Annotated in this window: 50 protein-coding genes (2 of these 50 only partly in view); 30 read left to right on the top strand and 20 right to left on the bottom strand. The window is 44.3% G+C overall.

Annotated elements, in window-relative coordinates:
• The 4 genes from uvrA to K7R10_RS01600 all read left to right on the top strand — a co-directional run.
• Positions 1-149, top strand: the final stretch of a protein-coding gene (gene uvrA / locus K7R10_RS01585) for an excinuclease ABC subunit UvrA (RefSeq protein ID WP_224482931.1). 2632 nt of this gene lie to the left of the window's left edge; only the last 149 of its 2781 coding nucleotides appear in the window; its start codon lies off the left edge, out of view; it ends in the stop codon at positions 147-149.
• A 71-nt stretch (positions 150-220) separates the two neighbouring features.
• Positions 221-865 carry a peroxiredoxin-like family protein gene (locus K7R10_RS01590; RefSeq protein WP_224482932.1) on the top strand — a complete coding sequence of 215 codons (645 nt, stop codon included), beginning with the start codon at positions 221-223 and terminating at the stop codon, positions 863-865.
• Between the two features lie 114 nt (positions 866-979).
• Positions 980-1486, top strand: a complete 507-nt coding sequence (locus tag K7R10_RS01595; RefSeq protein WP_224482933.1) for a hypothetical protein — start codon at positions 980-982, stop codon at positions 1484-1486.
• Between the two features lie 174 nt (positions 1487-1660).
• Positions 1661-2899 carry a hypothetical protein gene (locus K7R10_RS01600; RefSeq protein WP_224482934.1) on the top strand — a complete coding sequence of 413 codons (1239 nt, stop codon included), beginning with the start codon at positions 1661-1663 and terminating at the stop codon, positions 2897-2899.
• Positions 2900-2948: 49 nt separating this feature from the next.
• On the opposite strand, the gene K7R10_RS01605 is transcribed toward K7R10_RS01600, so the two are convergent.
• From K7R10_RS01605 to K7R10_RS01620, 4 genes are read right to left on the bottom strand one after another with little or no spacing between them, the layout of a single operon-like run.
• Positions 2949-4418, bottom strand: coding sequence for an oligosaccharide flippase family protein (locus tag K7R10_RS01605; RefSeq protein ID WP_224482935.1), 1470 nt, complete (start codon positions 4416-4418; stop codon positions 2949-2951).
• Positions 4419-4421: 3 nt separating this feature from the next.
• Complete coding sequence (locus K7R10_RS01610) at positions 4422-5717, bottom strand: glycosyltransferase family 4 protein (protein WP_224482936.1); 1296 nt, start codon at positions 5715-5717, stop codon at positions 4422-4424.
• Positions 5701-8154, bottom strand: coding sequence for a YfhO family protein (locus K7R10_RS01615; RefSeq protein WP_224482937.1), 2454 nt, complete (start codon positions 8152-8154; stop codon positions 5701-5703). Before K7R10_RS01615 ends, K7R10_RS01610 begins: the two co-directional genes overlap by 17 nt.
• A gap of 14 nt (positions 8155-8168) precedes the next feature.
• On the bottom strand, positions 8169-8438 hold the full coding sequence (locus K7R10_RS01620; protein ID WP_224482938.1) for a DUF4834 family protein: 270 nt from the start codon (positions 8436-8438) through the stop codon (positions 8169-8171).
• A gap of 200 nt (positions 8439-8638) precedes the next feature.
• Here K7R10_RS01620 and K7R10_RS01625 point away from each other — a divergent pair, with 200 nt between their 5' ends.
• The 3 genes from K7R10_RS01625 (at position 8639) to K7R10_RS01635 (ending at position 11703) form a co-directional block, all read left to right on the top strand.
• Positions 8639-9595 (top strand): transporter, encoded by a 957-nt coding sequence (locus tag K7R10_RS01625; protein ID WP_224482939.1) that lies wholly within the window; start codon positions 8639-8641, stop codon positions 9593-9595.
• Positions 9596-9609: 14 nt separating this feature from the next.
• A complete protein-coding gene (locus K7R10_RS01630; RefSeq protein ID WP_224482940.1) occupies positions 9610-10728 on the top strand; it encodes a GNAT family N-acetyltransferase in 1119 nt (372 codons plus the stop codon).
• A 267-nt stretch (positions 10729-10995) separates the two neighbouring features.
• Positions 10996-11703 (top strand): ATP-binding cassette domain-containing protein, encoded by a 708-nt coding sequence (locus tag K7R10_RS01635; protein ID WP_224482941.1) that lies wholly within the window; start codon positions 10996-10998, stop codon positions 11701-11703.
• A 65-nt stretch (positions 11704-11768) separates the two neighbouring features.
• On the opposite strand, the gene capB is transcribed toward K7R10_RS01635, so the two are convergent.
• From capB to K7R10_RS01660, 5 genes are all read right to left on the bottom strand, one after another.
• Positions 11769-13028 carry a cysteate-C-fatty acyltransferase gene (capB, locus tag K7R10_RS01640; protein ID WP_224482942.1) on the bottom strand — a complete coding sequence of 420 codons (1260 nt, stop codon included), beginning with the start codon at positions 13026-13028 and terminating at the stop codon, positions 11769-11771.
• A gap of 85 nt (positions 13029-13113) precedes the next feature.
• Complete coding sequence (locus tag K7R10_RS01645; RefSeq protein WP_224482943.1) at positions 13114-13965, bottom strand: SDR family oxidoreductase; 852 nt, start codon at positions 13963-13965, stop codon at positions 13114-13116.
• Positions 13966-13979: 14 nt separating this feature from the next.
• Positions 13980-14825 (bottom strand): cupin-like domain-containing protein, encoded by an 846-nt coding sequence (locus K7R10_RS01650; RefSeq protein ID WP_224482944.1) that lies wholly within the window; start codon positions 14823-14825, stop codon positions 13980-13982.
• 18 nt (positions 14826-14843) lie between these two features.
• On the bottom strand, positions 14844-15884 hold the full coding sequence (gene capA / locus K7R10_RS01655; RefSeq protein WP_224482945.1) for a cysteate synthase: 1041 nt from the start codon (positions 15882-15884) through the stop codon (positions 14844-14846).
• 65 nt (positions 15885-15949) lie between these two features.
• Positions 15950-18085, bottom strand: coding sequence for a S9 family peptidase (locus tag K7R10_RS01660; protein ID WP_370631292.1), 2136 nt, complete (start codon positions 18083-18085; stop codon positions 15950-15952).
• A 68-nt stretch (positions 18086-18153) separates the two neighbouring features.
• Here K7R10_RS01660 and K7R10_RS01665 point away from each other — a divergent pair, with 68 nt between their 5' ends.
• Positions 18154-18477 carry a YbaB/EbfC family nucleoid-associated protein gene (locus K7R10_RS01665; protein ID WP_224482947.1) on the top strand — a complete coding sequence of 108 codons (324 nt, stop codon included), beginning with the start codon at positions 18154-18156 and terminating at the stop codon, positions 18475-18477.
• A 111-nt stretch (positions 18478-18588) separates the two neighbouring features.
• Positions 18589-18921, top strand: a complete 333-nt coding sequence (locus K7R10_RS01670; protein WP_224482948.1) for a YegP family protein — start codon at positions 18589-18591, stop codon at positions 18919-18921.
• 80 nt (positions 18922-19001) lie between these two features.
• Here K7R10_RS01670 and K7R10_RS01675 read toward each other — a convergent pair whose 3' ends face one another.
• Both K7R10_RS01675 and K7R10_RS01680 read right to left on the bottom strand, forming a co-directional pair.
• Complete coding sequence (locus tag K7R10_RS01675; RefSeq protein WP_224482949.1) at positions 19002-20033, bottom strand: threonine aldolase family protein; 1032 nt, start codon at positions 20031-20033, stop codon at positions 19002-19004.
• Between the two features lie 14 nt (positions 20034-20047).
• The gene (locus K7R10_RS01680; protein WP_224482950.1) at positions 20048-22453 is read right to left on the bottom strand and encodes a zinc-dependent metalloprotease; all 2406 of its coding nucleotides are present in this window, start codon (positions 22451-22453) and stop codon (positions 20048-20050) included.
• A 203-nt stretch (positions 22454-22656) separates the two neighbouring features.
• On the opposite strand from K7R10_RS01680, the gene K7R10_RS01685 reads away from it, so the two are divergent.
• The 6 genes from K7R10_RS01685 to K7R10_RS01710 all read left to right on the top strand — a co-directional run bounded on the left by K7R10_RS01685 (position 22657) and on the right by K7R10_RS01710 (position 30084).
• Positions 22657-24129: a circularly permuted type 2 ATP-grasp protein gene (locus K7R10_RS01685; RefSeq protein ID WP_224482951.1), complete on the top strand. Its 1473-nt coding sequence runs from the start codon at positions 22657-22659 to the stop codon at positions 24127-24129.
• A 3-nt stretch (positions 24130-24132) separates the two neighbouring features.
• Positions 24133-25080: an alpha-E domain-containing protein gene (locus tag K7R10_RS01690; RefSeq protein WP_224482952.1), complete on the top strand. Its 948-nt coding sequence runs from the start codon at positions 24133-24135 to the stop codon at positions 25078-25080.
• Between the two features lie 54 nt (positions 25081-25134).
• On the top strand, positions 25135-25935 hold the full coding sequence (locus tag K7R10_RS01695; RefSeq protein WP_224482953.1) for a transglutaminase-like domain-containing protein: 801 nt from the start codon (positions 25135-25137) through the stop codon (positions 25933-25935).
• A 55-nt stretch (positions 25936-25990) separates the two neighbouring features.
• Complete coding sequence (prfB, locus tag K7R10_RS01700) at positions 25991-27094, top strand: peptide chain release factor 2 (RefSeq protein ID WP_224482954.1); 1104 nt, start codon at positions 25991-25993, stop codon at positions 27092-27094.
• A 26-nt stretch (positions 27095-27120) separates the two neighbouring features.
• The gene (arsC, locus tag K7R10_RS01705; protein ID WP_224482955.1) at positions 27121-27462 is read left to right on the top strand and encodes an arsenate reductase (glutaredoxin); all 342 of its coding nucleotides are present in this window, start codon (positions 27121-27123) and stop codon (positions 27460-27462) included.
• A gap of 126 nt (positions 27463-27588) precedes the next feature.
• Positions 27589-30084 carry a TonB-dependent receptor domain-containing protein gene (locus tag K7R10_RS01710; protein ID WP_224482956.1) on the top strand — a complete coding sequence of 832 codons (2496 nt, stop codon included), beginning with the start codon at positions 27589-27591 and terminating at the stop codon, positions 30082-30084.
• A 58-nt stretch (positions 30085-30142) separates the two neighbouring features.
• On the opposite strand, the gene K7R10_RS01715 is transcribed toward K7R10_RS01710, so the two are convergent.
• The gene (locus K7R10_RS01715; protein WP_224482957.1) at positions 30143-30316 is read right to left on the bottom strand and encodes a hypothetical protein; all 174 of its coding nucleotides are present in this window, start codon (positions 30314-30316) and stop codon (positions 30143-30145) included.
• A 230-nt stretch (positions 30317-30546) separates the two neighbouring features.
• Here K7R10_RS01715 and fumC point away from each other — a divergent pair, with 230 nt between their 5' ends.
• Positions 30547-31944 (top strand): class II fumarate hydratase, encoded by a 1398-nt coding sequence (gene fumC, locus K7R10_RS01720; protein ID WP_224482958.1) that lies wholly within the window; start codon positions 30547-30549, stop codon positions 31942-31944.
• 137 nt (positions 31945-32081) lie between these two features.
• On the opposite strand, the gene K7R10_RS01725 is transcribed toward fumC, so the two are convergent.
• Both K7R10_RS01725 and pta read right to left on the bottom strand, forming a co-directional pair.
• Positions 32082-33275: an acetate/propionate family kinase gene (locus K7R10_RS01725; protein WP_224482959.1), complete on the bottom strand. Its 1194-nt coding sequence runs from the start codon at positions 33273-33275 to the stop codon at positions 32082-32084.
• 30 nt (positions 33276-33305) lie between these two features.
• Positions 33306-35396, bottom strand: a complete 2091-nt coding sequence (gene pta, locus K7R10_RS01730) for a phosphate acetyltransferase (protein ID WP_224482960.1) — start codon at positions 35394-35396, stop codon at positions 33306-33308.
• Between the two features lie 88 nt (positions 35397-35484).
• Between pta and hutI the strand changes: the two genes are divergently transcribed.
• Positions 35485-36750: an imidazolonepropionase gene (gene hutI, locus K7R10_RS01735; protein ID WP_224482961.1), complete on the top strand. Its 1266-nt coding sequence runs from the start codon at positions 35485-35487 to the stop codon at positions 36748-36750.
• Positions 36751-36758: 8 nt separating this feature from the next.
• Here hutI and K7R10_RS01740 read toward each other — a convergent pair whose 3' ends face one another.
• Both K7R10_RS01740 and K7R10_RS01745 read right to left on the bottom strand, forming a co-directional pair.
• The gene (locus tag K7R10_RS01740; RefSeq protein ID WP_224482962.1) at positions 36759-38561 is read right to left on the bottom strand and encodes a PorP/SprF family type IX secretion system membrane protein; all 1803 of its coding nucleotides are present in this window, start codon (positions 38559-38561) and stop codon (positions 36759-36761) included.
• A 16-nt stretch (positions 38562-38577) separates the two neighbouring features.
• On the bottom strand, positions 38578-40731 hold the full coding sequence (locus K7R10_RS01745) for a T9SS type B sorting domain-containing protein (protein WP_224482963.1): 2154 nt from the start codon (positions 40729-40731) through the stop codon (positions 38578-38580).
• Positions 40732-40952: 221 nt separating this feature from the next.
• Between K7R10_RS01745 and K7R10_RS01750 the strand changes: the two genes are divergently transcribed.
• The gene (locus K7R10_RS01750; protein ID WP_224482964.1) at positions 40953-41480 is read left to right on the top strand and encodes a SixA phosphatase family protein; all 528 of its coding nucleotides are present in this window, start codon (positions 40953-40955) and stop codon (positions 41478-41480) included.
• Here K7R10_RS01750 and K7R10_RS01755 read toward each other — a convergent pair.
• Positions 41477-42214, bottom strand: coding sequence for a DUF6503 family protein (locus tag K7R10_RS01755; protein ID WP_224482965.1), 738 nt, complete (start codon positions 42212-42214; stop codon positions 41477-41479). The two genes, K7R10_RS01750 and K7R10_RS01755, sit on opposite strands and share 4 nt — an antisense overlap.
• Positions 42215-42345: 131 nt before the next feature.
• On the opposite strand from K7R10_RS01755, the gene smpB reads away from it, so the two are divergent.
• Positions 42346-42807 carry an SsrA-binding protein SmpB gene (gene smpB, locus K7R10_RS01760; RefSeq protein ID WP_224482966.1) on the top strand — a complete coding sequence of 154 codons (462 nt, stop codon included), beginning with the start codon at positions 42346-42348 and terminating at the stop codon, positions 42805-42807.
• 204 nt (positions 42808-43011) lie between these two features.
• On the opposite strand, the gene K7R10_RS01765 is transcribed toward smpB, so the two are convergent.
• A complete protein-coding gene (locus K7R10_RS01765) occupies positions 43012-43653 on the bottom strand; it encodes a protein-L-isoaspartate(D-aspartate) O-methyltransferase (protein WP_224482967.1) in 642 nt (213 codons plus the stop codon).
• Between the two features lie 148 nt (positions 43654-43801).
• Here K7R10_RS01765 and K7R10_RS01770 point away from each other — a divergent pair, with 148 nt between their 5' ends.
• The 8 genes from K7R10_RS01770 (at position 43802) to K7R10_RS01805 (ending at position 51704) form a co-directional block, all read left to right on the top strand.
• Positions 43802-44770: a Gfo/Idh/MocA family protein gene (locus K7R10_RS01770; RefSeq protein ID WP_224482968.1), complete on the top strand. Its 969-nt coding sequence runs from the start codon at positions 43802-43804 to the stop codon at positions 44768-44770.
• A gap of 24 nt (positions 44771-44794) precedes the next feature.
• Positions 44795-45685, top strand: a complete 891-nt coding sequence (locus tag K7R10_RS01775) for a 3-hydroxyacyl-CoA dehydrogenase family protein (protein WP_224482969.1) — start codon at positions 44795-44797, stop codon at positions 45683-45685.
• Between the two features lie 17 nt (positions 45686-45702).
• On the top strand, positions 45703-46926 hold the full coding sequence (locus tag K7R10_RS01780; protein WP_224482970.1) for a DUF1015 domain-containing protein: 1224 nt from the start codon (positions 45703-45705) through the stop codon (positions 46924-46926).
• 13 nt (positions 46927-46939) lie between these two features.
• A complete protein-coding gene (locus K7R10_RS01785) occupies positions 46940-47617 on the top strand; it encodes a YggS family pyridoxal phosphate-dependent enzyme (protein WP_224482971.1) in 678 nt (225 codons plus the stop codon).
• A gap of 18 nt (positions 47618-47635) precedes the next feature.
• Positions 47636-49006, top strand: a complete 1371-nt coding sequence (locus tag K7R10_RS01790; protein WP_224482972.1) for an exonuclease domain-containing protein — start codon at positions 47636-47638, stop codon at positions 49004-49006.
• 93 nt (positions 49007-49099) lie between these two features.
• Positions 49100-49942 carry an ion transporter gene (locus K7R10_RS01795; RefSeq protein WP_224483107.1) on the top strand — a complete coding sequence of 281 codons (843 nt, stop codon included), beginning with the start codon at positions 49100-49102 and terminating at the stop codon, positions 49940-49942.
• Positions 49935-50852, top strand: coding sequence for a tRNA (adenosine(37)-N6)-dimethylallyltransferase MiaA (gene miaA, locus K7R10_RS01800; protein WP_224482973.1), 918 nt, complete (start codon positions 49935-49937; stop codon positions 50850-50852). The genes K7R10_RS01795 and miaA overlap by 8 nt, the downstream gene beginning before the upstream one ends.
• Before the next feature lie 3 nt (positions 50853-50855).
• On the top strand, positions 50856-51704 hold the full coding sequence (locus K7R10_RS01805; RefSeq protein ID WP_224482974.1) for a pirin family protein: 849 nt from the start codon (positions 50856-50858) through the stop codon (positions 51702-51704).
• 91 nt (positions 51705-51795) lie between these two features.
• Here the strand turns inward: K7R10_RS01805 and K7R10_RS01810 are convergent, their stop codons facing one another.
• A complete protein-coding gene (locus K7R10_RS01810; protein WP_224482975.1) occupies positions 51796-52758 on the bottom strand; it encodes a hypothetical protein in 963 nt (320 codons plus the stop codon).
• Positions 52759-53139: 381 nt separating this feature from the next.
• Here K7R10_RS01810 and gnd point away from each other — a divergent pair, with 381 nt between their 5' ends.
• Positions 53140-55038, top strand: a complete 1899-nt coding sequence (gene gnd / locus K7R10_RS01815) for an NADP-dependent phosphogluconate dehydrogenase (protein WP_224482976.1) — start codon at positions 53140-53142, stop codon at positions 55036-55038.
• A gap of 9 nt (positions 55039-55047) precedes the next feature.
• Positions 55048-56403: a GntP family permease gene (locus tag K7R10_RS01820; protein ID WP_224482977.1), complete on the top strand. Its 1356-nt coding sequence runs from the start codon at positions 55048-55050 to the stop codon at positions 56401-56403.
• 48 nt (positions 56404-56451) lie between these two features.
• Here the strand turns inward: K7R10_RS01820 and K7R10_RS01825 are convergent, their stop codons facing one another.
• Positions 56452-57357, bottom strand: a complete 906-nt coding sequence (locus K7R10_RS01825) for a DUF8428 domain-containing protein (RefSeq protein ID WP_224482978.1) — start codon at positions 57355-57357, stop codon at positions 56452-56454.
• 126 nt (positions 57358-57483) lie between these two features.
• On the opposite strand from K7R10_RS01825, the gene K7R10_RS01830 reads away from it, so the two are divergent.
• Positions 57484-57671, top strand: the 5' end (the start) of a protein-coding gene (locus K7R10_RS01830) for a formimidoylglutamase (protein ID WP_224482979.1). It continues 835 nt past the right edge of the window; only the first 188 of its 1023 coding nucleotides appear in the window; the start codon lies at positions 57484-57486; the stop codon falls past the right edge of the window.

Raw genomic sequence — 57671 nt, forward strand, 5'->3', positions numbered from 1 at the left:
AACTGATCAAATGTGCAGACCATATCATTGATCTTGGGCCCGAAGGTGGTGTAAAAGGTGGAAATTTGCTGGCTACAGGAAGTCCGGAAGATATCGTTGCTGAAAACAAGGGCTATACCGCTTCATTTCTCCGGGAAAAGATTCAATAACTTTTCCCCTGCCCTGTGTAATGACTGCAACCTGAAACGACCAATTCAGGGAATCATAAAATAACAATCGTATGTCATTAACCCAAGATTTAGCAATTCTTAATAAGGCCAACCGGGAAAAGATACCCGGAGAAGCTCTGGAAATAATGGATCGTGCCACAGAAGAACTGAAGGAAAAACACCTGGCCGAAAGGAGTCTTAAAGTGGGTGATCAGTTTCCTGAAGCAAATTTGATCGATGCGAATAAAAATACGGTAAACGTGGCTTCACTATACGCTGAAACTCCCCTGGTGGTATTGTTCTATCGCGGTGGCTGGTGTCCTTACTGTAATATGGAACTACGGGCCTTTCAGCAACATCTGGAGGAAATCAAAAGTGAGGGAGCCCGTCTGGTGGCTATAACCCCGGAAACCCCTGATAATTCTCTGACCACAGCTGAAAAAAACGAGCTGGAATTTGAAGTGCTAAGCGATATCGATAACCGCTTCGCCAAAAGTCTCGGACTGGTATTTTCACTACCGGAATCATTGAAACAGATTTACGAACAATTTGGTATCGATCTGAAGAAACACCATCAGAATACAGACTTTGAACTCCCAATGCCGGCCACTTTCATCATCGATAAGGGAGGTAGCGTTCGATACAGTTTTATCGATGAAGATTACACCAAAAGGGCCGATCCGGCTGAGGTAATTACCGCATTAAAAAATATGTAACTCATAGTCAAAGGGTTATGCCTTTTAATGATTTTTTGGCACGCTGTTTGGAAATCCTTATTCAAAGCGAAAGCCGAAAAGCTTATGAGTAGGCATAACCCTAATCTTACTACTATGAGACCACTTCTACTTCTTTTTACCGTTTTATTCAGCCATTCTTTTGTCTTCGCCTCACCCCCATCATGTCATTTAGAAAGGAATTATGAGGCTCATCCGGGATTTTTTACCGTTCCGGAGCTGAATTTTACCATGAATCAGGTTCGGTTCTATATCTACAGCGACGGTTCATTTGACTTTGAACCGCTTCAATTACTGACTACAAACCGAAGGGAACGAGCCAGATCGTATCAAAGCCATCTTCCTGTAGGTTATGATCGCTTTGGCCGGATTTCTAATGTCAACGGCGTCCTGATCACCTATTACCGCAACGGAGCTTTGAGATCTCTGGGTGATCTCTTTATGGAGTACAAGGGTAAATCAGGAAAACTTCACAAGGTAAACGGACATAAAGTAGCCTGGAAGAAGTCGGCCAGAAAGCAACATAAGCATGGGCACATTTATGTTCATCGGCCGATGTCTCACCTGAATCATAAGATTAGAAACGTGAGATTGCATCAATAACACCCGATTAACAATTTGAGACTTATAGTTGAAAATCAGGTTTTTGCGTGTATTTTCTCATCATCAGCGTAAGACATTTGAATTGATTTTCGGATTTTGGCACGCTGTTTGATTCTTAATAAGTGATCAGCCAAATAAACTAAAGTTGAACCTTAACAAACGTGTATTATGTCTATGAAAAGTATTTTTACGGTATTAATAGTAATGCTTGGTATGACGGGTCTTCAGGCCAGCGTATCAGAAAGCATGGCTGATGTGAATCGCTACGGATATAACAATTCCATCATATTCGTGGAAGACGGGATCACCTTTTCGGTTTATCCTGATGGAGAATTTGATTTTTATATCGATAATCCGAACGTTATCGGTGCCCACGTAGGCAATGGCAGCGTAGGAATCACCTTCAATGCGGGCTTTAATTACAGTCCCTGGGTACAGTATGATGATTACGGAGCAGTTATCCAGGTTGAAAACACCCCGGTCTATTATGATTTTTATGGTCGCGTATCCAGAATAGGGAATGTCGACGTATTGTACAATAACCGTAGGGTCGTACAGGTGGGTGGTCTGAATGTTTTTTATGATCCGTATGGAGGGTTTGCCCGATTTACAGGGTTTATCAATATCTATAACCGCGGATATTTTTTCAGACCTTACCACAGGTTTTTTGTAAGACCTGCCGTAAATCTTTGCCTGGTAGATTACAGACCGTACAGAAGGTACTATTACCCGGTCAGGTATACTTATTACAGACCGTACAGAAATAATTACAGAAGACCTTATGCTCAGATTGGCAGACCGTACCATTATAAAGGGAATCACAGAGGAAAGATCTATCAGAACGATCGCCGGGTTGCCGCCCGTAATGACCGAAGGGCTGTAAAGAACCTGAGAGACAGAAGTCTGAAGTACGAAGCCAGACATCGCAACCAGGTACGAAAGAATCCAGGAGCGATTGCCAGGGAAAGAGCCGGAAGGAAAGCATACGGGAACAACCGTTCTGATAATCGGGTGAACCGATCTCAGGGATATCGTAAACCCGCTTCCGGAAACCGCGCAAATGCTCAGGCAGGTAACGGTAATTACAGAGGTTCTAAATCTGTCACCCGCTCTGCAAATAACAGGAGTCGAAACGACGGTGCCCGGTACGGTCAAAGAAAATCGAACGAACGCAGCAAGAAGGCTTACGCAGAAAGATCTCCGAGAACCCAAAAAGCTCAGAAAGCAAGAAGTTCTCAGCGTAAATCGGGATCATATGCCAGGAATTCATCTGCCGGAAGAAAAAGTTCGGTTTCCCGTAAGGCTAATGATAGCAGAACTAATAAAAGGGTAAGCGCCCCGAACAACAGCCGAAATACGGCTAAAGCCCGAAGTTCAAGAGGAAACTCAAGGGGAGGAAGAAGAAACAATTAAGATTTATCTTCATATAGTTTGTTAGTTATTTAGTTAGGATGGGTCTCGCCTATAGGCGGGGCCCTTTTCTTTTTACGTATTTAAGAAAAAGCCCGTGAATGTCTTCAGAGAGGTTTAACCAGATCACAGCGACACCATAAAAAGCCGCCATAGCCGCACTTTTAATCATTATGGATATCACCGGCAAAAAAGGCAATGACATAAAATAGAAAGCGGGTAACAGTGCCCCCAGCAAAAGAAAGGTTTTCAATGTATTCTTTGTAAAAGGCTGCATCTTCAGTTTGGTCTTAACAAATATTATTTTACTGATATTATATATCAGGAAAGCCAGTAAGGTTGCAAAGGCTGCCCCTTCAATACCCCACACAGGTATAAAGATTATATTGAGTATCACGGTAAGGATGGCCAGTAATACCCCGAAAAAAAGTACCATCCGGTAATAGTTGGAATTAAATATGATGGCATTGTTGATACCCAGTAAGTTATCTGAAAGTTTCGCTAGCGCGATAAGAAATACCACCGGGATACCTCCGGCGTATTGCTCCGGGATAAGCGCATAAAGCTCCTTAATATTACCAAGTATCAACAAGAACACTAAGCCGCTTACAATCAACAGGTTGATCGAACTCCTTTTATACAGGTCGCTCAGTTCATCCATCTTTCCCTGGTTCATGAGCGTTGAAGTCAAGGGATAAGTGATCTGGTGAAGCGCCCTTGCGGGAACGGCTATTACAACCGCAATGAATACGGCCACATTGTAATAAGCAATATTCTCTATACTCTTGAATTTTCCCAACATCACCTTATCTATATCCAGTAAGACCACAGCCACAGAGCCGGCAACAATAATCAAAAAGGCATATTTGACCACCCTTTTAAAATCGGGCGGTAAAGCAAAAGACAAGGAAAGGTCTCCATTTCTCCAGATAGCCAAAAGCATGAGCAATCCGCGCAATATATAAACCAGGGTCATTGCTGCCACGAAATGCGGTACAGACAGCCAGTTCAGGTACACGCCAAACAACAGAACGGCAATCAACGCCCGGTGAAATACCTCTTTCAGGAAATTCCCGTATACAGTGCGATATTTCACCTTCGCCAATGCAAAAAATATCTCAAAATAAGCCATTGCTATGGCCAGGAAGAATATATACCATACGTAGTCTTCAACGATATCATTTTTCGAAGAAAGAAACGATGATATCTCATCATACCCCACAAAACCAATCAGCGCAACAGGGATGATGAGCAGTAAAGGCATCAGCAGCGAAGTAGTAATGAAACGATGCTTCTCCTCTTCATTTTCATAAGAAGAATAGAACTTTACAATGGTATTGTGAATTCCGAAGCTCAGGAAAGGCATCAGAATATTGGCAGCAGACAACAGAAACCCAATCAGACCGAAATAGGCGGCAGAAAGAAAATTGGTATAGAGGAAAAGCGTATTAACCGCTCCTATAGCAAATCCGATATAGGTCAGAATAAGATTTCGGGCTGATTGTTTTATTACGATTCCCATGCGTTAAGGTATGAGGGCTGCCAGTTTCCGGGTCAGAGCCGACCGACTGTAGGCAGCTATATCGGCATCGGGTCCTTTGAGGTTGCCTTCTTTATAACTTATAAAATACTCTCTTATTTTTGATTTAAGCAATTGATAGTCTTCATAAGCATAGGCCTGGCCATACTCTGCCTCTCTAAGCAATCGTCCCGCATCCCATGAGGTGGGTCCAATTGCCAGGATCGGACGCCCTGATGCCATATACTCAAATATTTTTCCGGGAATAATACCCCTGGTGATATCAGAATCGATCTCCAGCAATAAAAGAACCTGAGCTGCATGCTGTAATTTCAAGGCTTCGCGATGCTCTACATATCCAAGAAGAACAAGGTTTTCTTCCAGTCCGAAACTTTTGATGGTATCCACAACTTCATCACTAACCACCCCTGCCAGTTCGATCTTTAAACTTTCCCTGAATCCCTTCATTTCCCCTGACAGCTCTTTCAGCACGCGCCAGAGGTTCTTGGGGTTTCTTCCACTCAGCAGAGAACCGATATGCCTTAATGTAAAATCCCGGGTGAGGCTTACTTGTACCTCCTCGGGCTCATAGCCATTCGTGATCATTGAGACCGGCTTAGAAGTCTTTTCCTGCAATTCCCGTCGGGTTGAATAGCTCGTGGCGATGATTCTGTCTGCCAGATTGAGCACTTTTCTCTCCAGGGATTCGTGTTGTTTTCTTGCTTTGTTACCCAGGAAAAGTTTCTCATGATATCCTATCGATGTCCACGGATCACGAAAATCGGCCATCCAGTACATCCCGGTTCGCTCTTTCAAAGCCATTCCAATAAGATGAAGACTGTGAGGAGGACCTGTGGTGATCAAAGCATCGACATGGTGATTACCAAGGTAGTTTTCAAGGAAACCTGAGACAGGCTCAACCCATGAAACACGCGCATCCGGAACAAAAAAATTTCCCCTCACCCATAACAGGAATTTCTCCGTCATCGACTGCCGCTTATCTTCAATAATGCCGCGACTGATCTTTTGAGTCTTTTTGAAACTGAACAATTTGGCCCATTTATAAGGCTCCCTGATCGGAACACGATGAATCTCTGCTGCTTCAGGAACCTCTTTCAGAAAACGGGGGTCCGTGATCGGATAAGTGGGGTTTTCGGGAATGATCACCACCGGCTTTATCCCGTGATCGGGCAAATGGGATACAAACCTGAGCCACCGCTGTACCCCGGGACCTCCGGCCGGCGGCCAGTAATAGGTTACTATGACCACCGTTTTTTTGGCATCCTTATTCTGCGGATTCATCGGTTCGGGATCGCTTACGGTTCAGACTGTATACCAGCCCCCCGAGAAAGAGGAGCGCAAGCAACACATTTCCGGCCAGGGAAATGGTACTTCCGGTTTGTACTACTTCCGGTTCAAAAGTAAAGCTGATCGTATGTGCCCCTGCAGGAATCTCTAAAGCTCTGAGGGCGTAATTGACCCTGAAACTCTGCACCTCCTGACCGTCGATGGCCACTTTCCAACCGAACGGATAATACATTTCAGAAAAAACAGCCAGTCCCTTATTGGAATTTACACTCTCATAGACCAGTTTATCGGGGGCGTAAGAAACCAGGCTGATACGTGCTAAAGAATCTTTTTGATACCGGTCCGAAAGCTCTTCAGGCAGACCTTGCTGATTCATATCATAAACCGCTGCAGATTTGGTTTCAAGCGTATCGAGTGCCTGTATCTCAGCATCAGGAGTATCTACGGGAATAAGTCGGTTAACGAACCAGGCGTTCCCGTTTGCATAAGGGTTTCTGGCAGGATAGCTTTGACCCTTTTCATTTTGTTGAATAATATAACGTACGTTCAGCATATTGAGCACCGACACATTGTTCTTGGCAATGTGGAACTCATAGAGATTTTGCATCCGGCGGGGCTTAGCGGCATGATAACCACCGATGGAACGATGAAAATATGAAGTGGCTGCTCCGTTAAGTCCTTCTGCAGGATTAAAAACTCTGAAATGAAGGGCTGTATCTTTTTTTATTTCCTGTTCCGGATATCCGGCCTGGAAAGGTTTGTTTATTCGGCGGGCATTTACAAAATCTTCATTATTCACATAACGACGGTCAACCGGCACCAGATCGGTTAAGATCAGCAGCCCTAAAGCAAAAACGAGGTAAAGAGGCTTCATTCCCTTTTTCAGAAAGAACCATAAAACCAGTGCGGTGATTGCAAGGAGGCCGAAACTACGCAACAGGTCAGACGTATAGACCGCTTTCCGGTCTGCCTTTATCACCTCGATAAGTTCCTGACCAAATGACTGTGCGTAGTAATCATCATAGGGACCGACAAAACTGAAGGCTCCACTGAACACAAACAGAGCCGTAAGCACCACACCTATACCGATAAAGGCATACTTAAGACTGTTCCACTTTTCTGATTCCCCGTATTTCTGGGAGATGAACTGTGACACCCCCAGCATGGCCAGAACCGGCACACAGAGTTCAAGAATGGTCTGAACCGAGGTTATTGCCCTGAACTTATCATAAAGCGGGAAATAATCGATCATAAAATCTGTAAGCAGGCCGAAATTCTTACCCCAGGAAAGAACCAGAGACATGAAGGCTCCGATAAGCAACCACCATTTTAAACGCCCCTTTACCAAAAATGCACCCAGCAGGAACAAAAAGAAAACCGTTATTCCTACATAGGCCGGTGCAGCTACTCCCGGTTGGTCGCCCCAGTACAGAGGCAGATTACGTGCGAATTCAGATGCCTGCACCGGTGAAACACCCTGGTTAGTGAGAAACCGGTAGGTCTCAGAATCAGATCCAAGGTTTTCGCGGTCTGCTCCACCAAACAAGCGGGGAACGATCAAATTCAAAGACTCAGCCAGTCCGTAACTGTACTGAGTGATATAATCCTTATCCAACCCGCTACTGATCTCTTTCGTACTTCCGTCAGGGTTCACTGTAAGTTCCCCCGGCCCTCTCGTACTCCAGGCAGCATATTCCCGGGTTGCCATAAGATTAGTAGCATTGGTTACCAGGGAAAGCACAACAGCCACCGTAAGCAATCCCACTGTTTTGAAATAATGTGGCAGCTCTTTCTTTTTAATGGCATCGACCAGGTAAACCACCCCGAGAACCACCACAAGCAGCAGCAGGTAATAGGTCATCTGGAAGTGATTCGCATTGATTTCAAGGGCCATGGCAAGTGCGGTAAGCAGAAAGCCCCATATATAATGTTTTCGAAATGCCAGTATGATCCCGGCCAGCACAAAGGCAAAATATCCGATGGCATGAGCCTTGGCATTATGTCCGACCCCTAAGATAATGATGAGATAGGTAGAGAAACCAAAAGCCAGGCTTCCGATTGCAGCTAACTTCCAGTCTACCCGAAGTACAAGCAGTAACAGGTATATCCCTGCAAAATAAAGAAAGAGATAGTCTGCCGGTCTGGGCAGAAAACGTATCAGCCTGTCAAGATCTTTGATGTAATTATGAGGGTAGTTGGCTCCAAGCTGATAGGTGGGCATCCCGCCAAAGGCACTATTGGTCCAGTAAGACTCTTCGCCTGTCTGATCTTTATAGGCATCCCTTTCGCTGGCCATACCGATATATTGAATGATATCGCTTTGAAAGATCTTTTTACCTTGAAGTACCGGAGAGAAATAAAGAGTTGCGGCTAGAACAAATAAGAAAAATACCGCCACGTGTGGCAATACATTTTTTAATTGGTTAGTCATTAAATAGGGTTTAGTTAGTCAAGTTCTTCAAAATCGATATATTCTCCAACTTTTTCAGAAGAATTTTTATCGGGGCGCTTCACAGAACCCTTGTCGATCACAGTTTCACCTTCCTTGCGGGTTTCCTCTCCCGACCGGGCACGGTTCCCGCCGAAGCGTTTTTCCATTTCCTTTTCCATTTTCCTGGAAGCGAATTTGATCAGAAATGGGGCAAAAAGACGTGATAATATCCTTAAACCGAAGAGGATTAACAAGATGATCAGGATAGTTCTCAAAAACTGCATCAGAAGTTACTTTAGAGCGCAAAAATACAACAGTTCCATCTTTTAAAGAGAACCTCTTGACTTAAATTAATAATAAAATCCAGTTACAGCGTTAACCTTAATCCAGGCTTAGCTTTGCAATTCCTGTATGAATTATGCCCCCTGAAAAGGAGGGTTGAAATAATTATCCTATTTTAGTTCTGTCAAAAATCCCAATCGTGATGAACAAAAAACTAATACCCCTGCTTATCACCCTCCTTGTTGCGACCATCAGCCATTCGCAGTATACAGAGGTCATCAATTCGAACAGACCCGGAGCCTCCTACAGTGCTTTTTCTGTGGGAACAGGCGTTTTCCAGCTCGAATCAGGCTTTTCCTATGAACAAAGAGAGCATAGCGCGCTGAGAACCGAGTCTAACCGTTTTGGTGTTGATTATGTATTCAGATACGGACTCTTCTTTGAGCAACTGGAGCTTATCATCGATGGAAGCTATGCATTCGAAGGGGTCACAGACAATTCGACCCTCCCTCCTTCTGAATACAATAATAATGATTTCTTATACAACACCATAGGTGCCAAATTTCTCTTGTTCGATCCCTTCAAGGATCCTGATCGCAACAAACCTAATTTATACAGCTGGCGAGCGAATAACACATTCCAATGGAAGAATCTTATGCCTGCCGTAGCAGTATATGCCGGGGCCAATTTTTATTTCGGCGACAATCCCTTCTTTCCCGAACAACCTCAGGTCACCCCGAAGGTCATGGTCGCCACCCAGCAACATCTCACACCTCGCTGGGTACTGGTATCAAATATCATTTATGACCGGTTTACCAGCGATGACCCCATGTTCAACTATATAATTACCCTTACCCATGCCCTTAAAAATCCCAGATATACGATATTTGCAGAACATCAGGGATTCAATAGCGACACTTATGCAGACGGGATATTCAGAGTCGGGGGTGCCCGCCTGATGAATAAGAATCTGCAGATCGATGCCTCTTTGGGGATGAATATTAAAGACACCCCCTCAAGACTTTTCGGAGCTATCGGGATGTCTTTCAGGCTCGACCATCATACCGACCCCGAACGAAAGGTAGACAACACGCCTGATTACGATAAAAAGGCGCTTCGAAAGAACGGCGCCTTTAATAAGTTTAAAAACAAGAACTAAAGCAAGAAGCCAGCATGATCACGGTTAAGGAAGTGAGGAGTAAAAAAGACCTGGAGACATTCGTGAAGTTTCCGTTTTCCCTGTACAAAACATCAGACAAATGGGTTCCGCCTTTAATACAGGAGGAGCTCAGCACGCTCGATGCAGCAAAGAACCCCATATATCGTGAAGCTGAGTCGAGGCTTTTTCTGGCTTACAGAGATCAGAAAGTGGCCGGCCGTATTGCTGCGATCATCAATCATACCGAGGTAGACCAACTGGGAAAGAAAAAACTTCGCTTTGGTTGGTTTGAAAGCATCAACGACAAAGAAGTAGCTGAAGAGCTTTTCAGGCATGCCATGAATTTTGGAAAGGAGAAAGGCCTCTCCTACATCGAAGGCCCTTCGGGCTTCAGCAATATGGATAAGGCAGGAATGCTCATCGAGGGTTTTGACCGCATCGGCAGCATGTCAACCCATTATAATTTCTCCTACTACCCCGAACTAATGGAGAAACTGGGGTTTGAAAAAGAAGTCGACTGGAAGGAATACCAGATACCCGTTCCTGAGGAAGTACCTGAAAAAGTAAGGACCTTTTCAAAACTCATTCAAAAGAAATTCGGGCTCAAATTACAGAAGTTCAAATCTACCAAAGAATTACTGCCCTGGTCTGAGGCCATTTTTGAATTGATGAATCTCTCTTACGGGCAACTGGAATCATTTACCCCGATCAAGCCTTATATGGTCGAGCATTACAAGAAGAAATTCCTGAAGTTTCTCGATCCGGATTTTGTTGCGCTGATCACAGATCAAAACGATAACCTGCTTGGGTTTTCAGTGGTTATGCCCTCATTCTCCAAGGCCCTTCAGAAGGCGAACGGGAAATTATTTCCCTTCGGATTTTATCATTTATGGAAAGCCCAGAAAAAAAATGACAAAGGTACCCTGCTGCTCATAGGTATTCATCCTGAATGGATGCGTAAGGGGCTTACAGCATTGATCTTTGAGGAAGTGACCGACACCTTTTTAAGGCGTGGTATAAAGTATGTCGAGACCAATCCGGAGCTGGAGACAAATATTCAGGTGCAGGCGCTGTGGAAGGAATACGGACCTGAATTGATCAAAAAATGGCGTACTTACAAAAAAGAACTCTGATACTGTAATTGATTAAATCTTGAATATCCTGAATATTATACCATTGCTGAAACGACTTTTGCGATCTCTGTGGTATTTCTATTCAAGATTTCTTATCACTGCGATCATTATTTCAGGGTTACTGGCCTGGTTCATCGGGAATCATTTCAAAACGTTTTTTATTTCCATGGTTATATTGGTTCCGGTTATGCAGTTCATCACTTACGAGTTACGCTTTCCATCTGAATATGGCTTCTACAGAAACCTGGGGCTAAGCCGGCGTTTTCTTTGGACCATAACCCTTTCGGTAATATTTTTAATGTTAACACCCTTTCTGATTTGAACCACCTGCACATTGACAGTATACAAATGCGCTTTGGTAACAAGCTGTTGTTATCTGATATCTACCTGGCTTGCAAAAAGGGTGAAATACTGGGAATACTGGGAAGAAACGGCTCAGGGAAGTCGACCCTGCTGAAGATCATTCATAAAAGTCTGACCGCAGAAAACCGTTTTGTAAGGGCAGGCAAACACGTACTGCTGTCTGAAGCCGCCACCATCAGACACCTGGCCTACCTTCCGCAGGAAAACTTTCTTCCCGGACATTTGAAAATCATCAAAGCGATCAGAGCATTTGTTCCTCCTGAAAACCTGGATAAGGTCATAAACTTACCTTCTGTCAAGGCCTCATTAAATAAAAAGCCATATGAAATATCGAAGGGAACACAAAGATTTATAGAAACAGTTATCACCATTCACGCCCAACAGGACTATATATTACTGGACGAACCCTTTGCCGGAAATTCCCCGGTAAACTGTGAGATTCTGGCCGGGCTTATTAAGGAACAAAGATCTCATAAAGGTTTTATCATTACCGATCACAACTACAGAACGGTTTACGACATCGCCACAAGGATCGTGTTGCTTCACCATGGAAGCATCAAACAGATCACAGAAAGGAATGACCTGGTAAGATGGGGTTACCTGCCCGGGTAACACGCAAAAAAAAATCCGCCGGATTTCTCCGGCGGATCACAAGTTTTATTTCAATTATGACCTGTTTACTCTCCCATAGCCATAGCCACGGCCTGAGAAAGTCTCTTATAGGTTCCATTCTCCAAACGGGTTCTGATAGCTGAAAATGCTTCCAGAGTCTCCTGTATATCCTCCATTGTGTGAGTAGCAGTAGGGATCATTCTCAGAAGGATCAATCCTTTAGGAATTACCGGGTATACGACGATCGAACAGAAAATACCATAGTTTTCACGCAGGTCTTTTACCAACGCCATGGCTTCAGGAATACTTCCGTTAAGGTAAACCGGCGTAACACAGCTCTGAGTCGTTCCGATATCAAACCCTCTTTCCTTCAATCCGTTCTGAAGAGCATTCACATTCTCCCATAATTTATTCTTAAGTTCGGGCATGGAACGCAACATCTCAAGTCGCTTAAGAGCTCCTTTTACGAAGATCATAGGAAGGGACTTGGCAAACATCTGAGATCTCAGGTTATATTTAAGATAATCGATCACCTCTTTATCCCCGGCCAAAAATGCTCCGATACTGGCCATTGATTTGGCGAAAGTTGCGAAATAAACATCGATACCTTCCTGTACCCCCTGCTCTTCACCTGCACCTGCTCCCGTAGCACCCAGGGTTCCGAAACCGTGAGCATCATCTACAAGCAGACGGAATTTAAATTTCTTTTTCAGCTCAACGATCTCTTTAAGACGTCCCTGCTCTCCTCTCATTCCGAAAACTCCTTCAGAGATCACCAGGATGCCGCCACCGGTTTGTTCAGCCATTTTGGTAGCTCTCTCGAGGTTTTTCTCCAGGCTGTCCATATCGTTGTGCTGATAGGTGAAGCGTTTCCCCATATGCAAACGAACCCCGTCGATAATACAAGCATGAGAATCCACATCGTAAACGATGATATCATCTTTGGTCACCAAAGCATCGATACAAGACATGATTCCCTGATAACCGAAGTTTAAAAGATATGCAGCTTCTTTCTTTACGAAGGAAGCGAGTTCATTCTGCAACTGTTCATGCAGGTCAGTATGACCGCTCATCATTCGTGCTCCCATCGGATAGGCAGCTCCGTGCTCTGCAGCAGCTTCAGCATCTATTTTTCTAACTTCAGGGTGATTGGCAAGACCGAGGTAATCATTGATACTCCAGGTGATGACTTCCTTTCCGTTGAACTTCATTCGGTTAGAGATCTGACCTTCCAGTTTTGGAAAGACAAAATAACCTTCTGCTTGTGAAGCCCACTTTCCTAAGGGTCCCTTGTTTTCAATGATCCTATCAAATAAATCTCTCATGTGTAGGCGAAGTTTATATATTATATGTTTTTCAAATTCGAGCAGGCAAAAATAACCAATTCAAAGCAGTTTTCACAATTTAATTTCAGCCGTTGACCAGCCTATTGAACTGTTTCTGAAACATTTTGTCCAGCATTCTGTCGGGCATCACATGAATGGCCAGCCAGAACAACCATCGTTTTGGAGCGATCAGATAGCGGGTTTTTCCCTTTTCTCCTTCAACAACTCCGTAAATCAAAGCGGCCACTTTTTCGGCATCAAGGGCTATCTTTTCCATATTTGACACCATGACCGGAAGTTTCTCATAAATCTTCCCATAAGGGGTGTCTGCATATTTTTCCTCGGTTTTACCCGATTTTGCTTTAGTCCAGATCTCAGACTTGATAGGTCCCGGTTCGATGATCGTTACCCCGATACCAAAATCAAGCAATTCCCTTCTGAGCCCGTCAGATAATGATTCCAGCGCAAACTTAGATGCAGAATAAGGCCCCATAAACGGGCGGGTGACCCTTCCCGAACCGGAACTTATATTGACGATATGCCCTTTTGGCCGGTCATTATTAAAGCCCAGTAACGGAAGAAATGCCTGGGTAACCCTTAAAACCCCCAGTACATTTACATCAAGCTGTTTTGAAAATTCTTCAGGCTCTATATAAGCCAGCGGCCCGTTGACCGAAATTCCTGCGTTGTTTACCAAAGCATCCAGGCGTGCATCACCAATAATATCATGCACCTTCGAAGCGGCTGATTCGATCGCTTCCGAATCCTGAAGGTCGAAGACCAGCGGAACAAACCGCTCACCCCATTCTTTACTGAGTTGACGGGCATCTTCTTCCTTTCTCACACTACCGAATACCCGGTAACCCTTCTTGAGAAAGTATTGTACACTTGCTTTTCCAATTCCGGAAGAAACTCCGGTAATGACGATGTTTTTCATTCAAATTATTTGAGTTATACAAGCAGGCGACTCGCATTTCTTTTCGCCTGGTTCTCTTTATATTTTTTCCAGCTTTCCCCGGCCAGGTAGTTCATACCCGTATCAACGGTGAAAAGCCTCACCAGGTTCCAAAGACCTCTTGCCTTTGTGGCCACCGAATCATTGGCCCTTAAAGCCAAAGAGAATCCGCCTTCGACATAGTGAACAAAGTGCCACCACAATTTAGGAATAAAAAGGGTTTCTCCATGCCTGATATCAGCTACCATTCCCCTGGCCTTTTCATAGGCCGGAAATTCTTCCATGTCCGGTTGTAAGACGTCGAGATGTGAATGATTCGTGAATGGCAAATGATACAACAGCTCACTCTGGTCAGGTGAAAACAGATAGAGTTTTTTACGAGTCTGGAAATGGGTCAGGAAAACGTGCGAACAATCGATGTCGTAATGCAGGTTCAGCGTAGAATCTTTTCCCCCGAAAAACATCAGGGCGAATTTCAAAAAGCCGTTCATGATTCGTGGAGTATGGTAATGCTCTGCAAGTTCAGGAGCTTCCTTCATTATCTGAAAATTGTGAAAACGAAGGTCTGTGGGCTCGTGCTCAATAATATCGAGGTATTCACCAAATCTCTTATAGGTGGCAGGCTTCATATATCCGGCTCCGGGTTCATGATATGACTTATCATACATCGGTATCATCCAGTGACCGTAACGAGACCTGAAATATTCAAAACTCCAAAGATCAGAGGCCGGCCAGTCTTTTGCCAGATCCTCAAAGATCACCGGCTTTCCCGGTTTAACATAACATTCATGAAATTCCTTACCAGAGATATTACTAACCTTATCTACAGCCTGGAATTTCATATATGTAAGCCGGTTTAATTATTTGACATACTCGATCTTTCTCTCTTCCTCAGAATTTACAGTATCAAAAAATCCCTGCTCACTCATCCAGTCATCACTGTAAATCTTACTCATATAGCGCGAACCGTGATCGGGGAAGATCATTACCACTTTGCTGTCTTTGGTAAACTCACCTTCTGCAGCCAGTTGCTTTACAGCCTGCATAACAGCCCCACTGGTATAACCAACAAAGCACCCTTCAGTTTTAGAGATCTCTCTTGCCGTATGAGCACTGTCTTCATCATTAACCTTGATGAATTTGTCTATGATCTCAAAATCGGTAGCCGTTGGGATCAGGTTTTTTCCCAGCCCTTCGATACGATACGGGTAAATCTCTTTCTCATCGAACTCTCCCGTTTCGTGATATTTCTTGAGAACCGACCCGTAGGCATCAACCCCGATAATTCTTACTGAGGGATTCATTTCTTTCAGAAAACGCGCAGTACCCGAAATCGTTCCTCCGGTTCCGCTGCATGCCACCAAATGGGTGATCTGCCCTCCGGTCTGTTCCCAGATTTCAGGCCCTGTTGATTTATAATGAGCTTCGGTATTCAGTTCATTGAAGTATTGATTTATATAGACCGAACCTTTTATCTCTTCGTGTAATCTCCGGGCTACCTGGTAATAGGATCTCGGATCATCAGCGCTGACATTTGCCGGACACACATATACATTTGCTCCCATGGAACGCAACATATCGATCTTATCTTTGGAAGACTTTGAACTTACCGCCAGTATGCATTCATAACCCTTGATTATACTGACCATAGCTATACTGAAACCTGTATTACCAGAAGTGGTTTCGATGATGGTATCTCCCGGTTTGATGAGTCCTTTTCGCTCAGCCTCCTCAATGATATGAAGCGCTATTCGATCTTTAGACGAATGTCCCGGGTTGAAAGCTTCTACTTTAGCGAAGTATGATCCATTAAATTGATCTGTAATCTTGTTCATTCTGATGAGAGGGGTGTTCCCAATCAGCTCTAAAACGTTGTTGTAAGCGTTTATTTTTTGTTCCATAGAGATGCGGGTTAGGATCAAAATTTGAGGATTTGAACCGTTGCAAATTTAGAATTTTTTTTTAATTACTCTCGTATTCCCTCAAGGTCAAGTAAAAAGGCATACTCCATCGCTACTTCCCTCAATGCTTTAAACCTCCCGGAAGCCCCGCCATGACCGGCTTCCATATTGGTATACAGGAAAAGCTTTCCATAGCCTTTTTTAACATCTCTCAACCTGGCCACCCACTTGGCTGGTTCCCAGTACTGTACCTGAGAATCATGCAGTCCGGTAGTGACAAGAAGGTTCGGATAATCCAGAGGTGCCACATTATCATAAGGGGAGTATGACTTGATATAATCATAATACTCTTTCTTATTCGGGTTCCCCCACTCATCATATTCTCCGGTGGTTAACGGAATGCTCTCATCCAGCATGGTGGTTACTACATCGACAAAGGGTACCTGTGCCACTATACCATTATAGAGTTCAGGTGCCATGTTCATCACCGCGCCCATCAGAAGTCCGCCTGCCGAGCCTCCCATGGCATAAAGGTGCTCAGGACCTGTATAATTCCTTTCGATCAGGAATTTTGAGCAATCTATAAAATCTGTAAACGTATTCTTCTTCTTCAGCAGCTTCCCCTCATCGTACCATTTCCTTCCGAGATACTCCCCTCCCCTTATATGTGCAATCGCATAAACAAATCCTCTGTCAAGCAAAGAAAGGCGCACACTTGAAAAATAGGGATCGAGGGTGGCACCATATGAACCATACCCGTATAGCAAAAGCGGGGTTTCAGAAGATAACTGTGTATCCTTTCTGTAAACCAGAGAGATTGGGATCATCGTGCCGTCTGTGGCCTTTGCCCAAAGACGTTCCTCCTTGTAATTGGATTTATTGAATTTCCCGCCCAGCACTTCCTGTTCCTTCAGAATAAATTTTGACTTCGTTTCCATATCGAACTCAATGGTACTGCTGGGTGTGGTGAGTGAGTTATATATATACCGTAATTTTTGCGTATCGAAATCGAGGTTGGTGGCTGTAAAGGCAGTATAGGTCTCGTTATCAAAGGGGATATAGTACTCAGAACTGTCTGACCATCTGATCACTCTTATCTCATTAAGTCCGTTCCTGCGCTCGCTGACCACCAGAAAATCCCTGAAGATATCGATATCTTCCAAAAGCACGTCATCGCGATGACCAATGACCTCCTCCCAATGCTCTTTTCCGGTAGTTGAGACCCGCGTTTTCATGAGCTTGAAGTTTCGGGCCTTATCGGCATTGGTGATCACATAGAAATGATCCTTATAATGTGAAATTCCGTATTCAAGCCCACGTATCCGCTCCTGGAAAACCCTGGGCTTATCCATCGGGCGGTCAGCATCTAAAATACTGTATTCGCTTGTAAGGGTGCTGCCTGATCCAAAAATGATATATTGCTGTGATTTCGATTTATAGACAAAGGCATTGAAGGTCTCGTCTTCTTCATGGTATACTACCTGATCATCTTCTACAGCAGTTCCCCAGATGTGTCGGTATATCTTGTCAGACCGAAGAGTTTGATCATCTTTACGGGTATAGAAAAGCGTTTGATTATCATTGGCCCAGGTACTGGTGCCGGTTGTATTCGTAATTTCCATGGGATAGATCTCCCCTGTTCTAAGATCTTTTATCTGAATGGTATACTGCCTTCTTCCCACCGTATCGGTTCCAAAAGCAATTAGGTTATTGTCAGGACTTACATTCAGGCCTCGCAAATTAAAATATTCATAGCCTTCTGCCAGCTCGTTACAGTCGAATAAGACCTCTTCGGTTTCATCTTCCAGCTCCTTCTTCCTGAGGTATACCGGATAATCTTCACCTTCACGGTACCGGGTTATATACCAGTATCCGTTATACTTATAAGGAACCGATTGATCGTCTTCCTTGATTCGTCCCTTCATTTCTTCAAACAGAGACTCCCTGAAACCCTGCAGATGTTGATTCATCTGTTCGTAATAATGATTTTCTCTTTCGAGATAATCGATAACCTCAGGGTTTTCTCTTTGGTTCAACCAATAATACTCATCGTACCTGATGTCACCATGCTTTTCAAGTTGTGTTGATTTTTTATCGGCCATAGGAGGCCTTAGATCGCTTTCGCTCATGTGTGCTGCTTCGTTTTGGCATGAAAATGCAAAAATACAAGCTATAGCCAAAATACCGGGGTGTATTTTCATCATTTTTAAGCATAGGTTAGCTTTACAATTTAGTAATTTTGTCAGGTATTATAACTAATATAAAGATCATGTTTGGAGATTTGATGGGTATGATGGGTAAGATCAAGGAAACCCAACAGAAAATAGAGGAAACCAAAAAGCGACTGGATACCGTAATGGTGTCTGAAGAAAGCAGCGACGGTCTGTTGAAGCTTACCATGACCGCCAACCGAAGACTGGAAAATATAAGTATCGATGACCGGCTTCTTGAAGACAGGGAGCAACTGGAAGATTATTTGGTTGTTCATATGAACAATCTGATCGAAAAGGCCGGGAAGGTGAACGAGGCTGAGTTAGGCGCCGTGGCGAAAGAAGGCATGCCCGATATCCCCGGACTCGATCTTTTTAAATAATCGTCTATGATTTCAGTATTTCATCGTTAACTCATTCATTCTTAATATTTTATTGGTTTTTTCTTTCAGGAATTTGATATATTTAAAACACCAATCAAAATATTTATTTACATGTTTGAGATATTTCAAAGCGAGAAAAACGAAAAATACTACTTTCACCTTAAAGCCAGAAACGGTCAGGTTATCCTGGTAAGCCAGGGATATACCGATAAATCAAGTGCCAGGAAAGGAGTCGAATCAGTAAAGACTCACGCGGGTGATGAATCGCGGTTTGAAAGAAAAACAGCTTCCAACGGGAAGTTTCATTTTAACCTGAAAGCTTCGAATGGGCAAATTATCGGAAGCAGTCAGATGTACACCTCTGAAGCGGGACTCGAGAACGGTATTGATTCTGTGATGAATCATGCCACAGATGCCGATATCAGAGATCTTACCACCGCCTAGGCAATCAATGTAAAGCAGAAAGGGGCCAGCCACCGGCTAACCCTTTTTACAAAGCAAAATCATTTTTCCCTCTGAAAATATTAATCGTCCAGATTTTTTAGTTTTTTGAGTAAGGTGGTATGCATCTCGTTTGTATAATCGAGATGAGTGACCATTCTGAGTTTTCCCTGTCCCATACTGATGATCCTGATGCCCTCTTTTTTCAGTTTTTCAAAGAAGCTGTTTTCATCGACTTCATCCCTCAGCTGAAAAATAAGAATGTTGGTTTCAACGGGCTCGACCTTTTTCACTATGTTAAGGGTGTTCAGCATCGCGGCTATTTCGCCGGCCTTCCGGTGATCTTCTTCCAGGCGATCCACATGATTATCGAGAGCATACAATACGGCGGCCGCCAGGTATCCTGCCTGTCGCATCCCTCCACCCAGCATTTTTCTCACTCTCAGGGCCTTGTCGATGAACGCCTGACTTCCGACCAACATCGATCCCACAGGACACCCTAAACCTTTGCTGAAGCATACAGAAATAGAGTCAAACACCTGACCATACTGCTCTGGCTTTTCATTCCTGGCCACCATGGCGTTCCAGAGTCTGGCGCCGTCAAGATGCAACCCCAGATTATTACGATCACAGACCTCTCTGATCTTTTCAATCTCTGAAAAATCATAACAGGCCCCTCCCCCTTTGTTCGTGGTATTTTCAAGACATACCAGGGTCGTAAGCGGACTGTGATAGAAATCTGGCGGATTGATTGCAGCCTCAACCTGTGATGCGGTGATCATGCCCCTGTCTCCATCGAGCAGTTTACATGAAACACCGCTGTTGAAACTCACCCCTCCTCCTTCATAATTAAAAATATGGGCATATTTGTCAGCAATAAGCTGCTCCCCCGGTTGAGTATGCACTTTTATAGCCGTTTGATTGGCCATGGTTCCGCTGGGGAAGAAGAGCGCAGCCTCCTTCCCGAACATTTTCGCAACACGCTCCTCCATTTCATTGACGGTAGGGTCTTCTTTGAATACGTCGTCTCCAACGCGGGCCTTCATCATGGCCTGCAACATTCCCTCGGTTGGCCGGGTTGTGGTATCACTGATCAGATTGATTTCTTTTTGCATTATTTCATTTCATTTCAATTCATAAAACTGCTTCCGATGGGAGATCCATCGGGAATTTTCTTTACCGGGATCAATTCGAAAAGTTCCGGTTTTTCCCTGAATCGTTCGATACGATCCAAATAAGCCTTTCTGTAAGGATAATTATCGTCTTTTTTCAATTCTGCATCGATACGATCGATCTGCTCAAGAGCAAGCCCCTGTACCTGTGGATAAGCCTCGTTATTTAAGGCCAGGTTCATAAGATGATGCAACACCCTGAAATTGACCATTTGATTTATTTCTTTGAGGTATTCATCACGCTCATCATTTTTGAAGGTCGCTTTGTATAACTCATCAAACATCTCAGCAGCTCCCAACTGATCCCGGTCTATGGATTTCTGCTGAACAAGTCGGTTCACCCGTGCCGGGTGTAATAAGAATCCAAGACTGAAGTCAGCGGCGGTCTCGGCCACACTGAAGGGATCGAAAGCTACATCCAGGCGACTTTTAAATGATTCTCTTGTTCGTGAATACCCGCGGGCTCTGGGTGGAAACAATGCCAGTTTTTCTGTAGGAATGGCAAGAATCTCAGGGTCGAGGGTTCTGAGAACAGCACGGAGAGCATCTTTCTGCATCTTACTGTCAAGAAACTCCGGACGGCTGTCTCCTCCACCTCTTACACTGTATTCATAGGTCATCCCGCCAACCAGCTTTGCAGTCGCTTCGGTTTGGTATCTGTGGAAGAAATAAAGCGGCACGAACACATCTTCAAGCACAGTGTAAGGTTCACCAATTTTAATGTTTTCCTCCGAAAAATTCTCAATAGCCTTTTCTCTGATTCTCAATACTTCTTCGAGTTCCTCGGTCGCCTCTTTTCCATTATCCCATAAATGGGCAAGGGCATGAGCACCTCCTGCAGACCGGGCATCGGAGTCAGAAATAAAAACTATATCCTTTTCCTTGGCGCGTTGTAAGATCTCATCAAGAGCCTGCTTCTCATCGGCACCTTCAGGAAAATCCTGATATGCATAAGCTACCGTGATTTTATCCCATTCGCCAATTCCGGTGTCGTAGATATTCTCAAATTTAATATCCCCGTTGTCAAGTTCATATTGCGGGTGCGGATAATCCATCACCGAAGCTCTCTCGGTAGAACTGGCAGCAAAGTTATGGGCAAATCCAAGGGTATGGCCTACCTCATGAGCCGACAGCTGTCGTATTCTCGCCAGTGCGATCTCGAGCATATCCTCATAATTCTCCTCATTTTCAGGGTAAGGACTCTCAAGCAAGGCCTGGGCAATCATGAAATCCTGTCTTATTCTAAGACTTCCAAGGCTCACGTGACCTTTAATGATCTCTCCCGTTCTCGGGTCGGTGACCGAAGCTCCGTAGCTCCAGCCACGGGTAGACCGGTGTACCCATTGAATCACATTATATCTTACGTCAAGCGGATCTGCATCATCGGGTAAGATCTCTACCCTGAACGCATTCTTATAGCCTGCTGCCTCAAACGCCTGATTCCACCATTGAGCTCCCTCCAGCAGGGCAGAACGCACCGGCTCAGGGGTACCGTTATCCAGATAATAGACAATGGGCTCGACCGCTTCACTTACAGCCGCTTCGGGATCCTTCTTCTCCAACCGGTGCCTGTGAATGAACCGCTTTACAACAGACTCCTGAACCGGCGTGGCGTAATCCATGTATGTAAAGGCATTTAGCCCGCTTCTTGGGTCATATGGCCGCATTTCAAAACCTGTGGTATCGGGCAGTTTTACGAAAGAATGATGCTGCACCACTGATACCTTACGCGGATCAGGGGCCACAGACCTGATATAGCTGCCTGAAGGCTCCCCGGTAAAAGTCAGCAAGGCCTCGAACTCTGAATTTTCAGGAAAGGAACGGGTTCGTTCCAGCCAAAGAGCACTTTTCTTTTCATCCAGGCTGTAATTTCCCTGCCTACCTGATTTGAGTCGTTGGGCCACCCCATGCATGTCTTGCATCAGGAAAGGCGTAAAATCTATAATAAAGTTTCCGTTATCAAGGGTATCTTTGATTTCAAAACCAAATAGAACCGTTTTAGCGAACGCCTGCTCTACCGAGGTTCTTTCAAGTCTGTTCTCGGTAATGGCACGATACCTGAGGTTTGGCTGCATGAGCAGCATTTTATTACCTGCTTTTTTAAAGTATACAACTTGTTCATTTCCTAATTGTCCGCGATCCAGTCCGATATCATTGCTTCCCAGTCCGTGACTAAGGGAGTAGACATACAGAAATTCTTTTTCGGTATCATCGGTCTCAAGGTATATCTTGTCTTCCGAAGCATCGTACCAGAAATCGAAAAATCCTTCGTATTTCTTCATGTCTGCCTTCTTTTCAGAGAACTGAGCCTGAAGACTGCTCATCGTAAGACATATAAGCGTCAATAAGTAATAGTATTTCATAGTTTAAGTGTTTTTGGTAGTATAAAGCCCGGCTCATGAAAAAGTTCGACTCTGAGCAGAGCCTTTTATGATGGCCTAAATTTAGCCAAAAAGTAAGAATATCACACCACCATCGTTTCAAGTGTAAGAATCAGACAATTAGTTCTAAAAGATTGAGAAAGTTGTTTTAAATAACAGAAGATTTTCCTATTTTTTATACATATATGAAAATCAAAAGCAAGCATCCGATCTTTTCTGATTATGAAAAGGACCCAAAACTCTTTGACGAAATCTTCGACGAGGAGGGAAAGGTGAAAAAAATCTACAAAAAACTATTCGAGATCTATGGAAATCATTCCATTGAAGATTTTGAAGCCCTTAATAAAAAGGCTAAAGCTTCATTCTTCAACCAGGGAATCACTTTTCAGGTCTATGATGAGCATCAGCAGAAGGAAAAGATATTTCCCTTCGATCTTTTTCCGCGTATTATTCACCCAGATGAATGGGAGATCATCGAAAAAGGCGCTTTACAAAGAAGCCGTGCACTGAATCTCTTTCTGTACGATATTTATCATGACAAGAAAATACTGAAAGACGGGATCGTTCCCATGGACCTGCTGGCTTCTTCAAAGAACTATCTGCATCAGATGATGAATATAGACCCTCCCGGAGGTATCTACAATCACATTTCAGGTACCGATCTGATCAAGCATTCAGACGGAAAATATTATGTGCTGGAAGACAATATTCGTTGCCCTTCGGGGGTAAGTTACGTGATCTGTAACCGTACAGCTCTGAAAAGAGCCCTTTTTGGTGTTTTTGACCATTACAGCACCCATACCGTAACAAATTATGCAGAAAATCTCCTGGAGATTATTGAAAGTGTCAAACCACAGGGCGTCGACCAGCCGAATTGTGTTGTGCTTACTCCGGGAATGTTCAATTCTGCCTACTACGAACATTCATACCTGGCTAAGGCCATGGGTGTTCAGCTTGTCGAGGGAAGGGATTTGTATGTAGACAATAATTTTGTGTATATGAAAACGATCAGGGGACCCGAAAAGGTAGATGTGATCTACCGGAGAGTCGATGACCTCTTTCTGGACCCCTTTGTATTTCATCCTGATTCAGCTCTGGGCGTACCCGGCCTTTTTTCAGCCTATCAGCATGGTAATGTGAACATCGTAAATGCGCCCGGCACCGGGGTGGCAGACGACAAAGCAGTTTACACCTACATGCCTGAGATCATCGATTATTATCTGGGTGAAGAGCCGATACTCAATAACGTGAAAACCTACCGTTGTGGTAACCCTGATGAATTGAAGTATGTGCTTGAACACATACCCGAACTGGTGATCAAACCGGTAGACGAAGCCGGAGGCTATGGAATATCTATCGGAAATCGCCTAAGTAAGAAGGAGATAGAAGCGGTCAAAGAACAGATCAAGGCCGACCCGAGAAAATATATCGCACAACCCATTCTTTCACTCTCTGTACATGCCACTTACATCGAAGACAGCGGTTCTTTTGAACAGCGACATATCGACCTGAGAACCTTCAGCCTGCTCGGGAAAGACAAGGAATTCGTACTGAAAGGCGGCCTGACCAGGGTAGCCCTTCAAAAGGGTAACCTGGTGGTGAATTCATCACAGGGAGGCGGATCAAAAGATACCTGGGTTTTAAAGAAATCGAAATAATATATGTTAGCAAGAGTTGCCAATAACCTGTTCTGGATGGGTCGTTATATCGAACGTTCTGAACATACAGCAAGATACACCAATGTCAATTACTTTTCATCGCTTGATGCACCTCGTCAATTATCACAGTCCCGACAATTTGTGCTCCGTTCTATACGGTTCATGACGGGAGATATGCCTGATGAGTCTGTAAAGTCTCTCGACGAAAAAGAAACCCTGTTCAATCTCAGCTTTAATCAGGATAAGAACTATTCGATCATCAATAATGTAAGGGCTGCCCGGGAGAACGCCAATAGTGCAAGGGACCTTATCTCGACCGAATTGTACGAAGCTCTGAATAAATTTTACCACTATGTGACCAATTATCCGTCTGAGGTCTTTGTATCAAAAAGCCTGTATGAATTCACGGTGTACGTAACAGAAATGTCTGCCATATTACGCAGCAAGATACATGGAACACTCCTTCACGATGAGATCTATGCCATAATCATGCTTGGCATCAACATTGAAAGGGTTACTCAATTGGTACGCATCATCAATGCAAAGTATAATGATGCCAAGAAGACCGAGAGCGATAACCCCAGGGCTATGGAAAACAGCTATGAATGGACCACCCTTCTAAAGTGTTGTGAATGTTATGACATGCACCGAAGACTGAACAGAAAGACCCCCCATCAGTTATCAACCCTGAAATTTCTGTTGCTGAACCCGAATAATCCGCGATCTGTGATGAACAGCCTTGATAAGATCTATGATCATATCAGGTTGCTGGATCCCGACGATGATCCTGATCATGAATCAACAAGATTCGTTATAGGAAAGTTGCGTTCCACTCTTGAGTTTACACATATCAGTGAGATAGGAATTGACACTGAAGGTTATATAGAAAACCTGTTGAAGAAGATCAGTGACATAAGTCATCTGATGGAGGAAGAATATTTTAATTACTAGGAAAAAATGGCATTTGAATATCAAATAAAATATCAGGCTGAAAATACATATGAAATGTCTGTATCTGAAGCCCAATGGAAATTCCTGATCATGCCCGAGAACAAGGAGCGGCAACAATTGCTGAGTTCAGAATTTTACACTTCAGAACCTTGTCATCATTATCGGGGTGCGGGTCTGTTCGGGTTCAGCAGCATTATGGTAAGCTGCGATGTACCGGTTAAGGAAATCACCTTTACCGCTGATTATCGCGTGCTGCGTGAAGAAGAAAATCCGTTCGATTTTACAGAGCAACCCCCTGCAGATCAATTCAGCGCACTTGACAGCATGGCGTTTAAAGTAGAACATATGTTGTTTCTTTATCCCACTGCCCTGACCACTCTCCCCGCTTTTTCAGAATCAGAATTCGAACCCGACAGAAAGAAATCGATCTTTGAAAACCTTCAGGACCTGAACCACTGGGTACGTTCAAAACTTCATTTTAAGCCCAATGTTACGCGTGTGGATTCTACGCTCAATGATGTACTCTCGGGTGACGGAGGCGTTTGCCAGGACTTCACCCACCTTTTCTGCGCGATGGCCAGACATCATGGCATACCGGCCCGGTATGTCTCGGGGTATTTACACCAGGGCCAGGGCTTTAGCGGAGACATGCATATGCACGCCTGGGTAGAAGCGTTTATACCCGGAAACGGATGGAAGGGCTTTGATCCTACCAATGACCTGCTTTGTGATCATCATCACATCAAGGTCTGCCACGGAAGAGATTATCAGGACTGTGCTCCTATTCGGGGAGTCATATTTACCAGCGGAAGAAACGAAACCGAATATTCGGTACAGGTACAGGCTCAACAATAGAAAAATCACCCGCTGCTATTGAAAAAAGTGTGTTACTTTTGGAAAAATTTACTGCATGATTACCACAGACCAGGTGAAAGATCTGAAAGAGCGAGTTGAGCTTCTTAAAAAATATCTCAATATCGAAGCCAAAAAGATCGAGATACAAAATGAAGAAGAGAAAACCTATGCTCCTGACTTCTGGGATAATCCCAGAGAGGCAGAAGCTATCATGCGCTCTTTGAGAACGGAGAAAAAATGGGTGGAAGATTACCGTAAAGCCAAAACGCTAACCGGTGACCTGGAAGTGCTTCTGGAGTTCTACAAAGAAGGGGAAGCCGAAGAAGAAGAGGTGATTTCTCAATACTCAACCGCTAAAGAGCAGATAGAAGCTCTGGAGTTCAGAAACATGCTTTCTGAAGAAGGTGACTCTATGAGTGCCGTACTACAGATCACTGCGGGTGCAGGTGGTACCGAAAGTTGTGACTGGGCATCAATGCTTATGAGAATGTACCTCATGTGGGGAGAAAGAAACGGGTACAAAATAAAGGAACTCAACTTACAGGAAGGTGATGTGGCAGGTATCAAGACGGTGACCCTTGAGTTCGAGGGTGATTATGCTTTCGGTTGGCTGAAGGGTGAAAACGGCGTACATCGTTTGGTACGTATTTCGCCGTTTGACAGTAACGCCAAAAGACATACTTCCTTCGCTTCGGTATATGTCTACCCCCTTGCAGATGACAGCATAGAGATCGAAATAAACCCGGCCGATATTTCATGGGATTTCGCCCGTTCAAGCGGTGCAGGAGGACAAAACGTCAACAAGGTCGAAACCAAAGCTATTCTGACCCACCACCCTACCGGAATTATTATTCACAATTCAGAAACCCGATCGCAACTTGAAAATCGTGAAAAAGCCATGCAAATGCTTAAATCACAATTGTATGAGATCGAACTCAAGAAAAGGCAGGCTGCCAAAGATGAGATAGAAGCTGGTAAAATGAAAATCGAATGGGGATCACAGATAAGGAATTACGTCATGCACCCCTACAAGTTAGTCAAAGATGTTCGAACCGGTTATGAAACCGGAAATGTTGACGATGTGATGAATGGCGGTATTCAGGAGTTCCTCAAAGCCTACCTGATGATGATGGGTCAGCAGGAAGAAAGTGAACTTTAACATTCATTAACCAAAAAAATTTAACAATGATCAGAATCTATCACAACCCCCGTTGCAGAAAGTCAAGGGAAGGCCTTAACCTGGTTGAAGAATCAGGTCAGAAATACCAGGTGATCAAGTATCTGGAAGAGGTGCCTGATGAGGCCGAAATCAGGGAGCTCCTCGAGTGTCTTGAACTGAAGCCTATACAGCTGATACGCAAGAATGAAGCCGTCTGGAAAGAAAAATTCAAAGGCAAAGATCTTACCGATGAAGAGATCATCAAAGCCATGGTCGATCACCCAAAACTGATCGAAAGACCCATCGTTGTAAAAAACAAAAAAGCGGTGCTCGGAAGACCTCCTGAAAACATAAAAGAATTGCTGTAAACAGTATTCAAAACCGGTCTGAGACCGGTTTTTTTTTAACTTCTCCTTAACCCCGCGGAATATGCTAGCCGGTTACTTTTGGTGGCGAGAAAAGTACAATAGAAATAGCCATCAACTGACAACTAAATGAAGTTAAATCTCTACCCAGTATTATTATTAATTCTATTCATCTTTACATTTCCTGATTTTTCTATTGCGCAAAGTGCACCCGGTGAGGTGCAACGTCAGGCAACGATCACGGGAACCATAGTCGATAAGGACAACCGTGCACCGCTTGAATATGCGACCGTGGTCTTAACCAATACGGAAACACAGGATGTTACGGGGGGCGTTACAGGTCCCGAGGGTACTTTCGAAATCGAAGCCCCCGCCGGAACCTATAATGTCAGGTTCGAATATATCTCCTATAAGCCCGTCGTCATGGAGAATCAGCAACTGAAGGGAAAAAGGGACTTCGGAATAATCTCTTTAGCCCTTGATGTCGCGCAGCTTGAAGCGGTTGAAGTAACCGGGGAACGAACTACGGTAGAAGTCAGACTGGATAAAAAAATATACAATGTTGGGAAAGACCTGACCACCAGTGGCGCTGTGATCACCGATGCACTTCAGAACATTCCTTCTGTAGCAGTTGATGTAGAGGGAAATATCAGTCTGCGCGGTAATGAAAACGTTCGAATACTGATCAATGGCCGCCCTTCTGCACTTGCCGGTTTTGGTTCAACTGAAGCCTTGCGTCAATTACCTGCTGATGCCATTGAGCGGGTGGAGGTTATTACAAGTCCTTCAGCTCGTTATGATGCGGAAGGTACTGCAGGTATCTTAAACATTATTTTGAAGAGAGAAAAGACCCTTGGGGTGAATGGAACCGTAAACATGAATATCGGTTATCCTGCCTCCGGTCAGGTTACTTCTAACTTTAATTTCAGAACCGATAAGTTCAATATATTCAATACCCTCGGTTATTCCTACAGAGAACCGCCAGGAAACGGATTCTTCGACAACCAGTACTTTCAGGGTTTATACAGTAGAATTATCGAAGATCGTGCTATCAACCGGCGTGATAAAGGTTTTAATATCAACCTGGGAGCTGAGTACTTCATTACAGAAAAACAATCGGTAACGGCCAGCTTCTTCACCAGGCTGTCTGACGAACAAGACAATACCACCAACGATACGCAGCGATTCATCGATGGTGACCTGGCTACCAGTACCCTAAGAAGCGAAACCGAGAACGAGGATGACAAAAGCTGGCAGGTTTCCCTGAATTACAGAAACCGATTCAATGATGACGGACATCAACTTACAGCAGACCTGCAATATTCTTATGATGACGAAGATGTAAATACCGACATATTCGAAAACAATACTTTCCCAAATGACCTGTTGGTAGCCCAGGAAAGAGTTTTTGAAACTGAAAAACAGGATGACTGGCTTATTCAAGCTGATTATGTTCTTCCAATGGGTGATCGACAATTTGAGGCGGGTTACCGGGGTACCTTTGAGACCGAAGTGAATGACTATCAGCTCGATTCGCTTGACCGTGCATCGGGGGAATTCGTCACGAATCTTAATCTTACCAATGTATTTACATATACAGAAAATGTGAATGCTTTTTACACCCAGTATGGAGACAAATTTGGCAAGTTTCAGGTACTTCTGGGGTTAAGACTGGAAAACACCCAACTGAAAGGAAAAGTCGAATCTGATATTCCTGATGCCAATCTCGAAGAAGAACTGGGATTTGATTTTGACACAGATTTCGACAGAAATTATTTGGGTCTGTTCCCAACAGTGAATCTGGTATATGAGTTCAATGAAAGAGAAAATATCAGTTTAGGATATAACCGGAGGATTAACAGGCCCAGAGGATGGTTCATCAACCCCTTCCCTTCACGATCGAGCCGTACCAATATCTTTCAAGGTAATCCTGATCTCGATCCGGCATTTGCCAATGCCTTTGATTTAGGCTATCTAAGAAGATGGGAAAGTATAACACTTACCGGTTCCGTTTATTATCAGCGAGAAACGAATTCCTTCGAGAGGATTCAGGAAGATACCGGGGTGACGACTCCTGACGGAATCAATATTATCAGGACCATCCCGATAAACTTATCAACTAATCAGCGATATGGGGGTGAAACGGGAGTGTTGTGGAATCCTTCAAAAAAGCTTCGATTTAATGGTAGTTTCAACATTTTTAAATTCATTACCGATGGTTTCTACAACGGTACTGATTTCGGTGCTGAAAACCTGAGTTACTTTGCTCGGTTCAGCTCAAAGGTTACTCTGCCCGCTAAAATTGAATGGCAAACCAATATGTTTTATCGCGGACCGAGCCAGAATGCTCAAACAGAAACGGAAGGAATATTTTCATTGAACCTTGCTTTGAGCAAAGATGTACTGAACGACAATGGCACCCTTACTTTCAATGTAAGTGACCTGTTCAATTCCAGAAAGAGACGTTCTTTCACCGTTACAGATCAGTTTATTTCCGACAGCGAATTTCAGTGGAGAGAACGACAGTTTACGCTTTCATTTATATATCGGTTTAATCGTTCTAAAAGAGACGATGGTCGCGGTCGCCGAGGAGAAGATTACGATGATGATGGTGGCGAGTTCTGATTACTGGGCTTACTCCCGAAGATAAGACACAAAAAAAGGAAGCAAATGCTTCCTTTTTTTATTCTTCTTGTTTTGCCTTTCGGGCTTCTCTTTTCTCCTTGATCATTTCCATGATCGAACCTCCTACCCAGTAAGGAATAACGAAGATTAACAGGAAAATCATCAGCCAGAAGCCGATGGTAAGGATGGTTAAGAAGGCTAAAAAGCCAAGATACTGATCAAATTCAAACATGATTTCCGGAAATTTCTGAATTCGGCTCAAAGATAGTCACATTTTTAGAACTATTCGAAGCGCAACCAAATAAATTTGAATGACCAATCTGGAGATTTACAGATATTCTGTGTTAAGTTGCTGTGACCATACCCTGTAATCAGATAATACGGGGCTACAAACCCTCGAAATATTCATTGGAAATGCTGTTAAAAATGTAAATTTGCCATACAAAAATCAATTGTACACCAATGGAATTCAGAATCGAGAAAGATACGATGGGGGAAGTGGAAGTTCCCGCCGATAAGTTATGGGGTGCTCAAACCGAACGCTCAAGGAATAATTTTAAGATCGGCCAACCGGCTTCTATGCCCATGGAGATCATTTACGGTTTTGCCTACCTGAAAAAGGCAGCCGCTTTTACCAATTGCGAACTCGGGGTGCTACCCGTTGAGAAAAGAGACCTCATCGCAGCTGTGTGTGATGAAATCCTTGAAGGGAAACACGATGAACAATTCCCACTGGTGATCTGGCAAACAGGATCAGGTACCCAGAGTAACATGAACGTGAATGAGGTGATCGCCAACAGGGCTCATCAGCTGGCCGGTAAAAAGATCGGAGAAGGCGATAAGACCCTGCAGCCTAATGATGATGTGAATAAATCACAGTCATCGAACGATACCTTCCCTACCGGAATGCATATCGCTGCCTATAAAATGATCGTTGAAGATACCATACCCGGCATCACCCAGCTGCGAAATACCCTTAAAAAGAAATCAGAAGAGTTCAGAGATGTCGTAAAGATCGGACGAACCCACCTGATGGACGCCACCCCTCTAACCCTCGGCCAGGAATTCTCTGGTTACGTTTCCCAGCTTGATCATGGATTAAAAGCGCTGAACAATACCCTTGACCACCTTTCAGAGCTGGCCCTCGGCGGTACTGCCGTAGGAACCGGTATCAATACGCCGAAGGGATATGCCAAGAGAGTGGCTGAATTTATTGCGAAGTTCACCGGCCTGCCTTTCAGAACTGCTGAAAATAAATTCGAGGCTCTTGCCGCCCACGATGCCATCGTTGAAACACATGGTGCCCTTAAGCAGATCGCGGTTTCTTTGAACAAGATCGCCAATGATATCAGAATGATGGCTTCAGGCCCCCGAAGCGGGATCGGAGAACTTATCATTCCTGCCAATGAACCGGGAAGCTCTATCATGCCCGGAAAGGTGAACCCTACACAATGCGAAGCCCTGACCATGGTATGTGCTCAGGTAATGGGCAATGACGTAGCCATTACCGTAGGAGGTACGCAAGGTCATTACGAGCTCAATGTATTCAAACCTGTCATGGCAGCCAATCTGCTGGAATCTGCGAGACTTATAGGTGATGCCTGTGTTAGTTTTGACGAACATTGTGCCCAGGGAATCAAACCCAATAAAGAAAGAATAAACGAGCTGGTACGAAATTCACTGATGCTGGTGACCGCACTAAATACCAAAATAGGTTACTATAAAGCCGCAGAGATCGCTAACAAAGCTCACGAAGAAGGCACCACGCTGAAAGAGGCGGCTTTGGCATTAGGCCATCTTACAGAAGAAGAATTTGAAGAATGGGTAAAACCTGAAGATATGGTTGGTTCCAACAAATAATCTGCCGGGGGCTTAGCTGTAGAAACAAACCTGACCCCTTCGCTGAAAATCAGAAAAGCACCGTGAACTAACGGTGCTTTTTTTTATTCATTGTTTGGCGCATGATTCCGCTGTAGGATACTGACAGATTCTGTTGATCAGTCTCTCGCCATAATATAGGTCTGTTTGGCTATTTCAAGCTCCTCATTGGTGGGTACTACCAGTACGGCCACTTTAGAGTGCTCTTTGCTGATCACCCGCACCTCTTTTGAACGAATTTCATTCTTGTAGTCTTCCAGCTCTATCCCCAGGTAGTCCATTTTACGACAAACCAGTTCCCGAAGGATATCGCTGTTCTCCCCTATCCCTGCTGTAAAGACAATGGCATCTACCCCATTCATGGCTGCCGCATAGGCACCGATATACTTCTTGATCCGGTAAGCATTCATTTCTAAGGCCAGCTGACAGGCTTCATTCCCTTTCTGAGCTTCCTCCTCTATATCACGAAGATCACTAAAGCCGGTTAATCCCAGCATTCCGCTTTCCTTGTGCAGGATCTCGCTCACCTGCTCTGACGTATATCCGAGGTTTTCTACCAGGTAAAAAATAACAGACTGATCGATATCACCGCTGCGCGTTCCCATGATCAAGCCATTGACGGGTCCGAATCCCAAAGAATGATCGATGCTTTTTCCGTCTTTAACCGCCGTCATACTGCAACCATTTCCCAGGTGAATGCTTATGATCTTAAGTTTGTCTCTTTTCAGATACTCCGTAGCTTTCGTTGTAACATATTTATGACTGATCCCGTGAAAACCGAACACCCTGATGTGATGATCGGAATAGAATTTTTCAGGAATAGCATATTTATGTGCCCGTTCAGGAATACTCTGGTGAAAAGCCGTATCAAAAACAGCTACCTGTACCGCATGCGGGAAAATGGCCTGTGAGACTTCGATTCCTTTATAATTGGGTGGGTTATGCAAAGGCGCCAGTGAAAAAAGATCTTTGATCGCCTGTTTCACCTCATCGTTGATTACGATGGTATCAGAAAACAGGTTACCACCATGCACCACCCTGTGCCCGACTGCATCGATCTCGGCTATGGAACCGATTACCCCGTTATCTTTATCCATCAGCATGCCGGCAACCAGTTTCAGGCCGGTTTCATGATCGGGAATATCGTGCTGAAGACTGATCTTTTCTGCATTACCCGGTGTGAAATGTACGGCAGCCCCTTCAAGACCTATTCTCTCTACAAGGGCGCTGGCAAGCACCTTCTCTGCCGGCATTTTTATGAGTTGAACTTTTATGGAAGAGCTTCCCGAATTAATTACTAAGATCGTCTTCATATTGGTATGATTAGCGTATTTCAAAAATGTTTAAAGCCCCTGAGCCTGTATGGCAGTTATAATCACCGTATTAAAGATGTCATCAGTTGTACAGCCGCGACTCAGATCATTAACAGGTTTGTTGAGTCCCTGCAGCATCGGCCCTATAGCCAGGGCTCCCGTTTCTCTCTGAACGGCCTTATAGGTATTGTTCCCGGTATTCAGGTCAGGAAAGATCAGCACGTTTGCCTGTCCTGCAACCTCAGACTCCGGAAGTTTTTTCAAGCCCACAGTGATATCTACAGCGGCATCATACTGTATAGGGCCTTCCACCTTCAGATCAGGTCGTTTTTCCTTCACGATCTCAGTAGCCCTTCGCACTCGGTCAACATCTTCTCCTTTCCCTGAGGTTCCTGAGGAATAGGAAAGCATGGCTATCTTCGGTTCTATTCCGAAGGCCTTGCTGCTTTCAGCAGATGAGATGGCTATCTCTGCCAGCTGTTCTGCGGAAGGATTGGGGTTGATGGCACAATCTCCAAAAATTGCCACCCTGTCTTCCAGACACATAAAGAAGACCGACGAGACCACAGATACCCCGGGTTTGGTTTTTATAAATTGTAAGGCCGGTCTGATAGTATGTTGGGTGGTATGTACCGCTCCCGACACCATTCCGTCTGCATGGCCCTTATAGATCATCATAGTACCGAAATATGACACATCGGTCATCCAGTCCCTGGCAATATCCATATTCATATTCTTGTGCTTCCGAAGCTCATAAAAGGTCTCCACATAATCTTCGAAACGCTCAGAAGCCACCGGATTCACGATATTCACCTTATTGATATCAAGTGAAAGTGCGAGCTTTTTGATCTTGGCGATCACCTTCTCAGGTTCTCCCAGCAGAGTAATGTCAACGATATCTATAGCTTTGAGACGGGCAGTGGCTTTTAATACTCTTTCATCTTCACCTTCAGGCAGAACGATGTGCATCTTCCTTTTCTGAGCTCTTTTGATCAGTCCGTACTGGAACATTCGCGGTGTGATACCACGGGGTTTGAAGTTTATAAGCCGTTCAGCCACCACATCTATGGAAACATATTTCTCAAAGGTATCGATAGAGGTTTCGATCTTTTGAATACTGTCTGCATAAATATTCGACTTGATATTTCCGATCTTATTGGTCACATTGAAGGTGCCTTCATTAACAGATACGATAGGCACGACCTGGGTCAATCCTTCAATAAGCCTGATAATGGTAGGTTCAGGTATTAGTCCGCCGGTAAGTATGATCCCGGCGATCTTCGGATAATTCAGGGAAATATTGGCCTGTAGGGCTCCCAGTATCAGATCGGCCCTGTCTCCGGGTGTAATCACCAGGCTGTTATCTTTAAGATGAGTGAGGTAGTTTCTGAGTTGCATGGCCCCTACCCCGAAATGACTCACCTGGTTCCCGAGAAACGATTCCCCGAACAAAACCTTTCCCTCCAGGGTATCAACGATCTCTTTCATAGTGGGATCAGCCAGACTTTTGATCATAGGAATAGCGTAAGCCTCAACGTCTTCAGGCAGAAACTCGTTCATCCCCTCAACCGCGATCTCCAGGTTCTTTTTCTCGATCTTATTGGCTATCAGTGCCATTACCTGAACATCTTTCCCGGTAAAGGTCTGATATGCCAGTTCCATACTGCCCATCAGCTCTTCCTTCGTCTTGTCTACACCGCTGGCAACGATAATAGTCGGAAGTGCCAGGTTTTTGGCGATCAGAACATTGACGTCGAATTCAAACACGCTTCCTTCTCCGGAGAAATCTGACCCCTCAACAAGTACAATATCAAAGCTTTCTTCCAGTTGTTTATACTTTTCGATGATCGTATCGATGATCTCACCCGATTCACCTTTGTTCCTTTTCTGTATCACCTCGCTGCGGGTGAAGGCATAGGCCTGGTGCAAAGGGATATCCAGCTTAAAATAAGAAAGTACGGTTTCCAAATGATTATCGTGATCACCGCGATGTCTTTCAACTATAGGTCTGAAGTACCCTACCTTGGTGGTTTTACCCAAAAGAGCTCTCATCAGCCCCAGGGTGATCAATGATTTTCCGCTGTCAGATTCTAATGTTGCAATGTAAATTCCCTTGTTCATAATACCCGTTTAGTGCCTATTCAAAAATACTTTATCTGAAGAAGCTTTCCTAAAATGTTTAATACCTTTACAGTATAATAAAACAGTTATGTCGACGGTTCTCATCAATATTCGTGAATTATTACAGATACGCAGCAAAATGGAACGACCCCTCAGGGGTAATGAGATGTCTATTCTCCCCTCTCTAACTGAGGCTTACCTTAGAATTGACAATGGCAGAATCTCTGATTTTGGGGAAATGCGTTACTACCAGCCACATGAAAATGAAGAGGTTATCGACCTGCAGGGAAAAACGGTACTCCCCGCCTGGTGCGACAGCCATACCCACCTGGTTTTTGCAGGTAACCGCGAACAGGAATTCGTGGACAGGATCAACGGGTTGTCTTATGAAGAGATCGCTTCAAGAGGCGGCGGTATTTTGAATTCTGCGCAAACCCTAAGAGAAACTTCCGAAGAAGAATTATATCTGCAGTCAGCCAAAAGATTGGAACAGGTAATCGCCATGGGAACCGGAGCCATCGAGATCAAGAGCGGTTACGGCCTTACCCGTGAAGCTGAGCTTAAAATGCTTCGGGTCATTGCCCGTTTGAATAAAAACTATCCGGTTACGGTCAAAGCCACCTTTTTAGGTGCACACGCGATTCCTTCTGAATTTAAAAATGATGCAGATGGTTATATCACTTATATGATAGAAGAAGTGCTTCCCGAGGTGGGAGCTGAAAACCTGGCTTCCTTTATCGATATCTTTTGTGAAAAAGGTTATTTCACCGTCGAACAAATGAACAGGTTTCTGGAGGCAGGAGCGAAATACGACCTGCGTCCCAAAGTACACGTCAACCAGTTTAACGCCTTCGGCGCTGTGCCTGCCGCTGTGGAACAGCATGCCCTTTCGGTAGATCATCTTGAGGTCTTGGAAGAAGAAGACCTCCAGGCCCTCTCCAGATCGGAAACAATCGCCACAGCCCTGCCTTTATGTTCTCTTTTTCTCAGTATTCCCTATACTCCCGCCAGAAAGATCATCAAGGCTAATATTCCCCTGGCATTAGCCACTGACTTCAATCCCGGTTCATCTCCCAGTGGAAATATGAATCAGGTGGTTTCCCTGGCATGCATAAAGATGAACATGACTCCTGAAGAAGCGATCAATGCAGCCACCCTGAATGCAGCCTTCGCTATGGGAGTGGAAAATGAAGCAGGTAGTATTACTATCGGGAAAAAAGCGAATTTGATCATCACCGAAGAGATTCCTTCTTACGCCTTCCTTCCTTATGACTTTGGCCACCTGAATATCGCAGAAGTCTGGCTGGAAGGCAAACCGGCAGCCCGGAAGGCAGATGTTATCTTTCAACCGTAATCACGCCTCTATTTAACCCACAGAACCCATTTATCGGCTGTGTAGGTCCCGTTGAAGTCTGATCGCTGCAGTCGTTTTACATTGAGGTAACTGTCTGAACGCGACAGATACACGTAATAATAGTCATTCTTCGGGTGTATAAAGAACTCCGGCTCGAACCCTTTCAGATGCAATTCTTTGACAAAGGCATCGAAATAATGCTTTTTGGAAAATACGTTCACCACGAGGTAGAACCCCTTTTCGATTCCGGCAAAATGATCAATGGTCTTATACTGACTCAGCTCCCCGAAGATCTCTCTGGTTACGACGGTGGAGTCTTTTATCCCGTTCATAAGGGCATTGGCCTCATTTAAGGTTTTCTCCAGAAAGTCTTCGTAGGTGTTATCATGCACGCCGTTCTCGGCGATAACCGGCCCTGCTGTTTGATCGGAATACCCACTTTCTTCCCTTGTTTCATTAGCGGTTACATTAGGCCCCGTGATAGTGGTATCAACCCTGTTAACTGTATAGGATTCTGTGTTATTAGCCGAATTTTCATCTGCTGTTGGTTCCTTTTGCGCCTGAGGATTTAACAATGCCAGAGTCTCCTGTCCCCTTGCGGCTGTTTCGGCCCCGGGTTTCCGCTCATCCTCTGATGAAGAAATTTGAACCTCTTTGGAAGTTCCTTCGGTTATGGTTACGGTTGATTGCTCTTCCATCATAATTTCTGCGGTATGATCACTTCCTCCATAAACGGCATATTTGTCATTAGCTGCCGCGGTTTTCTGCCCGGCAGCCTCCTTTGCCTTACCTGAATTTCCGGATCTTTTTTCAGAAGTGCTTTCCTCATTTTCATCTCCCTCTGCCTTAGCTAGCCTTCCGTTCCTTTTCAAACGATTCTTGCGCATGATCACAGGACCGAGCTCCACAGTAGCCAGCGCTTCTATGGTCGGACCGAAGGCATTATTGGTCTGGGCCGAACCGTTTTCGTAGTTGATCCCGACACTGATACCATCTCCCAGTACAACCCCTATTCCACCGCCAATACCGTAGACACTGTTATAATCAAAGTGCATCCAGCCATAATACGGCAGGTCGATCATTGAATTGATACCATATTGTACCGATTCACCGGGGAGGCTCTTCCCGTAGGCCATGGTTCGCAAGGAAGCATCTTCCATGAAACCCACACCGTATTTAAATTGGTGGGTGTATGCAAACTGGGAAGAAAAGATCTTACCGGAGAACTCGGTAACAGAACGGGCATCATTAAAATTGTAATCAAAGAGGTTCTCAGCATAGACACCGAGGTCAAAACCACCTATACTCAAATTCATACCCGGCATAAATAATAGCAAAAAGTCATCCTGGTTTTCCAAAATAGCGGGATCCGGCTCTGTGGCGTTGATGGCATTCCTGTTCAATCCCCTTCTGAATAGGGTCGTATTTAATCCCATTGCCAATTTTACCTTCTCTGAAAAAGTGACGCTGTAAGCATAATTCAGCAACAAGCCTGAATCGACCAAAAGTCCGAGGTTCTGCTGGTACAGAGCCAGACCGGCACCCGAATTTTCTCCCACCTTACCCGAATAGTTCAGCAAATAGGTTTGTGGTGAATTCTCAATACCCGTCCATTGCACTCTGCTCCAAAAACTCACAGCCTTTGACGATTCTCTTACATAGCTGTAGGTAGGATTCACCAGAGACTTGTTGTATTTGGTCAGGTTATGCTGTCGCCAGTCTATAATGGCGCTATTCGTCATATCCTGTGAATAAAGAAATGCAGAAGCCATAAGAGCTCCGCATAGAAACAGGAGGTTGGCAGGTTTCATAGGTTTCTTTTTTAGGCTAGTTCACAAGAGTTATTGATCCCTTTTTAATGTTCTTACCCTGCTTGTTCAGGAAATAATAATAGATAGGCGTGTCAACATCATGTGAAAGCGATGACTCAGGCCAGTTGTTCTCATATTGATTTGTTTTCAGTACAAGACTACCGTAAGCGTCATAAATAACCACTTCTACTTCGGGATCATCCACGAATTTCTGAGGTAACACCCATCTGTCGTTGATTGAATCGCTGTTAGGACTGATAATATTGGGAATCGAAGTCACCAGGTTTTCTTCAACAGTAACCGTCTTATCAACCACACACTCTCCCAGTGTAATTTCAAGATTATAAATACCGGGCTCTTTAATAGTAAGCAGTGAGGTTTCACTCAGGATATTGCCATCGGCATCTTTCCATAAATAGGAGTCTCCACCCGATGCCATTGCCTCGACCGAGGCATCAGCAGCAAGCGTTATATGTTCTCCCGGATATACATCTATCCCCTGCGGAAGTTCCTTTTTTATCGAAATGGTTTCAGAAAGACGCTCGCATCCGGGTATTTGAATACTTACGCTGTACGCTCCTTCCTCTGCTGCTGTAAGGCTGTTCGTCGCTGTGGTTTCAATCAAATCTCCGTTATAATACCAGGAGTATATCGCTCCCTCTGCCTGGGTGGCTTCGAGCATTGCATCATGGTTGCAATTAAGCGCCCTGGTTTGCAACAAACTGACCTCTCCTGTTCCCAAAAGAAGGTCGATACCATTAGATACGAACAAACTTTCTTTATACCCTACCTGTAGTTCGTACAAACCGTTCTCAGAAAAATGATCGAGGTTCAGTTCAGAGGTGGTTTGCCCGGTCACCTGGGCATCCTTCAGCCATTGAAAAGAAAAATTGTGGTACATCGATGCATCTATCTGTATTTCATCTCCATTGGTAAGAATCCCGCGAAGGGAAGTGAGCAAAAGATTTGTAGCGCTGCTTTCGCAAGCCTTATAGCCGGAAGCTGTATCTACCTGTACCTGAAAATCAGTCGGTTCGTGAACCGTAAAAACCTCAGACGACACCTCTGTCAGGCAGGGCTCTGTCACTACCACTAAGGCGTGATACTTGCCCGGAGCAACAACCCCTATCACCGGTTTATTATCGTATTCAGGCAGGTGTACCCCGTCTCTGTGCCATTTTATCTGAGCTTCTGAACGGCTTATTTCAATTGCCAGGGAGGCTGTATTAGAACCAATGATCACCGACTCAAGACGCGACTTAGTGATAACTTCCAGAGGAGATGAGGGTTCTATACTGACCACCTGAGAAACGGCCGTACAGCCTTCCGGATTCTGAAGTTCCAAATGATAGATTCCGTAAGTATCAGGGCCTGCGCTGATCTCCAGCTGAGGCTGATAGTCAGGAAGATCAATTAACTGTTCTCCGCCTTTATACCACCGGTAGATATAAGACGGGTCATCGACCGATGCAGGTAACAAAAGAGTATCTCCGGAACAGGCGGTAAGTGCCGCCGGACTTTGAATGGAAACATAAAGGGCATTCCCTGCGCTCACCTGCACCACATTTGAGAAAAGCGATCCGGTACAGTCACCCAGATAAGGCTCTACAAAATAATCTCCGGGTTCGTTTACCGCTAACTCGGGGGTTGAGTTTATCGCATAAACCTCATAATCCTTATACCAGATGTATTCATCTGCGATATCTTTATTGAGAACGATAAGGGTTTCTGAATTTTCACATACGCTTGTGGTTTCATAATTATTCAGAATGAGATCTGTATCGGGTACGAACCAGGCGTGAAACGGAGCAGATGAGGGTCCTGTGATCGCGGGTGAAGTCGAACGTAAACGCAGCCTGTACCCTTCTCCTCCAACTGTTTCAGGTAAACCGATGGCCGTGGTGAACGAAAAGGTATTGTTCTGATCGCTTATCGTTTTCAGAACAGTAGCATTGGCAAAGGATCCTTCGGCATCAGACAATTCGATATAAAAGATATTGTCTGCATTAAAACTTTTTTCACTGTAGGTATAGGTCGCTTCAAATGAATTGAAACCGGCGCTTAAACAGGCTGAATTAAAAGCGAGCTCAGGGCTGTTCAGTTGCTGCGCAGACAGCGTGCTGATAACCAGCAAAAACATGACTATCGAGGGGAAAAGCAGGTTTTTCATGGTCTTTTTCTTTTTGGTTGGGGTCAGAAATAATCAGTTTATACAACTAAATATTGATGTATTTTCTGATATTTTTCTATTCCGAATATAGGAAAACAGTTTTACAAACATCGACTAAATACTAATTTTTTCGATGAAATGCACAGTGACAATTTTCGCCGGAGAAGTACAGACGCCAGGGAAGTTTTCTGTATCTTTTTGCCGAAAATTGATTCTGACATATGAAAAACCTCGCCAAACTACTTGTGATTGTTAGTGCCTTTACCATGCTGTTCAGCTGTGAAGAAGGGAATGAACAAAACAAATTCACCCCTGAAAAAACCACCTTCTTTCTTGTCAGGCATGCCGAAAAGGATCGGTCTGATCCTGAAGAAAAAGATCCTGCCCTGACCGATAAAGGCATAAAGCGGGCGGTAAAATGGTCAGAGATATTAAGAGATGTAAAAATTGACGCAGTCTATGCCACCGATTACGAAAGAACCAAATCGACGGCAAAGCCAACAGCAGATGACCAGGGAGTTCCCGTAACGATCTATGATCCCGACTCCCTTGTATTTTTCGATGATTTCGCCGCGAAAAAACCGGGCAATTACCTTGTGGTAGGTCACAGTAACACGATTCCCGTTCTGGCGAATCATCTCACCGGTACCCGAAAGTATTCCCAAATAGATGATCGCAACAATGGTAACCTTTACATAATTACCATTGATAAATCAGGAACACAGGACCTCTTGCTTCATTGCGATTAGCAGTCTGTACAAGGGTTTACTTTCACGTTTTTCAACTCGATCAGTGAAAGCAGTTCAAGAGCGTCTTCCTCGAAAAGACTATCGAGCTCCATCAATGATGCCTCTTTTGAGGCCGGTTTGAAGTTGCGGTAATCCACGAAATCAATACCTCCTATATTTCTTCGGTTATACACTTCCCTGAATCGCATTCCTCCACCGTTCGTATGGTATTCGTATGCCAGGTAATCGACTTTATAGCTTTTTTTATTGATCCAATACAGAAAGACATCTTCGAAGTCTTCACCTCCCCCCTGTTGGTCAAAGGTAACCTTGAGTTTATGGTAAGGCTCGCCCTCAATAACAACCTCGCCGAGGTATTCTTTATTTACGGCCGGATCATTAAGGCCTTTGGGCAAATAAGCAAAGTAATGCACTGAATTCACCGAGTTCCTGTATTTACCGGCGGTGGTATCTTCCAATTCCACCAATTCCCCATCTTTCAATCGCGTAAAGCCCTTATTGTCTATACGATCTGTAATGATCCCTGAAGAATCAGGGATGATGCGTTCCAGCTCAAATTCAGACCCGTCATGAACCGAACGATATGAATATTCCCTGAAATCAAATAAAACTTCTTTCTGATCGAGCTTATCACTTCCGGCTGCTTCAATGGCCCGGTCTACGATCTCCTGAGGATCTTCCTTACAGGAAACCAACATAAGAAGGATAGCGAATAAGGGGGTTATGTATTTCATAAAGCTTCTGTTTAATTCAGGTATTTAGGTCGCAAATATATCATTAAGTTTACATTTTAAGCGAATACCCTGCCTTGGTGAGTAACCCGTTCAGGTGATTCACCCAATTGTTCATACATTTGTTATCGATTATGCAGAAAAACATCAACATCAAAAATAAAAAGGCCCGCTTCGAGTACGAGATACTTGACACCTATGTCGCAGGTATCGTTTTAGCGGGTACCGAGATTAAATCCATACGCGAAGGCAAAGCCTCTATCGCTGAGAGTTTTTGTGAATTCAATGACCGGGGTGAACTTTTTGTCATCAATATGACAATTCAGCAATACAGTCATGCCACCCACTTCAATCACCAGCCAAAGAGCGAGCGTAAATTATTGCTGAATAAGAGAGAACTGAAAAAACTGCACAAAGAAGTAAAGACTTCCGGAACCACTATAGTTCCCTTGAAACTGTTCATCAATGACCGGGGCCTGGCAAAAATGCAGATCGCCCTTGCCAAAGGTAAAAAGCTTTACGACAAAAGAGAGTCGATCAAAGAAAGGGATTCCAAGCGAAACCTCGACCGTATCAAAAAGGCTTATAACAATTAGGTGGTTAGTGGTTAGTGGTTAGTGGTTAGTGGTTAGTGGTTAGTGGTTAAAGTAATGAATCAACTTTTTGCAGTCGGCAGCTGTTTAGAGTATTTATTAACTTGTACACTCCATCACCTCATCACCTCATCACTCCATAACTTCATAACCTCATCACTCCATAACCCCATAACTCCATAACCCCATAACTTCCTACCAGCTACATTAGTTCCGGTCTTCGAGCAGGGGTACAAAGCGAAAGTCTCCGTAGGTCTCTTTCTTGAATTCTTTTTCTGATGTTCTGGTGAAGCGAGTCATGGTCTGAATCTCATCTCCAACCGGGATAACCAGCTTTCCTCCCACCTTAAGCTGTGACATCAGGGGTTTGGGCACGAAAGGAGCTCCTGCGGTTACGATGATCCCGTCGAAAGGAGCCTCATCAGGTAATCCCTTATATCCATCGCCGAAAATGATCTTTTTGGGTTTATACCCGATCTTCGAAAGAAACCGGCTCGTTTTCTTAAAAAGCTCGTTCTGACGTTCTATGGTATACACCTGGGCGCCCATTTCTATCAGTACCGCACATTGGTATCCGCTGCCGGTTCCGATCTCAAGTATCTTGTCGCCCGGCCGAATCTCAAGCAATTGTGTTTGGAAGGCCACGGTATAAGGCTGAGAAATCGTTTGATTGGCAGCAATAGGAAATGCTTTGTCCTGATAGGCATGATCTTCAAAACTGCTGTCCATAAAGAGATGACGGGGTATCGATTTAATGGCCTCGATCACCTTTTTATCAGTTATCCCCTTAGCCGCCACGGTTTTGGCGAGCTGATTACGCATTCCCTGATGTTTTAAGGTATCTTTCACTGAAACTATCTCTTTAACGACATCACAAAATTATAAAATATACCACAAAAACCTCATCATTCAGCCGGCAGATCGTATGGAAAATCTGTCGTGCTTTAGGTTGAAAGAATGCTTCAATAACCGTATTTTTGTTAAAAATTAATCGAATATGCTAAAAGCCGGAGTACTGGGTGCTGGTCATCTGGGTAAGATTCATTTAAAGTTACTGCAACAATCTGACAAATATGAATTGGTAGGTTTTTATGACCCCGATAAAAAAAACGCTAAAAAGGTATCTCAGGAATTCGGCTATAAATACTATGATTCGATTGACGCGCTGATCGATGCCTGTGACATGATCGATATCGTGACTCCTACCCTTTCCCATTACGATTCGGCTGTCAAAGCGATCGAAGCTGGAAAGCACGTCTTCCTCGAAAAACCAATTACCAATACGGTCGATGAAGCACTGGATATCATCAAGAGGGCTAAGGAAAAGAACGTAAAAGGTCAGGTAGGTCATGTGGAGCGATTCAATCCGGCCTTCATGTCTGTCAGGGAAAAACTGGAAAGTCCGATGTTCATCGAAACGCATCGTCTGGCTGAATTCAATCCCAGAGGTACCGATGTTCCGGTAGTACTCGACCTGATGATCCATGACATCGATATTATACTCAGCGTAATCCCTTCTGAAGTCTCCTCTATCGAAGCTTCAGGTGTTTCAGTCATCAGTCAGTCTCCTGACATCGCCAACGCCCGTATTCAATTCGAAAATGGTGCGGTGGCCAACCTCACCGCCAGCAGGATCAGTCTGAAGAACATGCGCAAGTCGCGGTTCTTTCAGCGGGATGCCTATATCTCGGTTGACTTCCTCGAAAAAAAGGTGGAAGTGGTGAAGATGAAAGATGCTCCCGAACAGCCTGATGATTACGCTCTGGTATTACAAAATGCCGAAGGCGAGAAAAAACAGATTTATTTTGAAAACCCGAAAGTTCAGACCAACAACGCCATTCTCGATGAGCTGGAATCATTTGCAACAGCCATTGAGAACAACACCGAACCGGTGGTGACCCTGCAACAGGGCGCTGAGGCACTACGGGTAGCCAAACGCATCGTAGAACTGGTCGAAAAGAAATAATCACATCACTATAAACGACGACAAATGACGAATATCACAGTTATCGGAGCCGGTACCATGGGCAATGGCATAGCACATACTTTCGCCCAGTTCGGCTACCAGGTACATCTTGTTGACATCAGTGAAGATGCTCTGAAAAAAGGGCTCGGTACTATCGAGAAGAACCTTGACCGAATGGTTAAAAAGGAAAGCATCACAGAAACTGACAAAAAACAAACACTGGCTAACATCAAAACACACACCTCCCTGGAGGAAGGAGTAAAAGGTGCTGATCTGGTGGTTGAGGCAGCTACAGAGAATGAAGATCTTAAACTCAAGATCTTTTCACAGTTGGATAAGCTTTGCGATGAATCCACGATTTTAGCCACCAACACCTCCTCGATCTCCATTACCAGGATCGCATCGGTCACAGAAAGACCGGAAAAGGTTATCGGAATGCATTTTATGAATCCGGTACCTATCATGAAACTGGTGGAAGTCATTAAAGGATACAGCACTTCAGAAGAAGTTTTAAACACCATACTGGAGCTCTCAGAAAAACTTAAAAAAGTTCCCGTAACCGTGAACGATTACCCCGGATTCGTGGCCAACCGCATCCTGATGCCCATGATCAATGAATCCATCGAATCCCTTTACAATGGGGTGGCAGGTGTAAAAGAGATCGATACCGTTATGAAATTGGGAATGGCACATCCTATGGGGCCGCTTCAATTGGCAGACTTTATTGGTCTTGATGTATGCTTGTCGATACTCCAGGTTCTTTACGACGGATTTAAGAACCCTAAATATGCTCCATGTCCCCTGCTGGTGAATATGGTGACGGCCGGAAAACTGGGCGTTAAATCCGGAGAAGGCTTCTACGACTACTCAGAATCACGTAAAGCAGAAAAAGTCGCTGATTCTTTTTCAGCATAACTAAATCACAGGAAATCATGAGCCATATCATACCCTTTAAGGCCGTTCGTCCGAGTAAGGATAAGGTACAGCTCGTGGTTTCCCGTTCTTACGAAGACTACCGCAAAAAGGAACTCAAAGCCACCCTGACCTATAATCCGTTTTCCTTTCTGCACATCATCAATCCGGGCTTTAAATTTCATCGTGAAATAGCCGGACCCGAACGTTTTTTACTTGTTAAGAACCGCTTTGATGAATTCAGGGAAGAAGATATCTTCATAAAAGATACGCAACCTTGTTTTTATCTTTATCAGATGCGAACCCGCAATCATGAATTTTGTGGATTTTTCTGTGCGGCAAGCGTGGCAGATTATCGCAATGACGTTATTCGTAAACACGAATCTACCATCAAAGCCAGGGAGATTTTGTTCAAGGACTATCTGAAGACCGTAGGTTTCAACGCCGAACCGGTGCTGCTTACTTACCCGGATCATGAGGGAATTGAGAACATCATGAACGATACCCGGAAAAAACAGCCCGAGTATCATTTTACAACCACTGATAAGATCAATCACCAAATGTGGGTCATAAACGATAAGACCAAAATCGAAGCCATACAGGCTTACGTGAGGGATCTGAGCGTGGTATATATCGCCGACGGACACCACAGGTCTGCTTCTTCCTCTCTTTTATCAGAAGAAATGAAGGAGCTGGATCCGGAAAATGAAAAGTATCATTACTTTATGAGTTATATGATACCGGAGTCGTCACTGCGTATTTTCGAATTCAACAGGATGGTAAAAGATCTGAACGGGCTTTCGGTAGAAGATTTTCTCATCAGACTTGATAAGGTATTCAGAATAGAATTCCGCGGGCAGGAGCCCTATAAGCCCGAACAGCCACATCACTTCTCGATGTATCTCGACGGAAGTTTCTATTCCCTGTATCTGAGAAAGAACTATAACTTCAGTGATCCGCTGAGTGAGCTCGACACCCAGATTTTATATACCGAGGTGCTCAAGCCAGTACTGGGTATTAAAAACCTGAGAAAAAACAACCGGATCGCATACGGTTATGGGAAAGATAACCTGATCAGAATGAAAGAACAGGTAGATAATAAAAAGTTCGCCGTTGGCTTTAACCTCTATCCAGTGTCGGTGGAACAATTGAAAAGAATTGCAGACGCCGGACAGGTAATGCCGCCAAAATCAACTTATATTCAGCCCAAACTGAGAAGCGGACTCACTATATACGAATTTTAAAATCACTCCAACCATGTCGAACATCAAAGAGAACCTGGAAACCTTGTTAAAAGAAATTCCTGAAAACGTGGATCTGGTCGCCGTATCAAAGACCAAGCCCACCGAAGATATCATGGAAGCCTATGACTATGGCCATCGAATCTTCGGGGAAAACAAGGTACAGGAAATGGTCTCTAAATGGGAAGAGCTCCCTAAAGATATCGAATGGCATATGATCGGCCACGTTCAGCGAAATAAAGTCAAATACATGGCACCTTTCGTCAGCCTGATACATGGGGTCGACAGCCTTAAACTACTGAAGGAGATCGAAAAGCAGGGTCGTAAACAGGATCGCGTGATCCCATGTCTGTTACAAATGCATATAGCTTCTGAAGAGACAAAGTTCGGTTTGGATGAAAATGAATTGTTTTCCCTCCTGGAATCAGAACAACTGGCCACTTTTAAGCATGTTTTTATTCGAGGCTTAATGGGAATGGCCACTTTCACTGACGACAGGCAAAAGATCGAAAAAGAATTTCAGTATCTTAAAAAGCTCTACGATCGATTAGGAAATGAATACTATCAGAAAGGAAAGGTAGAGATGCAGGTACTTTCGATGGGCATGAGTGGTGACTACCAGATCGCCATAGAATGTGGCAGCAACATGGTACGTATCGGAAGCAGTATCTTTGGGGAAAGAAATTATAATTAATCATTTGAAGCACCTTATTTGTACGCAATATTAGATATAGAGACCACCGGGGGTAAATACAATGAAGAAGGTATTACAGAGATCGCCATTTACCGGTTCGACGGCCAGCAGGTAACAGATCAGTTCATCAGCCTGGTCAATCCTGAGAAGGAGATACAGCCGTTCGTGGTCAAACTCACCGGGATCAATAACAAAATGCTCCGTACTGCCCCGAAGTTTTACGAGGTTGCCAAACGCATCGTCGAGATCACTGAAGACTGTACCCTGGTAGCTCACAATGCCCAATTCGATTACCGGATACTGAAAACAGAATTCAGAAGGCTGGGCTTTGATTATATGCGTAAAACCCTTTGTACGGTAGAACTCTCTAAAAAACTTATGCCAGAACAGCCCTCCCACAGTCTCGGAAAACTGGTACGCTCTCTGGGGATTCCGGTAAGTGACAGACACCGGGCGAATGGTGATGCCCAGGCCACTCTTAAGCTTTTCAAGGTGCTGCTTGAGAAAGACCGGTCAAAATCTATCATCACCGACATGGTTCGAACGGCATCTACCGGCATTCTATCGCCAAGGCTGCTGGATATCGTGGAACAACTACCCCCTGAGACCGGGGTCTATTATATTCATAATGACGATGGGCAGGTCATTTACATCGGGAAAAGCAACAACCTTAAGAAAAGGGTGAATCAACGATTCACAGGTCACTCCCGGCGATCGAGGGCCATACAAAAGGAGGTAAGGGCTGTAACCTACGAAAAGACCGGAAATGAACTCATCGCTTCACTAAAGGAATATGCCGAAGTGCTTAGCAACAAACCTCGCTACAACAAATCAAAAAGGAAAAGACCTAAAAGATTTGCTTTTCAGTTAGAAACCGACGACCGGGGCTTTTATCATATAAGCATTCATCCTTTAAAAAGAGGAATACCCTCTTATGGAATCTTTAACAGCTTTTTTGAAGCAAGCAATCACCTGAGGTACATTACAGAAGAGTTCGAGCTCTGCCTCAAACTTAACGGTTTGTCTGAAAGTCGTGGCAGTTGTTCAGCTTATCCCGATGGTTTTTGTCATGGTGCCTGTGCCGAAAAAGAGCTGCCGGAAACCTATAACCAAAGAGTAATGGCTGCTTTGAACCGATATGGTATAGGTGAGAATTCATTCGTGCTTTCCCTTAAAGGAAGAACCGTAGACGAAAAAGCTGTGATCTTCGTAAAAGACGGTAAACTGCAAGGTTACGGTTATGCCAATTTGAATTTCCAGGTCGACAACACCAGGATTCTGAAAAGTATTCTCGCACCATTACCCGCAACAGACGAGGCCCATTATATCATCGAATCCTATCTGAGAAAGAACAAGTCTTATAAGTTGGTAAGTGCGCTCTCTGAATAACACAAACAGGAATGAAAATAATTTTCGCTTTAATTCTTGATATTACCATTAAAAAACCAATAACTTTAAGTATTCCCAAAAACTAATCGGAAACTGGAAAACAGCTCTCCAAATACCAACAACTGGCGTGACAAGCTGCACGAAGTCATTTACGAAGCCGATACTCCTGCGGGTAAGGCATTCGATATTGGCCTGATCATCGTTATACTATTTAGCATCGTACTGGTTATGCTTGAAAGCGTTCAGGAGATCGATGAGCAATATCATGACAAACTGATCATGGCTGAATGGGTGGTTACTATCATATTTACCATCGAATACTTCCTGCGTATCATCTGTATCAGAAAACCAAGCAGTTATGTTTTCAGCTTTTACGGTATTATTGACCTGCTATCGACCATCCCGCTCTATCTCTCCTATTTTATCGCAGGCTCTCAGGCTTTACTGGCAGTAAGAGCACTACGGTTATTACGTATATTCAGAATACTGAAACTGGTTCGTTTTCTGGGAGAAGCATCCATGCTGAAAAAAGCCCTGCGTGAAAGCCGTGCAAAAATTACGGTGTTTATCTATACCGTACTTATTCTGTCTGTTATCATGGGAACCCTTATGTACCTTATAGAAAGCAGAGAGGCCGGTTTCACCAGTATCCCCAGAAGTATTTATTGGACCATCGTAACCCTGACCACTGTCGGGTACGGAGATATCGCCCCCCAGACAAATCTGGGCCAGGTGATCGCCACCTTTATTATGATACTCGGTTATGGAATTATTGCCGTTCCGACGGGTATCGTAACCTCTGAAATGGCCAAACAAAAAAACAATAAGGAGGAAGATACCCACCGCAATACACAGGTATGCCGGTATTGTGCCGAAGATAAGCACCTGGAAGAGGCGAAATATTGCCATAAATGCGGAAATTTGCTGCATGAATAAACCCTGTCTCATCACTGTAATCGGTCCCACAGCCATTGGCAAAACTGCTCTGGCTATTGATCTTGCACAACACTTTGGAACAGAGATCATTTCTTCCGATTCCCGGCAATTCTTCAAGGAAATGCGCATCGGTACTGCCGTACCCGAACCGGAAGAACTGCAGGCAGCAACGCACCATTTCATTCAGCACCTGAGCGTGACCGATCCATACAGCGTAGGGGATTTTGAAAGAGATGCCCTGGAACTTCTGGAGGAGCTGTTCAGACATCACGACAAGGTGATCATGGCTGGTGGCAGCGGACTCTACGTTAAGGCCGTTACCGAAGGCCTTGATGATTTTCCCCAGGTAGATAGTCTGATAAGGGAAAAGCTCAACCGAAAATTGGAAAATGAAGGCATTGAAAGCCTGCAATCACAATTGAAAAACCTTGATCCGGATTACTATGAACGCGTAGATCTGAATAATCCGCACCGGCTTATTCGGGCACTGGAGATCAGCCAGGGTACGGGTCGACCCTATTCCTGGTATCTGCAGAATAAGACAAAAGACCGGCCATTTCAATCTCTTCTGGTGGGCCTTACTGCAGATCGTGATGTGATATATGAGCGAATCAACGAACGCGTTGACCTGATGATGGAAAAAGGATTACTGGAAGAAGTCAAGACCCTCAAGTCTCACAGTCAGCTCAACGCCCTGCAAACCGTTGGGTATAAGGAACTGTTTGAGTATCTTGAAGGAAATTGCAGTCTTGATGAGGCCGTAGGTGAGATCAAGAAGAATACACGCAGATTTGCCAAACGCCAGCTGACCTGGTTTCGCAAGCTACCCGATGTACTCTGGTTCGATTACCGCACGCCACGGCAGGATATCATATCGGCAATAGAAGAAAGATTACAACTAAAAGAATGAAAAATGAGAGCCATTAAAAAGATTCACCAGGCAGAATACCGCCCCATAGCAGACCTGGTGACCTATTCTCCACTTCCTACCCGGAATTTATCACAGGTAGATCCCTTTATCTTTTTAAATCACCACGGACTTCAAACCTATCCTCCGAACAATAATGGCCTTCCATTTGGGCCTCATCCACACCGTGGAATGGAGACGGTTACTTTTATAATTGAAGGTGATATTGCCCATTTGGATTCAACAGGTAGCAAAAGTGTTATAGGACCAGGTGGGGTACAATGGATGACCGCCGGATCAGGACTGATCCATGCCGAGGTATCTTCAGAATTATTTAAAAAAGAGGGCGGCGAACTTGAGATTTTACAGCTCTGGTTAAATCTTCCCGCATCTATGAAGATGACGCCCCCGGTTTACAGGGGTTTACAAAAAGAAGATCTGCCTGAATTTGAAACCGATAAGGGAGCCTTTATCAAACCTGTTTCAGGAACATTCGGTCAGCATATAGGGCCGTTCAAAGCCCTTACCAATGTGAGCCTGGCAGAGGTCAGGATCCCGGCTGGTAAAACATTTGAATATGAAGCCCCATCTGAACACAATATATTTTGTTATGTGGTCAGAGGTAAATTAACCATACAGAAAGAAGAGGTGGTCAAAAGGCATCTGGTCGAGTTCGAAAATCAAGAAGGAACCATAAAAATGGAAGCTGCAGAAGACGCATTGGTTCTGTTTGGTCATGCCCAGCCTTTTAACGAGCCCATGGTAGCCAGAGGTCCGTTTGTTATGAACACTGATGAAGAGATCACCCAGGCATACCGCGATTTTCATGAAGGTAAAATGGGTTCCTGGGAATAGCGAACGAACGAATAAAAATTTAAAAAGCCTCCCTGCTGAACAGAGAGGCTTTTTTTTTGCAACATTTAAAACCTAAGAGAGTATATAAGATCTAAGGATTGATCTCTATAGTGAATACTTTCAGCATATTCTTCGATAGAGGATCAGGCACTTCTGATACGAGCGCATACATCCCGGGGTCAAGGTTCAGATCAACGTAGGCCGTACTTCCTTCGGGCATATCCTGGGTACCCCCGATAAATGTTACGGGGGCAGGGGTTTCCAATCCATTGATATCGATCCAGTTCATCCATGCGTTCACCGCCGCAGCATCACCCTCATGTTCCAGTTTTACTACATGAACATCATGACCTAATAAATGTTCATGAGCCTCCTGGTCTTCAAAGAAAACAGCCATGCGTTGCTGACCGGCTTCCGGCTTTCCGTCAATAACAATTCCCTTTTCTTTTGAAATACTTACGGTAAAATCAGCCTCAGGTTCCTCGCTCATATTCCCTGAATCGGTCACAACAAGAGGAGCTCTCATCGGATGAAATACCCCGTCTGTTTTAACATAGCATTCAACTACATAGGTGCCGGGTTCCAGATACAAAGTGGTTCGGGCAGTTTCTCCCGGTGATACCAATCCGACACCACCACTGAAAACAATATTGGAGAACCAGGCAGGTAAGTTTCCGAATTCTTCAAAACCCTTTTCCATTTCCCCGGCTTTAATGAGATCATAAGCATCGTAGAATACCTGAGGCACTTCTTTTGTGAAATCGGTAAAGGTCAATTGCTTTCCTTCGTATACCGGCATACGGTCGACCAGCATAAAATGCGACCAGGGCGATTCGTTCTTGTATTCGAAGGTGGTCCATCCCGACGGAATGGATTCCGGAAGAATAAAGTTCATCCCGGTTGTTTTTACCTTTACAACTGCAGACCCGGGATGTTGAATCTCGTTTTCAACAACCTTAGCCTGGTCGGTGTTCTCATCTTTCTTATTTTCTTTACAACCCACAAAAATCAGCAGGAATGCAGTCATCGACAGAAGGATTAATTTTTTTTTCATCTTAATAAATTTTGGTTTTAGCTTATTTTATTGATTCGATTTGAGGTTATGCAAAAGTTCCCAGGATTGCTGACCACTAAGATGGTATGGATTACGAAAGCATGAAATTCATCCCGTGGATTTTCTGAGGGGGTTTCTTTTGATCACAATAGAGCAAGTGCAACAGAATCAGGGCTGCCATGTCTCAAAAGATAATCTTTCTCATAAAATGGTTTGGTTAGCTGATATTTCCTTCAATATATAAATCAAAAGCTTCAATCCCATATATATATCGGTATATGAGGCTATTATGGGGAAAAATCCCCAGCCAGGTATACCGCGGTCATCAGGACTCATTCAGGGATTAAGAATTTTATATCTTTAAACCTTAAGACTTCTGTTATGAATTTACAACGGCCACAGGCTATCATTCTCATGGGGGTATCAGGATCAGGTAAGACAACCATCGGAAGATTATTATCTGAACGCACCGGTATCCTATATTATGATGCCGACGACTATCATCCTCGTGAGAACATAAATAAAATGAAGAACGGGCAAGCGCTGAATGATGATGACAGATTGCCATGGCTTTCAAAGCTAAATGAACTTCTGAAAGAGAATCTGTCAAAAGATAAAAGCTGCATTCTGGGGTGCTCTGCCCTGCGGCAGTCCTATCGCGATATTCTGACCTCAGGACTCGGCCCCTCATTTAAGTTTATTCATCTGAAGGGTTCATTTGAAACCATTGAGAAGCGGCAGAAAGAACGAAAAGATCATTTCATGCCGGCCAAATTACTGAAATCTCAGTTCGACACACTGGAGGATGCTCCGGAAGCTTTCCAGGTATCTGTAGAAGCCAATCCCGAAGAGCTGGTCAACCTTATTGAAGACCACCTGTTCAACAAAACAGAGTTTGGAATCGTAGGGATAGGAACTATGGGGAAGAGCCTGGCAAGAAATCTTGGCAGGAAACATATTCGACTTTCGCTTTATAACAGGCATGAAGCAGGAAAAGAAGAAAATGTGGCCCGTAATGCGAAAAACTCCTATGCTGAATTAAAAGAAAGTCTTGCTTTCGACGAATTACCCGCTTTTATCACCTCCCTACAAGCCCCCAGGAAAATCCTGCTGATGATACCTGCAGGACCGGTCATAGATTCTGTAATCGATGAGCTTTTACCTCTACTGCAACCCGGTGATGTACTGATCGACGGGGGTAATTCTCATTATCGCGACACTCTGGAACGAAGCCTTAAACTGAGTTCCCTGGGTTATCATTTCATCGGTTGCGGTATCTCGGGAGGAGAACGTGGCGCTCTTGAAGGACCATCCCTAATGCCCGGTGGTGACCTGAAGGCCTACCGAATCATAGCGCCATACTTAAAGGAGGCAGCCGCTAAAGACCGCAATGGTGAGCCTTGCTGCTCGTGGACAGGTGGAGACGGAGCAGGACATTTTGTCAAGATCATTCACAACGGGATCGAATACGGTGAAATGCAGTTGCTGGCTGAGATTTGTACCCTGTTGAAAATCTCAGGGCATGACAATGACGAAATCAGCGCCATACTTTCTGCCTGGAATGATACATTTCTTGAGGGGTATTTACTGAAGATAACAGCCCGGATTTTTGCCTTCAGAGATAAAAAGGGCTGGCTTATTGACCGTATTCTTGATAAGGCGGGCAATAAGGGTACCGGCAGCTGGGCCACAGTTGCTGCAACCGAACTTGGAGTACCTGCAACTATGATCAGCACTGCTTTATTTGAGCGGTATCTTTCATTTTTCAAGGAGCGACGTATGGTACTTTCAAAAAGCTATAATCCTATCATAGAAAAAACAGGATTTGATACTTCCGAAATTAAAAAGGCCTTCAGGGCCGCCCGTCTCATCAATCATGCCCAGGGATTCGAGCTTATCGCCGAAGGTGGTAATAAACATGGTTGGCCATTGAATCTCTCTGAGATCGCCAGGGTATGGACCAATGGCTGTATCATCAGATCAGAACTGATGGAAAGACTGTCAGAGCGACTGAAAGTTCAGGAGGATATCCTGCAACAAACAGAAACCAAAAGCATATTGAACAACACGGCGGGATCCCTGAAAAATACGGTAGCGAGGGCCATCACCTCAGGTGTTTCTGTTCCTGCACTCAGTTCTGCAGCCAATTACCTGAACGGCATTACCACCGCTGAAGGATCGGCAGGTATCATTCAGGCTCAGCGAGACTTTTTCGGCGCACATACCTACCAACTCAAAGACGACCCCAATCAAAATTTTTATCACACCCAATGGGAATAAACTCCGCTTATGTTTAATATGACCCTACTACTGGCCGTACTGGCAGGTATCGCCATTTTACTGATCCTTATTCTTTTATTTAGAATTCACGCCTTCCTCTCATTACTCATCAGCAGTATCGCGACAGGGATATTGGCCGGAATGACGCCGGAAGACATCATAGAAACTGTTGAAACCGGTATGGGTGGCACTCTGGGCTTTGTGGCTACGGTCGTAGGACTCGGGGCGATCTTTGGTGCCATTCTGGAACAATCAGGAGGAGCCCAGGTGATTGCAGAACACCTTTTAAAAAAGGCAGGTGTAAAGCGGGCTCCACTGGCCATGACCATTACCGGGTTTCTGATCGCCATCCCGGTGTTTTTCGAGGTGGCTTTTATCCTTATCGTTCCTATGATTTATGCCCTGCAGAAAAGAACAGGAAGATCGCTATTGCTTTTTGCCATCCCCCTACTGGCCGGTTTGGCAGTCACCCACGCATTCATCCCTCCGACCCCCGGTCCCATTGCGGTGGCAGAGATCATCGGTGCCGATCTGGGTGCGGTGATCCTCATCGGCTTTCTGGCGGGAATACCCACTGTACTGGTGAGCGGGATACTATTCGGAAAATACATCGGTAAAAAGATTTTTCTACCTGTTCCCTTTTCTGAATATGAAGAACATGAACAATCTGATAAAGTTAAAAAGGCTCCATCTTTCAGACAGGTGCTTTCTCTGATAGCTATTCCCATTGTACTCATTCTTTTGAATACCCTGCTTAATACCGATGTAACCGGCTTACAGGGAACACGCCTGGCAGAAGTATTTTCTCTTCTGGGGCATCCCTTTACCGCTCTGATCATCGCAAATATCATCGCCTGGTACGTGCTGGGAATAAAAAAAGGCTTCAGTAAGAAGGAATTACTTGATATGAGCGGGAAATCTCTGGCACCAGCCGGGATGATCATACTGATAACAGGAGCCGGTGGGGTATTCAAGCAAGTGCTCGTCAATACAGGAGCAGGAAATATGATCGCGCAGGCCTTATCTGATATCGGCTTCCCGCTGCTGCTTTTCGCCTTTATCATGGCCGCCCTTATACGGGTCATTCAGGGGTCTGCCACAGTGGCAATGATCACCGCTGCCGGGATAGTATCACCCTTATTGCAATCAAGCGGGGATATGTCTGCCCTTACCCTTGGCTGTGTGGTCATAGCTATCGCTTCAGGGGCATCGATCTTTTCTCATCTGAACGACAGCGGATTCTGGCTTGTAAGCCAGTATCTTGGAATGAACGAGAAACAAACCTTCCGTTCCTGGACACTGATGACCACTATTTTGGCATTCACGGGATTAGCTTCGGTAAGTCTGATTCAATTTTTCCTATAAAAAAAGCCGGGTAAACACCCGGCTTTAAACAAATTTCTAATACTGCTGTTATCTCAATTCAAACTGAGAAGCTCCGAGTTCACGTAGTTTTTCATCGTAAATCACAACGTTATAAACCCCCTCAGGGAAATTATCGTCACCTTCTTTACTAATGAAATCGCAAACATCAAGCAGGGTATTTTCGTAATAAAAGCTTGAAGCTTTACTGTAGGTAATGCTCTTACCTTCTTCTTCGCCCTCAGCCTCTTTAGCTGCAACAGCTCTCTCTCCCATAATAACCCCTGACGGATCTGTTACCTGGATATAGAATTGCTTGGCTCCGGGCTTGGCAATACGGTTCGCACCAACGGTGTAGCAGATTCTGAACTTGTCTGCTCTTCTGTTGTTGGTTACACTAACAAGTTTACCGCTGTTTCTTTCTTTCACAGCCTCAACATTGAACTTGGTTAACCCAAGGGCAGCTCCGGTCTCAACAACCTTGGCCAGCTGAGTATTCTGAACGATCAGAGAGTCGGTGAACATCGATTGCTCTTCAAGTGCTACCTTAGTGCTGTCTACCTCCATGGCAAGCAGGGTGTTTGAAGCACGCAGTGAATCATTCTGAGCAAGCAGGTATTCACGCTCCTTGGTAAGCTGACGAACCTGTCTGCGGTATTTTGATAAAGCGCCGATATCGGCCTTCATTGTTTTTACAGAATCGATATATGCGGCAATTCTGTTTCGGGCTTCCACCAATTCCTTGTTGGTCTCTTCACTTTCAGAAATAGCACGATCATAATCTGATTGCAGGTTGTTCAGGTCTTCGATAACCAGGTTCTTCTCCTGGTTCAATTTGGCTGTGGTTTCCTTTTTGTCATTGTAAAGGCTAATGGTATAGATCAGGGTCCCGATAAAGGCGGCAGCCAATAACCCGGCGATCACTTTCAAACCATTATTACTTTTTGTTTCAGTCATAATTTGTTTTTTAAAATTTAGGATGCGCAATTTAATCGAGCGAACTTTCTTAAATTGCTTCTTGCTTATATATACGGTGTAAACATTTTTTTAGATTATTTTCGCACTTTAGAAATAAAAATTTTTATGCAAAAACCCTCATTTTTAAAGGTTTATGATTTAAAAAAAATTCATGAACAAATAAAGATCCGTTCAGGTGAGACCAAACTGGGTGAGAAATTTCAGTTCCTGGATCCTGAGGGTGACTTCGAAGAACAACTGGAAAATTCAGACAGTAAATATGTGCTCTTCGGCATTGAAGAAGATATCGGAGT

This window comes from Robertkochia aurantiaca (assembly GCF_020166495.1).
Lineage (GTDB): Bacteria > Bacteroidota > Bacteroidia > Flavobacteriales > Flavobacteriaceae > Robertkochia > Robertkochia aurantiaca.

Bases quoted from the DNA above. Each gene is read 5' to 3' on its own strand.
- K7R10_RS01590 (WP_224482932.1), top strand. From the start codon at position 221: ATGTCATTAACCCAAGATTTAGCAATTCTTAATAAGGCCAACCGGGAA.
- K7R10_RS01595 (WP_224482933.1), top strand. From the start codon at position 980: ATGAGACCACTTCTACTTCTTTTTACCGTTTTATTCAGCCATTCTTTT.
- K7R10_RS01600 (WP_224482934.1), top strand. From the start codon at position 1,661: ATGAAAAGTATTTTTACGGTATTAATAGTAATGCTTGGTATGACGGGT.
- K7R10_RS01605 (WP_224482935.1), bottom strand. From the start codon at position 4,418: ATGGGAATCGTAATAAAACAATCAGCCCGAAATCTTATTCTGACCTAT.
- K7R10_RS01610 (WP_224482936.1), bottom strand. From the start codon at position 5,717: ATGAATCCGCAGAATAAGGATGCCAAAAAAACGGTGGTCATAGTAACC.
- K7R10_RS01615 (WP_224482937.1), bottom strand. From the start codon at position 8,154: ATGACTAACCAATTAAAAAATGTATTGCCACACGTGGCGGTATTTTTC.
- K7R10_RS01620 (WP_224482938.1), bottom strand. From the start codon at position 8,438: ATGCAGTTTTTGAGAACTATCCTGATCATCTTGTTAATCCTCTTCGGT.
- K7R10_RS01625 (WP_224482939.1), top strand. From the start codon at position 8,639: ATGAACAAAAAACTAATACCCCTGCTTATCACCCTCCTTGTTGCGACC.
- K7R10_RS01630 (WP_224482940.1), top strand. From the start codon at position 9,610: ATGATCACGGTTAAGGAAGTGAGGAGTAAAAAAGACCTGGAGACATTC.
- capB (WP_224482942.1), bottom strand. From the start codon at position 13,028: ATGAGAGATTTATTTGATAGGATCATTGAAAACAAGGGACCCTTAGGA.
- K7R10_RS01645 (WP_224482943.1), bottom strand. From the start codon at position 13,965: ATGAAAAACATCGTCATTACCGGAGTTTCTTCCGGAATTGGAAAAGCA.
- K7R10_RS01650 (WP_224482944.1), bottom strand. From the start codon at position 14,825: ATGAAATTCCAGGCTGTAGATAAGGTTAGTAATATCTCTGGTAAGGAA.
- capA (WP_224482945.1), bottom strand. From the start codon at position 15,884: ATGGAACAAAAAATAAACGCTTACAACAACGTTTTAGAGCTGATTGGG.
- K7R10_RS01660 (WP_370631292.1), bottom strand. From the start codon at position 18,085: ATGAAAATACACCCCGGTATTTTGGCTATAGCTTGTATTTTTGCATTT.
- K7R10_RS01665 (WP_224482947.1), top strand. From the start codon at position 18,154: ATGTTTGGAGATTTGATGGGTATGATGGGTAAGATCAAGGAAACCCAA.
- K7R10_RS01670 (WP_224482948.1), top strand. From the start codon at position 18,589: ATGTTTGAGATATTTCAAAGCGAGAAAAACGAAAAATACTACTTTCAC.
- K7R10_RS01675 (WP_224482949.1), bottom strand. From the start codon at position 20,033: ATGCAAAAAGAAATCAATCTGATCAGTGATACCACAACCCGGCCAACC.
- K7R10_RS01680 (WP_224482950.1), bottom strand. From the start codon at position 22,453: ATGAAATACTATTACTTATTGACGCTTATATGTCTTACGATGAGCAGT.
- K7R10_RS01685 (WP_224482951.1), top strand. From the start codon at position 22,657: ATGAAAATCAAAAGCAAGCATCCGATCTTTTCTGATTATGAAAAGGAC.
- K7R10_RS01690 (WP_224482952.1), top strand. From the start codon at position 24,133: ATGTTAGCAAGAGTTGCCAATAACCTGTTCTGGATGGGTCGTTATATC.
- K7R10_RS01695 (WP_224482953.1), top strand. From the start codon at position 25,135: ATGTCTGTATCTGAAGCCCAATGGAAATTCCTGATCATGCCCGAGAAC.
- prfB (WP_224482954.1), top strand. From the start codon at position 25,991: ATGATTACCACAGACCAGGTGAAAGATCTGAAAGAGCGAGTTGAGCTT.
- arsC (WP_224482955.1), top strand. From the start codon at position 27,121: ATGATCAGAATCTATCACAACCCCCGTTGCAGAAAGTCAAGGGAAGGC.
- K7R10_RS01710 (WP_224482956.1), top strand. From the start codon at position 27,589: ATGAAGTTAAATCTCTACCCAGTATTATTATTAATTCTATTCATCTTT.
- K7R10_RS01715 (WP_224482957.1), bottom strand. From the start codon at position 30,316: ATGTTTGAATTTGATCAGTATCTTGGCTTTTTAGCCTTCTTAACCATC.
- fumC (WP_224482958.1), top strand. From the start codon at position 30,547: ATGGAATTCAGAATCGAGAAAGATACGATGGGGGAAGTGGAAGTTCCC.
- K7R10_RS01725 (WP_224482959.1), bottom strand. From the start codon at position 33,275: ATGAAGACGATCTTAGTAATTAATTCGGGAAGCTCTTCCATAAAAGTT.
- pta (WP_224482960.1), bottom strand. From the start codon at position 35,396: ATGAACAAGGGAATTTACATTGCAACATTAGAATCTGACAGCGGAAAA.
- hutI (WP_224482961.1), top strand. From the start codon at position 35,485: ATGTCGACGGTTCTCATCAATATTCGTGAATTATTACAGATACGCAGC.
- K7R10_RS01740 (WP_224482962.1), bottom strand. From the start codon at position 38,561: ATGAAACCTGCCAACCTCCTGTTTCTATGCGGAGCTCTTATGGCTTCT.
- K7R10_RS01745 (WP_224482963.1), bottom strand. From the start codon at position 40,731: ATGAAAAACCTGCTTTTCCCCTCGATAGTCATGTTTTTGCTGGTTATC.
- K7R10_RS01750 (WP_224482964.1), top strand. From the start codon at position 40,953: ATGAAAAACCTCGCCAAACTACTTGTGATTGTTAGTGCCTTTACCATG.
- K7R10_RS01755 (WP_224482965.1), bottom strand. From the start codon at position 42,214: ATGAAATACATAACCCCCTTATTCGCTATCCTTCTTATGTTGGTTTCC.
- smpB (WP_224482966.1), top strand. From the start codon at position 42,346: ATGCAGAAAAACATCAACATCAAAAATAAAAAGGCCCGCTTCGAGTAC.
- K7R10_RS01770 (WP_224482968.1), top strand. From the start codon at position 43,802: ATGCTAAAAGCCGGAGTACTGGGTGCTGGTCATCTGGGTAAGATTCAT.
- K7R10_RS01775 (WP_224482969.1), top strand. From the start codon at position 44,795: ATGACGAATATCACAGTTATCGGAGCCGGTACCATGGGCAATGGCATA.
- K7R10_RS01780 (WP_224482970.1), top strand. From the start codon at position 45,703: ATGAGCCATATCATACCCTTTAAGGCCGTTCGTCCGAGTAAGGATAAG.
- K7R10_RS01785 (WP_224482971.1), top strand. From the start codon at position 46,940: ATGTCGAACATCAAAGAGAACCTGGAAACCTTGTTAAAAGAAATTCCT.
- miaA (WP_224482973.1), top strand. From the start codon at position 49,935: ATGAATAAACCCTGTCTCATCACTGTAATCGGTCCCACAGCCATTGGC.
- K7R10_RS01805 (WP_224482974.1), top strand. From the start codon at position 50,856: ATGAGAGCCATTAAAAAGATTCACCAGGCAGAATACCGCCCCATAGCA.
- K7R10_RS01810 (WP_224482975.1), bottom strand. From the start codon at position 52,758: ATGAAAAAAAAATTAATCCTTCTGTCGATGACTGCATTCCTGCTGATT.
- gnd (WP_224482976.1), top strand. From the start codon at position 53,140: ATGAATTTACAACGGCCACAGGCTATCATTCTCATGGGGGTATCAGGA.
- K7R10_RS01820 (WP_224482977.1), top strand. From the start codon at position 55,048: ATGTTTAATATGACCCTACTACTGGCCGTACTGGCAGGTATCGCCATT.
- K7R10_RS01825 (WP_224482978.1), bottom strand. From the start codon at position 57,357: ATGACTGAAACAAAAAGTAATAATGGTTTGAAAGTGATCGCCGGGTTA.